Below are 57,671 nucleotides of genomic sequence, written 5' to 3' on the forward strand. Positions count from 1 at the left end.
ACGTTTTTTGTCCACCCTCTATCTTCTTTCAAAAAAGATAAAACCGCTATAGCCATTGAAATTTCAATGGCTATAGCGGTTTTGTAACACGTTTTTTGTCCTATAAGCCGAACTGATTCGGTTACGCCGGGAAAATAGCAAAAAACACGAAAAGGACGCTTACGCATCCCTTTCGTGTAGTGTGTGTGTATTCAATAAAAGAAGGAAAGTTTGTATTAGAATAACAAACCTCATTGAACAATTAGGATTATAGCAGGAGTTCCACGGATTTGTGTGAAGAATATGTGAAAAGTTAACTATAATTCAAGATGTTTTGTCACGCTTTTTGGGCAGCCCGTTTTTCAACTCTGCATATATGTATGTATTATATATCAACAGCTGCAAGCTACAGCCGCTCTCTGTTGCGGGACTGTCCTCTGCTAATTGCCGGCATCTAATATCTGTCCCGCCAGTTCTGCTGCCGCTCCTGCCAGCTCCCCGGCTTCTGCCCCCCAGCTTGCTGCCAGTTCACGGTCAGCTATATACGGGATGTTGGCTGCCACGTTGTAGCTTGCGGCCTGCACTCCGGCATTGAGATTCAGGGCTGCCACATACAGATCGCTGACCAAATTCGCATTTGATTTGCCAATCATATCGGCTGCAAGCCTGAGCGCGCAGACGCCCGCTCTCATGAGCTTGAGCGGGGCGTCGGCTGCGCCGACGGAGGCGATGGCAATCGCCTCCCTGCGCGCCGCCTTCTCCGAATCGGTCTGCTTAGCCATGCTGTAAGCCTTCGATACCTGCTCGAAGGCTTCCTTATCCTCGTCGACACCCTTCATTAATTGCTCAAGATATGTCCTTGCCTCATCTCTAGCCCCGATATTCAGCTCCTCGTATTCTGCATATTTCTTCTTACCAATTGTGAGGTTCGCCACCATCACAATCAGGGCCGCCCCCTGAGCCGCCGTCAGAGCAGCTACAGCCCCGCCGCCCGGAGCCGGTGCTTCGGAGCTAAGCACCTCTATATATTCGCTAATTTCGGTATTTACAAGCTTCTCTGCCATTATCTCCTCCATATTCATTATCATAGTCTAAATGTTATCAGCATTAAATACATACACATTATAATAATGTTTCAAACTCGGTTTCGCATCTCCCGCTGTCATTCCCATATGTAAAAAGCTCTCCGCATAGCGAAGAGCCATATAACCGTATAAAAATATTATTCGATTTCAGAATCGAAAGGCATTAGAGCTACTACACGAGCTCTCTTGATAGCAGATGTAACTGCCCTCTGGTGCATTGCGCATGTACCGGTTACTCTTCTGGGAAGAATCTTACCTCTCTCTGTAGTGTACTTCTTAAGAGTCTCCACATCCTTGTAATCGATTTTCTTATCCTTATCCGCGCAGAACTGGCATACCTTTCTTCTTCTCATGCCGCCGCGCCTCTTGCTGTTCTCCATTCGACTTGTACTCCTTTCTCAAGATGTTTAGAACGGGATGTCCTCTTCAGTTGCCTCAAATGAATCAGGCATCGAAGGCTCCATTGGTGAGCTGAAGCTATCATTGTGACTGCTTGGCTCACTCTCAGCTCTGCGACTGTATCCGGAATTATTGCCGCCACCGCTGTTACCACCGCCGAGGAACTCGACGTTGTTAGCGATTACGTCTGTCGTGTATACAGTCTGTCCTTCTCTGTTCTTGTAGCTTCCCGTCTGAATTCTACCGTTGACTGCGACCTGACGACCCTTGCTAAGATATCTGTCACAGTTCTCAGCCTGCTTGCCGAAAACAGTGATTCTGATGAAATCAGCCTGTCTCTCACGTCCCTGCGAACCCGGTCTGTCAACTGCAATGCTGAAATGCGTAACAGCTGTCTGGTTGTTAGGTGTGTAAGTCAGCTCCGGATCTCTGGTCAATCTTCCGATCAATATAACGCTGTTCATAGCTTACCTCCTGACTTATTTCTCGTCTTGGCAAACAATGATATGTCTCATAACATTGTCGGAAATTCTGAGTCTTCTGTCGAGTTCCTTAGGCAGCTCTGTGCCGGACTTGAAAGGAAGAACTACGTAGAATCCCTCTTTCTTCTTCTCAATCTGATAAGCAAGCTTTCTGTTGCCCCATACATCAGCTTCGCCAGCCTCACCATCTTCGTTGATGATGCTCTTAACGGTCTCGATCATGGAGTTCTTAGCCTCCTCATCCAGAGTTGGGTCAAGAATGAACATTACTTCATAATCTCTCATGTTTTCACCTCCTATGGCCTACGGCACCTTGCGGTGCAGGATATGGCTTGCGAATTCAAGCCATGCTGCTCTATTATACTTATTTTTCGCCAAAATTCAAGTGCTGCGCACCATTTGACTGTCCCTCCGGTAAAGCAAAACTCGTCACACCGCACTGCTCCGACCTCAGAACACAATATATAGTACCTGCTATTCGACCGTGTCGCAAGCATATACTTAACTCGCAGCCTGCCACTTAACCTCATATATGTGCCCCTTAATAACCTTACCGTAAGCATATACTTAACTCGCAGCTAGCGACCTACGGCTGCCAATCTGCCTATCTGGGTTGCGATATAGCCCGCACCGTAGCCGTTATCAATGTTTACGACTGCGATTCCGTTAGCACACGAGTTGATCATCGTGATAAGTGCGGATAACCCATGAAAATTTGCCCCATAGCCTACAGATGTAGGCACTGCTATTACAGGGTTCCTGACAAGACCGCCCAGCACTGTCGGCAGGGCGCCTTCCATGCCTGCGACGGCGATTACCGCGTCTGCAGTGCGGATTTCCTCCACCTTGGACAGCAGCCTATGAATTCCGCTTACCCCGATATCGTAAAACCTCAGTACATCAGCACCAAAGTATTCTGCAGTCTGAGCGGCCTCCTCAGCGACTGCGATATCGGCAGTGCCTGCGCTGCAGACAGCAACGATACCTCCGGTGCCGGTTCTCTTGTAGCCGCCGGCAGGCTCCACCTTGAGAATCCGCGAGACAGGATCATACGTCGCCTCCGGAATAGACTCCATAATCAGCGCCGCCTGCTCCGGATTCGCCCGAGTACCGAGGGCACAGCCGTCGTTAGCGACCATTCTCCGGTAAATCGACACCAGGTAATCATCTGCCTTACCGGCGCAGAAGATTACCTCCGGAAAGCCGGATCGCTTCTCACGCTGAGTATCCAGCTTGGCAAAGCCCATCTCATCGTAATCATTGTGTTTAATCAGCTTTTCGGCTTCAGACAAGTCCAGTTCGCCGGCCTTATAGCTGTCTAGTATTTCTGTGATATTCATCTCGTTTACCTGTTTTCTATAATAAATATTTGCTTGAAGTCAATCAGCAGAGAGCTTTAAGCTGCTCCCTACCGGACAGATTCATTTGCTCCCCGGATGACTGATTTACTTCAATACCTCATTCATGCTGCCTACCCTGTAGCCAAGCATATCCATCGTAACATATACAAATCCGATGCCTTTGAACTTGGCGGAAATCTCTGAGCCGAGAGACAGCAGTCTCTCCAACTCTGCCGGTGCGACCTCTATACGCGCGAGATTGTCGCCGTGCATGCGGACGCGCACCTGTATGAATCCATATCTGTCCAGAACGCGCTCCGCCTGCTCCACCATAGCCAGTTTCTCGCGCGTAATTGTCTCGCCGTATGCAAATCTCGAGGCGAGACAAGCGGCGGACGGCTTATTCCATGTAGGGAGGCCGTGCGCCTGCGAGAGGTCGCAGATCTCCTGCTTAGTGAGTCCGGTCTCCATGAGCGGGCTCTTGACATCCAGCTCTCGGAGAGCTCTGAGCCCGGGCCGATAATCTCCCTTGTCATCTGCATTTGAACCATCTGCAACGTAGGCTATGCCCAGCTCCCCGGCCTTAGCCTTGAGCTGCGTAAAAATCCCCGTCTTGCAGATGTAGCAGCGATCTGCCGGATTCTCTCTGAAGCCCTCAAGCTCGAGCTCATTGGTCTTCACAACAATCTGGCGGATTCCCCGCCCTCTGCAGAATTCTACAGCTTCATCGGTATCCTTCCTTGGGAACGATCCGGACTGCGCTGTAATTGCAATCATCCTGTCACCCAACACATCGTGCGCCACCTTGGCCAGATATGTCGAATCGACACCGCCGGAGAAGGCAACTGCAAGGCTGCCAAGGCCTGCGATGTATCTCTTCAGATTATTTTCCTTCCTGATCTCTATTTCCGTAAGTCCCATTTCCTCTACTCTCTTTCTCCGGCCTTCTCAAGATTTTCAATATCTTAAACGGCCTCCATATCTATGATCCTGTCGCATACATGCTCCACCATAGGGATATCATGCGAGATCAGTATCATTGTCAACCGTCTCTCATCGTGAAGCTCCCTCAACAGATGAACTATCTCCGCCTGCGTCGGTACATCCAGCGACGACAGCGGTTCATCCGCAATTATGAACTCCGGATCTGTGATCAAAGCTCTTGCAATGGCTGCCCTCTGGCGCTGTCCACCCGATACATCGTATGGATGCCTCTTCATGAGCCCGATATCCAGATGCACCTGAGTCATCACCTTCGAGACTCTCTCAAGTCTTTCCGCCCTGTTCCCAATACGGGCAATTACCAGCGGTTCAGAGATGATCTGCTCGAGGGTCATGCGCGGATTAAACGCCGATGCAGAGTCCTGAAATATCATCTGAGCATTTATCGAATCCCTTCTGTCTGTGCCGTCGCTTCCAAATCCCACCTCGCCACCTGTCGGTCTCACGAGTCCCATAATTATCCTCGCAAGAGTGGATTTACCGCAGCCCGACTTGCCGACAAGCCCGAGTATCTCCCCTCTCATTACTTCCATAGAGAACCTGTCCAGCACCTTCCTGACTCCGTGGGTTCCGGTCTTGTACGTCATATCGACGTCCCTTACCTGCACGATTGTATCTGCCTGCTCCGCTTGCTCCCTCCTGCTACCACTGTCCTCGCTATATTCGTGATAGTAACTGTCCTTCTTCCCATACGCTTCTGCGAATTGACTGGCGGTTTGCGCTCGATGTCCGTGATAGTGGCTGTCCTTATTGCCGTACCTCGAATAGCGTACTAGAGCCTGCGTATATTCCTGCTGCGGATTCTCAAATATCTGTTCCGTGTCTCCCGACTCGATGACCTTGCCGTCCTTCATTACAAAGATCCGCGAAGCAAGTCCGCGTGCAAGTCCCAAGTCGTGAGTAACAAACAGTATACCTTTGCCTCTATCTGCGGCAATCCTCTTAAGCAGTGAGATTATCTGGCTCTGCGTATCAGGATCCAGCGCAGTTGTCGGTTCGTCTGCAATTATCAGTTGAGGATCGCAGGCCAAAGCTACTGCAATTGCTACCCTCTGGCGCTGTCCCCCTGACAGTTGGTGCGGATAGCAATTGAGATACGCTTCTGCATCGTCCATATCCATATCGCGGAGCAGCTCCGCTGCCCGCCGTTCATAAGCAGCTATATCTTTATCTCTGCGGATACCGGAGAGCTTGATTCCGTCGTGTATCTGCATAGGAGCGATAATTTGCTCGCCTATGGTTCTGACAGGGTCGAGCGAATTTAGCGGGTCCTGGAATACCATCGAAGCCAGTTCTCCCCTCACGTGCTCGAGCTCCCGCTCCGACATCTCCAGCACATTGTGTCCGCACAGCTCGATGCGGCCGGACAGGTAACGCGCATTGTGCGCATGCAGCATGAGAATCGAGAAGCAGAGCGCAGTCTTGCCGGAGCCCGACTCGCCGACAATAGCCACAATCTCACCGGAGTTGACCGCCAGAGAGACGTCCTGCACAGCGTGAACAGCTCCATGCTCCCCGTCGAAGCACATTTTGAACTCCTCAATATTAAGCAGCTTTCTGTTACTTCTATTTCCTGTCATCTGCCGCTATTTCTCCAATTTCCAATCTGCGACGTTCCGGAAGATGCCGACGCCGTGGTGTCCGAGCATTGTCTCCCTGGTGATTCCGCTGATATTTTTCTTCACTGCGTAATCCGCATCGATGTATGCGATGAACGAGTATGGCATCTTCTGCGTCATATGTGTGAGGAACTGAGAGTAATACTTCTGTCTCTCGGCATCGCTGGTCGTAGCTCTTGCACTCGCCAGGTCTTTATCAACTGCAGGGTTTGCGTATCCTGTATAGTTGTCGCCCGCCTCTGAGGTGAAGATCTTGTAGGTGTGATCGTCTGCGTCAAACGGGCTTCCCCATCCGATGATACAAGCGTCCTGACCCTTCCAATCCAGTTCCTTCTTGGATTCTGCTGTAGCGTCTACGCCACGTGCCTTGAGCTGCTCTGCACAAAGCTTCGCCATATCCACGCGTACCTTGTCGTCAGCCATTGCGTTGATGGTGAATTTCAGCTTAGTGCCGTTCTTCTCGTAAATTCCATCCTTGTTCTTGGACCAGCCTGCCTGCTGCAGGAGCTGCTCCATCTTGTCCGGATTATACTCAAACTTCTCAATAGCGGAATTGTTAAACCTATTCTTCTGAATTGGAGAATAGGCCGGTTGACCCTCTCCGAGAAGTGCACTCTTGATGATTGCATCTCTGTCGATTCCATAGCTGAGAATATTCGCAAGCTCCGGATGAGCTTTGAACAGCTTGCTGCCTGAGAAGTTGTATGCGATTGCACGGTAATCCGCTGTATTCATACGATAGATATTGAAATCCTTGCTGTCCTTTGCCAGAGCCTTAGCCTGCTTAGGTGCAATCTGTGCCATATCGAGATCACCGGATTTGAGCTGCAGCAGTCTGGCATCGCTGTCCTCAACAATCTTGAATACAATCTTCTTGATGTGCGGCTTTCCTGCATAGTAGCCGTCGAACTTCTCGAGAGTTATGCTCTGCCCCTCATCCCACTTGGTCAGCTTGTAAGGCCCCGCTCCAACCGGCTTACGGTTGAACTTGTCCGTTGTGAGCTCCTTGCCCTTGAGCAGGTGCTTAGGCAGAATTCCGATAGTCATGTAGTCTGCAAACGCTACGTTTTCCTTGCCCAACTGAATCCTGACAGTCCTCTTGTCCGGACACTCGATCTTGGTTATATCCTGATAGTTTGAAACGATTTCCGAATTGTTCTTTTTATCCAAAATTGCCTCTAGCGTGAACTTGACATCTGCCGAGGTAAGCGGCTTACCGTCGTGGAACTTTAGCCCGTCCCTAAGATGGAATGTCCAGGTGTGTGATGGTGCATCGTATTCCCACTTCTCTGCGAGCGCAGGAGCCAGCTTGTTATCCTTATCGTGCGTCGTAAGTCCTGCGAATATAAGTGAATTGATCTCGCCGTGCTCATACAGAGCCGGGTTGATAGCCGTGTAGTTCCGGCTACCGTATACCAGGGTGTTTTCGTCCTTCTCCGCCTTGGAGCCACAAGCCGAAAGCGAGAATGTCATGATAATCGCAGCAGCTATCACTGCCGCCTTTCTTAAATAATTTCTCATAAGTATAGTGCCTTTCTAATAAGTCCGAATGTGTCTGTTAATAAATATAAATATCGTCGTTCGCATATCGTGTATGCTACGCATGCAGCTTGCTATATGTGTTGCATGCGCTCAAAGCCGAGACAAAGGGCTACGCGTCGCGTTGCGAATGCAGCTTGCTATATGCGTTGCTGTCTATTGTATTCTGTCGTACCTCGATCATACGACTATAGCTCTATATATTGCTATACCTCGAGAAAGATGCGAAGAAGAAAACAGCCTGTTTTCAAAAGCCATATCTCTATATATTGCTATATATTGCTATGCCTCGAGGTGTTACGCTCCCGTACATACTCCCCTATCTCGGTTATCGAGACTAGAACGCTGATGAGCACGCAGCCCGGGATGATAATCATCCACCACTGGTCAGACAGAAGCGCATCCTGAGAAAGCGACATCAGACTGCCCCAAGAAACTTCGGATATAGGCAATCCGAGCCCCATGAAGCTGAGCGTCGATTCGGCGATTATCGCTGACCCTATGTTGCTGACCGCCATAAACATTATGGACGAGAAGTAGTTGGGAAACAGATGCCTTCTCAGCACATACCAGAATCCGCCGCCGTACAGCTCTGCCGCCAACACAAACTCGCTCTTCCTGAGTCTCCTGACTTCGCTCCTGATAACCTTGGACATCTGCATCCAGCTTGTGATACCGATTATCAACGCGAGCGAACTGTAGGTCGCCCTGCCCCAGACAGCCTGAAGCACGATAATCAACAAGATATTCGGAATACTCATACACAGGTCTGTCGCCTTCATCATCAGATTGTCGATGTGCCTGTTGGACATGCCGCTGAGGGTTCCGTAAACCGAAGCTATGAATGTCGAGAGCATAGCGCTCAGTGTGCCTATTATCAGGCTCGCTCTGCCACCATACAGGATGAGGCTCAGCAGGTCTCGTCCCATGTTATCCGTACCAAATATATGTCTCATCGACGGCGCTTGCCCGATTACATCTGAATTCATGTAGTTTGGGGCGTATGGAGCGATTACATTTGCGAGCAGGCTGAGAATAACAGACGCCATAAGTATTGCGATAGCCGCCTTCGGCTTTTTTCTACTATTCATAGGAGCCCTCCTCATGGCACATCCTCGGATCGAGCCTCTCTCCGACAATCTGCGCCACATAATTACACACTACCACAACAGCACCTGTTAACAGCGTCGTTGCCATCAGCATGTTGTAATCCTTATACAGAGCACTCTCGAAGCTCAGCTTGCCTATTCCCGGATATCCGAAGACCATCTCGACAACATATGTTCCGCCAAGGAGATGCGGAACTGCGATAGCCATGATGGTTACCATCGGCGGCATAATATTCTTCATGCAGTACTTCCTGATAATCCCGGTGCGCGGCATTCCCTCCGCCTTGAGCAGCAGCACATAGTCCTTGCGCATTTCCTCAAGCAGCAGATTACGCACCATGTACGAGTAGTACCACAGATGCCCTATAACTATTACAAATACCGGCAACACGAGATGCCGGAGTCTGTCTAAAAGGTCTCCCTCTGAATTGTACGAGTAAGCCCCTCCGGTCGGCAGTATGTGTAGATAGACTGCAAATACCAGTATGCATATCAGCGACAAAAAGAACACAGGGATGTTTCCCGATACTACGCCCGCCCTACAAATAAATCTGTCGAGCCTTGTGCCTTCCCGCTCCGCCGAAGCTCTTCCGAGCCTGAATGCAAACACGAATGTCAGCACGTAGGCTATTACTCCAAATAATGCAGTGTTGCCCAGCACTCCCCCGATCACCTCCGCAACCGGTCTCTTATACTTGTACGACAGTCCCAGCTTGCCCTGAGCCAGGTCACCCAGCCACTTTCCATACTGGACCGGCAGCGGCTTGTCTAAACCGAGGCTCTCGCGAGCAGCCGTCTTCTCGGCGACACTCATCCTGTCCACGCCATCTCCGTACCAGGCGCGGAGCGGATCCCCCGGACATAGACGCGACAGGACGAACACTATGATTGAGAGCAGCAGCAATATGAGCAGCATCTCGGCAAATCTGCCCAATACATATTTAATTGTGCGTCCTCTCTCTTTTTCCATAAATTCTGCGTTCACTCCTCCGGATTCGCTTACAAAAAGACCGGTATAGTCGCTTCTGCAACTACTCCGGCCTTCGTGGCATGGCTAAATGTTATTGCTTTATTCAGTTGTTGCCTCTGCTGTACATCCTGACTATTCTGTCAACTGCATCCTCAATGCACTCTTTGACCGGCAACTCCTTTGTACCTGCAATCATAACATTGCAATACGCCGTAGGAACCAGCACCTTGGATGCCTCGCTTGTTCCGACACTTTCCGCTATAGTCGGGGTGATCTCGCCTAACATCGCATTTGCTACCAGAATACCGATTGGTCCGGTGATAATCTGTGCTCTTGCTGCGCAAAATCCTATAGCGTTCTCTCCTGTTGCCGCTCTCTTGGCTCCGGCCTTCACCATGGCATTCGTCGCCATACTGTTGGTTCCGGCTGCTACTATCTCCGCTTCCGGAAGCCTCTCCGTCAGCTTGGTCACAAGCTGGCGACCTATACCGCCTCCTTGCGCATCAATTACTAATATGTCCATTCCGTTCGCCTTTCATAGCCGATTGTACACTTCCTGTGCACTGTATGTTGAATATTATAACAGATATTTGATGCGCAGTTGTCGCAGTAATTAAGTTTACCAAGTATTTTTGCAGGTTGCTGAATGTTTGGAATTATCTTCTTCGGTTATTTTGTTCTTATCTTGCTATAATTGCAATCTGATCGGTGTGCCGAATTATTATCCTTATTACCGCTGTGTGACAGCTTTTCACCGCAACTTACGGCAAGCTCACGGAATGTCGGCACACCTGCAATTATTTAAATGTGTTAAGTGTGCTAAATTATTTGTAACATTTGGCGTTCCTTGCGCATCGGGACTGCTCGGGGCACCTCAGCTGCTCTTAGTATTCCAGCCCCAGGCCATCAGCGATATTGCAGATGAAGTCCTGAGCGTTTGTGATGATTCCCTTTGAAGAGAGGGAGCCTCTGTCAGCCAGCTTGTTAACTACGAACTCGGAAGCGTCGCATACGTAGAAGTATGTTTGACGAACTGTTCCGTCCTCAAGCACCCTGAAGCTCGGTGTCATGTTTCCGACAGCGATCGAATGAAGCATTGTAGCCATCGTGATTACTGTGGTAGCCTTGCTTACGTGAGCTCTCATGGCGTCCTGCGCATCGTAGCAGTCTCCGTGAACCTCCGGAAGAGGACCGTCGTCACGAATTGAGCCGCCGAGCACGATTGGCACATCATTCTTGATAGCCGCTGTCATGACACCGTTGTCAAGGTTCTCCTGCTCCACAAAGGCCTTCATTGAGCCGGCTGCTCTTACTCTGTTGATGAGGTCGAGGTGGTTGTAGTGACCGTTGTGCACGTTCTCCTGAGTATAGATATTCTGACCGAGAGCTGTATTCATGTATGCACCCTCAAGATCGTGGGATGCCAGAGCGTTTCCGGCCAGTACTGCGTGAGCATATCCGTTAGAGATAAGCGCTGAAAGAGCCTTTCTAGCCTTGATATCGAATGAGAAAGCAGGTCCCATAACCCATACGATTCTGCCGTTATCCTTCTCGTGCTTAAGCAGCTCAACGATTTCATCGAAGTCCTTGGAGAATGCTGTCTCTCTGGAACGGCCGGTACGGAAAGCGAATGTATCTGCAGCTGCACCGGTATTCTCGTTGAAACCGTCTGCGTGCATGTAGATTCCCTCTTCACAGCACTCTGTACGTCCGCAGACTACGAGCTCGCCCTTCTTTACTCTTCTAGCTTCGAGCGCGAGAACCTTATCACCGTCAAATACAGGAACTGTGTCCATTCTGCTCTCTTCACACATGAGCCACTTACCGTCTATCTTGAAGTATTCCGGGAAGATGCTGAGTGCGTGGAAGTCAAATGGAACTACTCCATCAACCGGTGCCGGCTCCAGTCTGCAATCCGGCGAGTCAACAAACTTCTGCTCTGTGAAATCCGGATGTGTGTATTTTCTTAGTTCGAATGCCATAATATATCCTCCTTGTATATCTGATTTTGATTATAACGTCTAATTTCTGTAAGTACAGTTTATGAATTTTATGATGCCAGTTTCTCCCGAGCTTCTCTTTCTCTGTCCTTCCTGCTCTTGAGGAAGCTAGGCTGCAGCTCCGCGATCAGGATAGCTGCGAACATCAGTACAAATCCGATAGCCTTGTTCACTGTCATCTGCTCGTTGAAGAACACCATTCCGAAGATGATTCCGAAGATGTTCTCGAAGCTGAGGATGATAGATACGCTTGTAGGCGACTCTGTCTTCTGGGAGATGGTCTGGAACAGGAAGCACAATCCGGAGCAAACAATACCGAGATATAGAACTCCAAATACAACCTCTCCGTTGATCTGTACGTTGCCCGCCGTCTCCTGAGTGAGCGTAAATGTCCATGCCAGGATCGCCGACACTATGAACTGCAGCATAGTGATGATTCCGGGATCCTTATCCTTACCCCACTTAGCGATTGCGATAATCTGAGCTGCCCAGAATAGCGAGCTGAGAATCGAGATGCTGTCTCCAAAGCTGATGCTGAAGGTACCTGCAACTGATACAAAGATGATACCGATTGCGCACATTGTAGCTGCTACGATGTGATACAGCTTAGGTCTCTCTCTGAGAACCAGCCATCCTATAAACGGTACGAATACGCAGTATGCGGATGAGAGGAAGTGGCTCTTTCCGGGCATCTCCAGCATAACTCCTATGGTCTGCGTAAAGTATGCACCGAACAGGCAAACGCCGATAAATAGTCCTGCCTTGATGTAGTCCTTATCTATCAGCTTGAGCTGCTTGCGGTAGATTATAGCCAGGATGATACTCGCAATCGTGAAACGAAGCGCGAGCAGCATGCCCGGCGGGATAAAGTCTGTGGAGCCCTTGATGACTACCATTGAGCTTCCCCATGCAACCGCGATGAATAGTAGTAAAAGTTTACCTTTAACGCTACCTGACTTCTGCATAAGACAACTCCTTTCTTGTCTTTAATAAATTTAGAAATAATTTCGTTATTATCTTGTCAGGGCGCACTCAAAAAAACTCACAGAACCTCATAAACATTCTGTGAGAAAATAATATTATTTGGAATTTAAAGGAGGTACACTCAATCCGGGCATTCATAAGGCCTACATATAGGGGATGCGCTATCTCGGACCGGCATATGTCGATATCCCTACTCTTCAATAAAATCCCTGTAGACCATAATTCCGTCCTGAACTTGGCGATGCTGACTCTGCCTCCTGCCGGAGCGCGCCCCTCCTGATAGTTCACTTCCATCTTGATAGACAGGTGGTCAAACACATACTTGGCATAGATCTGAGAATCATCCTCTACCATCTCTATCTTGGCAGCTGCCACATTGGCCAGAGCCTTCTTGAGTGCTCTGCGGACACGCTGTTCGACGTTCTTGTCACTATCTCCCTCAACATCTGCTACATCGCTGAGTATCCTCTTAGAGTAGCCGGCATTGCACTTATCCATGCGCTCGTATATCTTGCGGATATCATATGTGCCTTTTTCGCCGAGAATTCCAAACGAGCTGAACATCATATCCAGCCAATTCTGCTTTTTGTCCGGCTGATGATCACGCCTCGATGGACGGTGCGTATCGGTGTCTCCCACCTCCATGAATGCGCTTTGGATGTTATCTACGACCTTTTTGAGCTTGATGCGCTCGATTATATTCTTGGCTACTCGTTCTATCTCGAGTACATTGACCGGCTTACTGACAAAAAACTCGACCCCCGCATCGTACGCCTTGTTGACCAGCGACTTATCGGACAGTTTGGAGATCATGATAAATGCAGCTTCCGGGTAAAACCTCCTGACCTCATTTATGAACGTTATCCCATCCATCTCCTTCATCATGAAGTCGACCATAATTATCTCCGGACGCTCCTCACGAATGTCCGCGATTGCACATTCAACATCTGTGTTGTAACCCGCAACCGTACCGATTTCTCTGTCGCTGATTATATGCTTAAGGGTTTTTACTACCGCTATATCGTCGTCTAGGATGTAAAAATCCATCTTGTCTCCTCCTCGAATTTACTCGGCGGAATCTCGATTACAAACCTCGTGCCACCGTCTTTTCTATTCTTAACTCTTATCCTGCCGCCAAAATCATTTTCTACATAGTCGCGAACCAAGGACAGCCCCAGGCCACGCTGCACGAAGCCCGTATCCATATTCATCTTGGTTGAATACCCCGGCAGGAATATTGTCTCCATATCCGCTTCATCGATTCCTGGACCGTTATCCTCCACCTCTATGCGATGGCACGGTCCAATACTGCTGTATCTACACCACGCAACCATAACGCGAATCTTCCCATCCGAACCCTCGAACGCCTCCAGCGCGTTAACCGTGAGGTTTCGCAGGATTGAAATAGTCTTATAGCTCTCGCTTACCTTGTAATCCATGCGCTGATCTATCTCAAATTCCACGTCCATGTGCTTGGCCGCCGCAGTCTTCAGGATGTTACTCTTCATGAATTTCAGAATTTCCGACATCAGCAGGTCCGGTTCGCCGTGAGCATTTCTGTTGAGGTTATCCAGAGTATCCAGAATTTCCTGATAGCAGCCCTTGATCTCATGAGTGCCACGGGCAATTTCAAGCGCCCTCTTCGTAAACTCCTCCGGCATGTCCGCGTCCTTCATATCTGTGTGCAGCGCATACGCTTCCTTGAGCACCCGTTCTACATCCTCCTTGTTGTTGAGGATGAAGCGCATCTCGTCCGCTATTGTAACGCTCTGATTGACCATGAACTGAATCTTTCGGTTATGTGCTCTCTCTGTCTGCACATGCATATAATATTCCATAGTGACAATAATAAAAAGCGAGATCCCCGTTCTTGCCAGCGCAATAACAAGCAAAGTGTTGAACATGTACATGGTAACAAAGTTATCCGCCCTTATTATGGACATGAAGTAAACTTCAATTATGTTGCCGAGAAAATCTGCAAGAAAAACGGATATGCAGAAATTCAGCAGCGGTATTCGCCTGCCCATGTATGCCTTGACACACAGAGATATGGTGATTCCGTATATTATGAAAAAGATTGCGTCCGGAAAGCAGTTAACAGCATTTTCCACCATACTGACACCTGCCTTCATAGATGTGATAAATCTAAAGGTAGGAGAGAAGACTGCAGAGATTAACGCAATCTGCATCGCTGTGTATTTGTCTAAAAAGCAGAAAATGAACACGTCAAGAACAATGACATCAATCGCAAACACGAAGCCCGGTGCTACGTGAGGCGCATCGATATTAATCTGCGCAGCCACTGATATTATCAGTGCAATCATCAACACATTCTTGATTCTGTCCAAATAGCTGTTCATATGCTCTCCCTATAGCTCATGCGTTTACTATGAAAGTATATTATACGGATTACTAATGTATCAACAGGAAAAATAAATCCCGTACAAGATCCATACAGCACAAAGAACGTTACAGACCCTTTTTGACAAATTGCCATATAATTTCATTAATCTCTTCAGACAATAAAAAACATGCTCGCCAACTCACATGTTTAGCAGCAAGCATGTAGTTATTTAACTAAAAGGTAACCGTTCTATATTTATTTTAACTATTTTAACGTTAAAATTCTATCCGTTCAGCGGTATCTCCCATTGAGATATACAGTCCGCGACTCATGTCAATTTAATCCTCTAATAGCCAATCCACTATATATTTAATCTCTATACCATTGATATTATCAACACCTTCATACCTCCCTATTATAACGAACTTCTTGAAATTGTCCTTGATCATCAGCAGATTATCCGTTTCATGTGAGTTTGCCGGCAGTTGATATGTAACCTGATAATATTCAATACTTTGATTTTTTCTTGCCATAAAATCAATTTCCTTATCATCAAGCCTTACAACATCTATCGTATATCCTCGTCTTGCAAGTTCTAAAAATACAATATTCTCAAGTCTGTTCCCGTTATTCCCTTCCTTATAACTGACTGCCTGATTTCTAAGTCCACTATCGACGATAAAATATATAGTCCATATACTGTTTCAACAGCACAGACTTCCCCGATCTTCTAACTCCTGTAATCACCTTGATGAAATCTGTATCTTTAAATGCAATCAGTTTACCAAGGTACATTTTTCTTATATACATTTTACTTCCTCTTATATTGGATTTTCGTTTCATATTTTACCATGACCGTCTCATTATTGGAAGTCAACTTCCAATAATGAGACGGTCGTTTTAAATAAACCCCATACAACACAAATACACCCCAATCCCCACCGTCGGGAATCGGAGTGTATTATGTTTGATATTATTTGCGAATCAGTCGGCTGCTCATTTTGAGCCGACCCATATTCGCATTGAACTTGCTCTTGTTCGAATTAGCTAGTGCGAACCCGCTACAAATTAAGCTCTCTTTCTTCTGTATGCAGCAATTCCTGCCAGTGTTGATCCTGACAGAAGAAGCACAAGCGCATCTGCAAACGAATTCGAGCTGTCGCCGGTCTTGACCGCCTTGTTATGTGAAGTACCGCCCTTATTAACGCCATTAACTCCGTTCTGAGCAGTTCCTGCCTTTACTACCGTGAAATTGGTAGCTGCAGACTCGCCGCCGCGGAAGTTAACTTTGATAGAATGTCTGCCTGCGCCAAGCGTTCTAAGGAAGTTCTCCTTGAGCGTGATCTCAAGGCTTCCCGGCTTTGTGGTGTAGTTTGCCTTGCCAACAGGCTTACCATCTACCTCGATGCCGAGGAATCTGTCAAAGACCTTGTCCCCTGCAGCATTCTTGTCGACATCAGGATTTTCAACCTTGAACTTCAAATCTCCGGACTTCCACACCGCATCCTTGCCGTCCGTAAATTTATAGCCTGCAACCGGTTGTGGTGCTTCTGCATTCCATTTTGCATATACTGTGGTATTTGTCATAACTCCCTTAGTGAAGTCGAACTCAGCTTTGTAGCCCTTATCAGTATACCATCCTGCAAATACATATCCCTTTTTAGTAGGATCTGCCGGTTTGCTAGCCTTATCACCATACTTTACATTCTGGTTTGCAACAGCGCTTCCGCCATCTGTATCAAACGACACGTTGTATGTATTTGCAATCCACGAGGCAGTCAGTGTTAGATTGCCTTTTACCGGAGCATCGAAGTTGTATGCAACAGCTCCATTCATCCACTTATCGAACTTATGTCCGGCCTTAGTAGGAACTGCCGGTATAACTGCCTTTTCTCCATCCTTCACTGTTTGGCTTGCGACCGCACTTCCGCCGTTGCTGTCGAATGCAACGGTATACATGGTTGGCTCTACAGGTTTCTTAGTCCACTTTGCATATACAGTAGTATTTGCGGTTATCGGATTGTCAAAGTTGAACGATACAGTGCATGCACTATCCGCATACCATCCTGCGAATATATATCCATTCTTAGTCGGATCTGCCGGTTTGCTGGCCTTATCACCCTGCTTTACAATTTGATTAGCAACTGCACTTCCGTCATTGCTGTTAAATGTAACTGTGTATTCTGCCGGTGTTGGGGTGGTACCACTCTTAGCCTTGATAGTTACGTAATCACTTCCGCCTGTCTCCGGGGTTAGCGGTATAGCCCAGCCACGATTTATACGTACAGCCCACTTCTGATCCTTACCGGTAGTATTCTCCGGAATATTGCTTACGGTTATCTTCGCATGCTCATCATCAATGACCTTAATGTCAAATTTAAGCTGTCCGTTAATTGAACCTATAAATTGCCCATTAATCGTCACTTCTGGAAGAATGCTGGATGTAGTACCCTGAGGCTCTCCGAAATAGAGATTCTTTCCTGTGATATTAGCAACGATTGTACCTGCATTGTACTCCTTCTCAAGAGGCTTCTCATATGAAATACTCTTAAGCGTGAATTTAACAGGTGCTCCAAGATGTGCCCCTGCCGCACTCTTCATTGCTCCACCGTCAGCACTCTCAATCGCTCCTACCGAAAGGCCGAACTCAGTAAACTTGTTATAGTCGTGATAGCTCTTATTCTTCAGCTTGACTATGAGCTTGTTGCCCTGCTTGATCAGCTGATCGTCCTTTGTCAGGTAAACTCTTTCGCTACCATCATATGACATCAAATATACATGTGACGCACCGCCCTCAGGGATGGTGAAATCGTCACTGCTGAGATTTGCCTCAATAGTATGAGCATCTTTCCAATTTGCATATCCATTGATGGATACCTCAAACTCAGGGGCGTTCTTATCCTTGAACAGGATTACATTGTTATATACTCCTACAGAATGCATGTCGAATGTAACTTTTTCGCCATCCTGCTTGCTTGGTACTTCGTGAAGCGTACCATTTTTATCAATGTAATACACCTTGCTTACAGTCTTACCCGCCGGAATTTTCGTTGTTACCTTGAAATCACCGGCAGCAATCTTAGAAAGCTCGTTTCTGTAGAGATTGATCGTATCAATGTCTACAACCTGATAATCCTTACCTTTGAGTTCAGGGATCTCTTTGTTGAGAATTCTGTCACGAAGGATATAGTTGCCTTTCATAAAATTCGTGCCTGTAATGCTTGTGTTGCCGGAAGTACTTGTAATAGTAGTGTCCTTGTTATGCGCATCACTCTTATCCTTGAGGAAAATATAGCTTACTGCGCTGCAAGAGAAATGCATGTATGCTGCCTTACCTCTCCCGTCTTCCGAGTGATCCTTGACAGTCAACGGGAACGGATCGAGTGTAAAATCATCGCTTACTGCAGTAACCGTATAATTCATATCCTCGATTAGTTTAGCATTAGCATATCCAAACTTGATAGGAACTTCCACTACATCAGTGTCGCTGGTAAATCTTATCTTGGTATTTCCAAAGTCGAAATCGTCGCTATCGTCCTTTTCATAAAATACCGGCAGGCTTACATCGACCCTCTTCGCATTCTCGGGGTCCGCCTCAGGAGTGCTTCTTTTGGTCATCAGGAAGGCATCGATTATCTGGCTTCCCTTACCCGCATAATATCTATCATTGATAGCCTTAGAACCGGTCGCATTCATGACTAGATATATATTGATTCCCTTGCCGTTAGGATTGTATGTGGTGTAATTTGCATCCTCTGCATAGAAGATATAATGATGACCCTTGAACAGCTCCACATCGGGCAGAACACCGTTCTTAGATGTCACCACACCTTGAAATTCCTGCAATGTGGCATCCCAATATCTGAATTTGATAGGTTCGGTTATAGGTTTTTTTGTGTCCTTATCTTGGACAGGCATGCCCTTCATCACTACCTTTTCGGTAGAATAAAGGAGATCACTATCCTTCTCTGTATACGCAGCAGCAGCTTTCGGCAAAGCAAATGCGCCGACGATTATAACAGCGAGGATTGTCGCCAAGACGGCTGAAGCCTTCCCGGATTTATAAATCCATCCCATTTGTTCCTCCTTGAAATAAATTTAACAATAGTAATAATACCCCTACATTTTTAGAGTACTGGGATATAATATCAAGGAAGTTCCTGCCGCACAGTAACTATATAAATATTTTATATGAGTATTTTAATATAATTTAATTCTATACGATGAAGCTTTACCCTGATGCATATAATTCCGTATCTATACGTTACTAATGGTTGCGGATGGTTATTTTCCACGAACGATCAGCTTGTCTGTCGAGAGACAAGATCTCAAGCTCGTGTTCATCACAATAGTCAGGAAGCGTGTTAAGGGCTTCCGGGCATGTAAAGCTTATGTCTATAACCTGTCCCGGTTCTGCATCCTTGAGTGCATCCTTTAAGGTGATCAGTGGAATCGGGCAATCCTGCCCTTTTACATCTCTTACAATCTTTTCCATGTTATTCTCCTCCTGTATGAAATTACATTTTCTTACCGCTTCTATCCGCATAAAAGATGTATGCAGCAAGCCATATTCCCATGGCTATGAAAATCAGTGCTATCCAAGCCTTGATTGAAAACTGTGCGGTTTTCACCAACCCGTTCCCAACTATACATCCGCCTGCAACAAGCGCACCGAAGGCCATCATTGAACTACCTATAACAGTCTTAATAATTTGCCTCTTGCCGGGCAATATCACATGAAATTCCCTGTCTTCCAGAGAAGTCAACAGAGATCCTACAACTATTCCAAGCACTAACATACTACCCAGACCAAAACTTTGGTCATAGATGTTTCATCCCCCGACAATCTGTTTAGGCTTTAATATCGCATAAGGATATGACAGTATCGGAGAAGTTATGGCAAAGCCTCCAATTCTGCCGAAGTGTTCACTCACAGGAAACGTTATCCCGAGCACAATTCCGGAAAATATAAACCAGATGTCTTTATTATGAACACCTGTGCCATAGCGTTTTTTCCTTTTCTTCTTGTTATGTCTCCACAGTGCTATATAGACGGGAATTATAACAAGTCCCGACAGAACGAGCCTGATGCGAGCATCAGCTATCAATTCTTTATCAAAAACTTCATATGTCTGGATAAACTTGCCTGCAAAGAAACGGCCTCTGCCGGCGGAAAAGAAATAGCCTACCAGCACAAATGTAGCCAGTGAAATTAGCCCTATGATTCTACCATCACCCGACTTGACAAGCGACATCGTGAGACAACCGCTGGACATAACAGCTCCGAATCCGAACATCATGCTGCCAACAGGTAAAGCTACCAGCGAAAAGCACGAAACATATCCATCCGCAACTAATCCGGTGAGCACAAATATGTTGTACAATATCGACTCCGTAAAAATCGTGGCAAATAAAAGCAGCAGATTATAATTTCTGCCCTCAAGATATATATCCCTTATAGTGCCCATGTAGCAGATTCTGCTCTTCTTGAGCACGAAGCCAAACGCTATTCCGATAAGCAATCCTAATATTAGCGCCATTATACCCCCATTTCCAACATAACCGGTGCGTCCATCAGAAAACATTCATCTCTACACCGTGTATGAAAATTTATTCATTGGCTATCACCTGTTTACTTAGAAATAAATTTTGTGTATATTGTAACATAATGCGATGAGCTTTTAAGCCAACTATGGTTTGCTTGCTTGCATCTATAGGTATTTCCTATATTTGCGCGCGTGTCATTCGGATTATCAATAGTACGGCTACGCATTTTTCTTCCGACCTCTGTGCCTGCATATGCAAAATCAACTGTTTATCTAATTGTAAAAAAATAAAAAGGACTGTATATTTATAATGAAATTGCTAAAACAAAGCAAAGAGAGCAATATATTTAATAAACTTACGGGAAAACGTAAGGAGGGACGTCGCACCGGCAAATCGTCATTTCCCATCCTATTGTGTGTTATGATTGCAATTGCGAGTACTCTTATCCAGTACTCTATACTTTCTACGGTGGGAGGTGTCGATAATAGTAGAGGCTTCAGTTTTCACAGGAGCACATCCTCTACCAATGCTAAAACTACCCCAAAGGGTCAAACTTCTAATAAGTCCGCAAAGAATAAATCCGAGGCATCAACAGAGACAGAGAGTGACCCTTCGGCAGCAGTTGCCAAAAGTCAGCAGAATGATAAGAATAGTAAAGCTGCAAAAGAAGAAGCCAAAAAGAATTCGGATAAGTCCGGCAAAACCTGGGTTCCTCCGGTTTATAAATACGTCACTCACCCTGCTGTAACACGCACTACCACGGTGTATTCATGCAAGGGTGGTACATACAGCTCAATGGAAGCGCTGCGCGATGCACAGAAAAGATATATCCGAAGCAATCACTTGCCCGGATGAGACGGCACGTTTTCAAACATTCAGGAGAGTGTTAAGACAGAAGTAGTGAAACCCGCTTGGACAGAGCAAGTATTAATAAAAGAAGGCTACTGGAAATAGCTAATTGACTGTACCGACCTTCAATTGTTAGACTGAGAATCTGACGATTGAAGGTCGGTACAGTTGCTTTAACTGGCGTTTTTTCGTCTTTTTTCTTTGTTTATATTATGTATATTATGTTAATTTCACATAATATCCTTACTGTCCAGAACTATCGTAAACGGACCGTCATTGAGCAAGCCTACCTTCATATCGGCACCGAACTCACCACGCTCAACTACTTGTACACGAGATTTGCACTTATCAATTATGTATTCGTATAACTGCTCTGCCTTGTCCGGTGCACCCGCTTCGATAAAGGACGGACGATTCCCCTTCTTGCAATTCGCATATAGGGTGAACTGCGATATGAGGAGCAGCTCGCCGCCTACGTCTGCCAACGAGAGGTTAGTCTTGCCGTTTTCATCCTCAAATATCCTGAGCTTGATCATTTTGTCGAGCATCCTATCGGCAATCACCTCGTCGTCACAATTGGAAACACCGATGAGCACCATGTAGCCCTTGCTGATCATCCCGATTGTATTTCCATCCACAGTTACCTCTGCGTGCTTGACCCTCTGAATAACAAATTTCATATCCTCTCCTCAATATCGTCTGTATGTCTGTATATTTGCAGGTCTGTAGGTTTGTACATCTGTGCGACCTCTTGTGCATCCATACTCTTGGCAGTTTCATCACTCATACGAAATATTCTGAATACACTTATCCACCATCGCCAAAGCTTGCTGCAGGTTCTATACAAAGCCTACTGCGGGTTTTTATCATTTCTTGATTTTTCTCGCATATTTGCATAGAATTATAGCATTATATTGAAAACTTCGACACAACATTTGGAGGTCATTATGAATCCTTTAAAAAATACAATCGCAATTAACAAAGTTTACAGAGGTTTCCGCAAATATCTTAAGAATGTGCCTGCAATTAGAGCCGCTCAATCTCGCGGCGACCACGCCGAGGCGCAGCGCATCATCAGGAAGGGTGAGGATTATTTCTGTGACCACACCGGCGCTTCACTGGGAATCAAGGTTGACGTTATCAATCCCGAGAACATCCCGAACAAAGGGCCTTACCTTGTAGTCGCTAACCATCAGAGCTATGCTGACATCTATGCTCTAATCGACGCATTTCGCTCGACGCAGATTGGATTTATCGCAAAATCCGAGACAAAAAAGCTCAAACCTCTCGCCGATGTCATACGTGGAACCGAGTCTGTATTTATTGACCGAGGCAATCCACGTGCTGCAATACAAACGCTCAAAGAAACTACTGAGCTGTTCAAAAACGGATATACGCTTGCGATTTTCCCGGAGGGTACGAGAAGCCATAGCAACGATATGGGGTACTTCAAACCGGGCAGCTTTAAATTTGCACAGAAAGCCAAGGTTCCAATCGTGCCGGTTTCGATTATCGATTCTTATAAAATCTTTGAGGAGCATAACACCTTCAACGCCGGAACAATCAAGGTGGTGATACATCCTACCGTTCATTTCGAGGCAATGAGCCGCGAGGAACAAAATGCTGCACACGAGCAGATTGAGGATCTGATCAGGACGGGAATTGCGAAGTACAGATAATAAATATCAAAAGAGCGGGAGGTGCGTACGAAAGTCCGTATCTCCCGCTCAGTTAAGAGGCAATTAATTATTCCCAATGTCCGTTCCTGACCAACACACTCGCAGCGTACACAGTTCTTTCGACAACGGTTCTGGTTATCACATGCGGAACCCCATATTTATGCTTATGAGCAAGGCTTCGGCCTGTGCGTCGCCCAGGAACCATCACTTGAAAAGGACTGCTTTTATTGCGAGAGGAACTTCTCTTGAGCCTGATTTTCTGTCAGGATTTTTCTTATCATGATGTTGTGGCTCAAAAATACTTTTGTCTCTCTCGTCTAGTTTTTTCTCTTTCTCAGAGCATTTACATACACAAATGCTACTGCCGCCATTACAAGCAAGAGCAATGAACCGAGTCCGGTTTCATCACCGGTCTTAACGGTCTTAACGGTCTTAACAGACTTAACACGTGTACCTGCCTTATTAGCAACCTTATCCTTTGCCGATTGTGGAGCCGTTCCGTTATTTGAAATACTTGCTGCAGCTATCATAAACTCCGACTCGCTTGATCCATTATCAAAGTTAACTTTGAGCTTGTGTCTTCCCGGCTTCAGTTTGCTCAGGAATTCTGCTTTGAGGCTAATTCTTACACTTCCTGCAGTCGCGGTGTAATCCTTCTTATCTACCGCTACACCGTCAACTTCAATACCCTTGAAGTGATTGAAGGTGTTCTTGTCGTTAGACTTGGCTTTAATAACGAACAGCATATCTCCGCTTCCCGCCTTCCATACCGGAGTAACGTCACCCAGTATATGATAATCAGAAGGTATCTCTTCTATATTATCGCCGTTCGGTTTCTTGCCATCAATTCTCACAAGATGGATATAGTCAAGTGTCAGTCTTCCGTTCAGATCCTCGACATCATAGCCTTCCCGCACAGGCTGATACACACCATTGCGGTCCTTTTTCATCGTGAACTCGATTTTATCTCTCATCTTGTAGGTGTCATTCTTATCAAGTACAAGCTCATACTTAACTCCACCCTCTACAACCAAATCGAGTCCTTCCCCTTTGCTTGGAGACTTCTTTATCTTGCCGTTATCCTTGCGAATAAGCTTAAATGGAAGTTCTCCCTTTGGCGCATACCCTTCGTTGGATAGAAGAAGTCCTACGGTACACGATGTATTCTCAATTGGCTTGGAGTCCTCGCCATTTTTCAACTTATGAAACACCAGCTTCGAAATAGGCTTCTCCGGAGCATCAAAGCCTTCGTCATAATCGTAGTAAAGCGGATAATCGTTCTGGTACCTGCCGTAGACTCCCATCAGATGCTTGCTTTTGTATGCACCGGTAAGTTCATAATCATTATAGAAAGGATTATTACGTGGCACATCCATGCCGATTTTGTATTGACGTTCAGCCTTGAGCTTGACACCGGATATCTTGCCGTCTTTTACATACAGCTTCTGTGTCCATTCAAACTCCGTCATATCAAACACGTCAATCTGAACTCCGTCAGGAAGAGGCTTACCATCCTCAGTCTCGACCTTGATATCCTTAACATTAACGACTTCTCCTTTGTTCACCTTCTCCTTAGGCCCAGGTGCCGGCTCGGATCCATTTCCTCCTGAACCTGAGTTATCGTCGTGACTGTTAAGCTTTTGAAGCCTAATAACTGAAATCGGTTTGTCCTCTTTCATAGTCTTTGTATGTCTGTCATACCATACGGCTCCCTTTCCTTCCGAAGGAATCGCCATAGGAATAGTATCGAGATTGGGATCAGCATCGATCAGCTTATAATCATTGAATTTTGGTTCATTCCACGAGATGCCGAGTCTATACTCCTTGCCGGTACGCATCGCTATCTTGATCTTGCCGTCTTTTACCTTATATTCCCGCTGGAGGCTAATCTCCGGATCATCGAGATCAAACAGGAATCCATCTTCTATAGGCTTGCCGTCTGTATCGACAACAGCAATAGTTGCTGCAGCCATCTCCGATGTAGATACTCGTTCCAATTTGTGATTTTTTGCAGCTTTTGCCCGAGCACCGACTGCTGTCCCTTTGCCATCTGCAATACCGTTGTTTTTAACAACATGTGCTGCAGCAGCCTTTTTTGTCGTAGCTGCTTCATCCCGATTTCCCGAATCGTCTGCCATAACCTGATATGGTAACATAGTCATTATTATGGCAAAGGATAGGAAAATACCGGATAACTTTGAAATAAGTGTGTGTTTTTTCATGTTATTCTTTCCTTAATCATCATGTAGGTAGTAACGATTGATGCATACAACGCTCATCTCAAGCTGTTCCCCAATCCAGCCCTTGGAATGCGACCAATGCATCGTGCTAATTGTATAATATCGTGCATATTCAAAGGATTGTATTTTTGAATACCTTTCTGTCTGTTATAAATTTAATTTATCGCACGATATATTGACAATTCCTTAATTTATCACCTTGCTTTTACCAACTCGTTTTGTCCTATAACCCCAACTACGCAAGTTTACGCATTTTGGTCTACCCGGCACTAATGTATTCATCATATATTTCTTTATCTACATGCTTCCGTATCTTCCGGCGAACTCCTTTGGAGCGTGCTTTTATCTCTTCACGAGTTTTATCATCTAACTCGATAACTTTTGTGCCACTCTTTTTGACGGTATTTATCTGCCTTTGGATGCGCTTATCTGCCTGCTTTCTGGCATAGATGGTAGCATTAGCGGATGCTTCATCCATAATCTTTTGATCCTTTGCAGATAGCGTATTATAGAAATCCTCATTCATAATAAGTGAAATCATGTGAGGTAGATGATTAGTTTCAACAATATATTTCTGTTGCTCGTAAAGCTTATTGGAGACGATGACCTCATAAGGATTCTCCTGTGCATCAATGGTATGCTGCTGAAGCCCGATATACACCTCGGCGAAACTCATAGGCAGCGGATTAGCACCTATAGATTCCCAGAAGTTCAGATGATAGCTATTTTCCATAGTGCGGATTTTCTGTCCCTTGAAGTCATCTATACTCTGAACCTTCCTGTTTGTGCTCATGACGCGGAACCCTTGGTCTGCTATGCCCAGGAAGTGATATCCACCCTTACTGTAAGTCGTATTTAGGAGCCTTCTGAACCTTGCTTTGTCTAAAATCGCTCTGTAATCATCCATAGAATCATAAATTTCCGGTAAATCGAACACCGCCAGATCAGGCATAAATGTCACCTGCGGGCCGGTATTCTGCACGATGAAAGGTATATCTCCATCTCGGCAGCTTTCGAGAAGATCTCTGTCTCCGCCGAGCGTTGAATTGGGATAAACTTGAATTTTTATACGGCCGTCGCTCAGTCTGTATACTTCAGAAGCAAATTTATCAGCATAAAGCTGGGTAACAGTATCCTCCGGACTTGCTGTAGCGAGTGGTAATGCATAACGCTGCTCCCCGCCGTCTTCTACGGCTTTGACAGCTTTTTTTGCTTTTGACTTGCTGTACCCGGAGTTGCCTGAACTGATAGAACAGCTTGAGAGGAAAAGCAAATGTATTGTTATGAGGATTAAGGTGATGGTCAGCATTTTTTTGTTTTTCATTCCGCATCTTCCTCGTATAATATTTCTTACCGACACATTTTCTTATGAAAAAGTGTCCTACAATAACTCGTTCAACCTTGGATATCCTATAGCAGCGCCAGCGAAAGCGCCGGGATAAATGTTATCAGCACAAGAGCCACGAGAAAATATCCAATCATAGGAAGAGCTTTTTTCGCGATATCCATGACTGAAACATCTGTTATGGAGGCGGCTACAAATAGATTGACTCCGATAGGAGGAGTGATAAAGCCTATGGCCAGGTTCACCACCATGATGACTCCGAATTGGATAGGATTCACGCCTATGTTCGTAGCTATAGGGAGCAGGATAGGTGTCAGGATCAGGATTGCCGGCGTTGTATCCATGACCATTCCTACGATGAGCAGGAATGCGTTTATAATGAACAGGATTATAATCTTGCTGTGAAAATTTGAGCTGATAAGCTCGCTGACTGTCTGAGGCACCTGCATCAGTGTTAGTACTCTCGAGAAAGCCGTAGAAGCGGCTAGGATGAAGAGTATCGGGGTGAAGGTACGAATGGCTTCCTTAAATATTTCTCCGAGATCCTTCAGATGAATACTCTTATATACCAGCAGGCTGATAATAAGGGCATAGAACACGGAGATGACGGCAGCCTCGGTAGGTGAAGCGACTCCCGAATATATACATCCCAGGATAATAACCGGACTCAGAATAGCGAAAAAGCTATCCTTAAGTACGGTTACGAGGCTTCTGTCATGTAGCTTTTGTACTTCCGTCCGAATCCTGAGCTTATCCTCACCATGCTTCCGGCAATAATAAAATGCATAGACCATCAGGAGGATGCCGATGAGCAGACCGGGTATGATACCGGCAATAAAAAGGTCACTGACTGATGCCCCGGATGCCATGCCGTACATGATAAAGGGAATACTTGGAGGGATAATAACTCCCAGGCCGCCTGCGACTGCCACGATGGCTGTCGTGAATTTGAGGTCGTAGCCAAGCTCTGTGAGGATAGGGATGGTCATACTACCTACAGCAGCTACCGTCGCCGGCGCAGAGCCTGAAATGGCTCCGTAGAACAGACAGGTAACAATGACTGCGCAAGGCATTCCGGCCGTGCGATTCCCGAGAAAGTAGGCGAAGACGTCAAAGAGCTTCTTGGAGATTCCACCCTTAGCCATGATGATTCCTGACAGGACGAACATAGGCACCGCCAAAAGAGGAAAGGAATCAAGCCCACCGAACATGGCACGCACCATATATTTCGCACCGACTGTAAATGACGGATCCGCCAGTGAGGGCAGTACTGATGTGATACCGAGAGCGATCCCCACCGGTATGGCGATGATGAGCAGTAGAACGAAGATGATGAAGAGGATACCTATCGACATTTATACTTCACCTCCCCGTTAGTGGAATCAAGGTGTTCTGCATTCGCCTCGATAACAGCATCTGTGCCGGAGCGCTCAGGATGTATAGGATCATAGACATTCTTGCCAATGGCAATTTTGAATTCGATAATCCAGCGCTGCACAATACGAAATGCCACAAGGATGAATGATACAAATGGTGCCGCTTGTATATAGTACATGGGGATTGAGCAGGCAGGAGATACCTGACCGCTCTCCACGGCAGACATCATGTATGAGAACGCAATAGGAATCATATATATGAAGAAAATTAACTCAAAGGTATGGTTCACAATCTTGAAGATTGCGTTGCCGCGTCTGGGAAAGATAGAAACGAACTGTTCAATCTTGATGGATAAACACTTCTTGCTGCAATAGCTGACGCTAAGAAATCCGCTCCATATGAACATGTAGCGGGTTAATTCCTCAGACCAGGATAACGACATACCGAAAACATATCGAGAGACTACTTGTATGCCCATGATCATTGTCATCCCTATGAGAAGTGCGATTAACAGCGATTCCTCCAAGCTTTCGTCGAGAAAATGAATCACTTTCTTCATAGCATTCTCCTTCCGATCAAAACGTTTACAGGATATGTAAATAAAAAGGGAAAGGCTGGGTTCTATAAGAACCCAACCTTAAGCACATTGTATAGCATTTATAACGCGTTGTGCAATAGTGTAAGTACGGTGCTGAGGTCGTTTACACCCATCTGTCCGGGAGCAGATGCCTTTTTCGCTGCTCCGAAGGTGAGCGCTGAGCCGAATACTTCACCGCAAAGTCTCGATATTACACCGGTTCCTGCCATCGACATGGTGATGATAGGGCGATCTGCGTATTCTCTATACATCTCCTCTGTAGCAGCGAGAAGTGTGAGAACATCTTTCTTGCTTGTCGGCATCACCGCAATCTTCGGAATATCTGCGTCCAAATCCTGCATTTTGCGGAGTCGTGAAACGATATCATCCTTATCCGGAGTCTTGTCGAAATCATGATTTGAAGCAACTACCCTGACCCCTGCCTTATGGGCACCGGTGATAATTTTCTTTACGATATCGTCTCCGGTGAACACCTCTACATCCACGAGATCGACGTAATCGGTCTCTGCAGCCTTGATGTTAAGCTCTGCGTAAGCATCCGCCTCAATAGCCTTTTCTCCCCCTTCTTTGGAGGTACGGAATGTCATGAGCAAGGGTAGGTCTCCGAGGGCTGCTCTCAGTTCCTTGAGCGTATCTTCAACCTTACCGAAATCGAACACGCTCTCGAACCAATCGACACGCCATTCGACCACATCTACAGGAAGGTTATCAAGACTCTTGGCCTCGGCGATGATATCTTCTTTTGTAATGCCGACAATAGGTACACAAATCTTCGGTATGCCGGAGCCGATTTCTACATTTCTTACTTTCACTGTCTTCATGTCTATACGTATAATCCAATCATCGAGGATGGTGATTGGATTTTTTTCCTTTCTCCCGGATTCTTCCGGGCATTCAATTACATCTCTGATATATTCCTATCAGGCACTGTGGCTCTGCATCTATATCACTACAGCTTTAACCGGTATGAAGAGCCTCAGACCACACCATTATTCCTGATTAACTTCCACCATCTTCGAATATCGCATGTTTACGAAGAGTCCGAGCAGTACCCCTACTGCCGTGAGTATTATGTTCATCATCATTACACCGGATGGGCTCATCTTTGCTGCGGCTGTCAGTAAAGTATAATTGCAGAGAGAAGACGCTATCATAACGAGTGCTGTAACAGTTCCCTTAATCTTAGGGAAGATCATGTTGCAAACGGATGTTGCGATCTGAAGCAGACCGCCGGCACCTGCCCAGCCGATAAGGAATGCCCCTACGGTGCAGAGAGTCTGGGATTTTACAAGGTATACCGCAATCATCGTCACCAGACAGATCACCGGATAAACGAAGATAAAACGAACGTCTCTAACCTTTTTAGTTAGAAGTGCAGTAACAATGAGTGCGAGGAAGGTTCCAAGCGAATAATATGTCTGCATCTTAGATGGATCTGCCCAACCTACAACGTCTTTGGCGAAGTTCTGTGCGCAGTTCAGCCATAGCTGAAATGTACCGGTAGTCGTAAATCCGATGAGAATCATTGCGATGGATTCAATTGAGAAGTGAGTGGCTTTAATGTTTTGCATAAGCCCTTCCTTCTTCTCTTTCTTAGCATCTGCATCAGGAAGAGGCAAGAAGAATATTAGTGCTGCAAGCACAATATAGCTGAGTCCTGCAACATAGAAAAGTGTGTTGTATGACTTCATACCGGCCGCCGTTGTAGTAACGGTTATTCCTAAAATAAATGGAATCAGCATCTGCGAGATAGATATGAAGAATTTGATTCCCATAGTAGCAACGCCCGGAGCCTTTGAGAATATTTCACTAACACCGGGATATATGCCTGTATCGAGGAATGAGTTGGCTATACCCCCGACAATAGCACAGATGTAGGCTATCTGATAACCTCCGTGTGAGCTTGCATTGAATGCTGCTGCCAGACCGATAAGATAGATAGCGTATGAAAGTCCACCGATGACGCAAGATACGCGTCTGCCCAGCTTATCGGATAACGGGCCTGCAAATGGCAGGGCTATAAGCCGCCCGAGTCCAAGTGCAGCCGAAATAGCTGTGATGGCCATAGCCTCGACTCCCCAGCTCGCAGCAAGTGCATCTTTGATAAGAGCCTGTCCCAAGATGGCAGCTCCTATACCGTGTAAAAAGTAGTTCAAGTACATGACTAATGCACTTGGCAAATATTTCTTGTTCATTTAAGTTCTCCTCACCACAAAGTGTAACTAAATAATTATGTTCTTTTAATTTCATCACATTTCGTCACAAACGTAGAAACATAGCCTGCCTTTAGCTGTTAAATGTTTAACTAATATTTGTAAATAGTCTATCAATATTTTGAACTGCACTCCAATGCTAATTGATGGCACAATTAATGCACAAAAGGTATCAATGATATATAATCACTATAACACAATGACGTTAATCGAAAACAAATGCATCGGACAGAAGGTTATCGAGGTGTGGCTATGACATTGAATCAATTGCGCTATTTTTTGGCAGTAGCTGAGCATGAAAATTACAGAAGGGCGGCTGAGAAGCTTTATATTTCCCAGCCTTCACTCTCGCGCTCAATATCATCGCTCGAGGCCGAGCTGGGAGTTCTGTTGTTTGATAAGAGCGGCAGAGGAATAGAGCTCACTAAGGAAGGCAGACTGTTCCTCATACATGCAGAGAGAATTATTCGCGAATGTGACGTGGCCCTGAACCGCATGCAGGAAATCGCCAAGGGTGGCGGGCAGGTCGATATAGGTTACGTATATCCGTTGGCCAATCATTATATTCCCCATCTCGTTCGCTCCTTTCTTAAACAGGAAGAAAATGAAGGTATTTCCTTCAACTTTTACCAAGGACATACCCCTGCTATTATCGCTAAGCTAAAGATGGGAGAGCTTGATGTAGGCTTCGGTGGTCACATACCTGACGATGAGGATCTGGATTTTTATCCAATTATAAAGGAAGAGCTGGTTATTATTACACCTAAAGGTCATCCGCTCGACTCTCAAGATTCCATATCCATCAATGAATTAAACAACTACCCTCTCATCAGCTATGAACGTGGTGCATGGATGGGAAAGTATATGGTGCGCCTGTGCGCGAAGCTATCGCTTTCGCCGGATGTTGCATTCGAATGTCCTGATGAACACTCTATTCATGCCCTGGTTTCCGAGGGCTTCGGCATTGCATTGGTACCTAACATCGATGAGCTCGATGAAGGAAAAATTACTCTCCATAGAGTGAAGGATCTTGAGCTCTACCATCACACTTATATGATATGCATGAAGAATCATTTCTTAATGCCGGCCGCCAAACACTTCAAGGAATATGTCGAGGCCGGCTGCATCAAAGAAAAAGAGGAAGAATAATCTCTGAACCTGTAAGATGAAAGTGGACACGAAAAAGGAATAATCTCTATCCTTTTTCTTTTGATAAACATATATCAATTAATAGCTTGTACGTATCAGTTGTCGCACTAAATTGTAATTTTATTTAACAATCTTCTCATATAAAATAAATTTGTCACAAACATGAACCAGCCTATGAAAAATTCTATGGACAAAGAGAGGATTATTATGAAAAAGAAGTATCCGCACATTTTTGAGCCTATTACCGTCAAACGCACTACTATCAAGAATAGAATTGCTATGACCCCTATGGGTAGCAACTATGGAGAAGCAAGCGGAGAGATGAGCAATCGTCACATGAACTACTACAAGCTTCGCGCGAAGGGCGGCACAGGTCTTATCATCGTGGAAAACGCTAACGTGCAGTATCCTGTCGGTTCCAACGGAACCAGTCAGCTGCGAATTGACCACGACAGATTCATGCCTAGATTATATCAATTGGTCGAGAGTCTGCATAAGGAGGGCTCTACAGTTGCTATTCAGATCAACCACGCCGGAGCATCTGCGTCCTCTGCGAGAACAGGTGTACCTACAGTTTCATCTTCTAATATACCTACCAAAGACGGTGGTGAGACCCCGCGTCCGATGACTAAAGAAGAAATCCGGGAAACAGTAAAGAAGTACGGAGAGGCTGCCAAGCGAGCTCAAGCCATTGGTTTTGATGCTGTTGAGATTCACTGCGGCCATTCATATCTGATGTCTCAGTTTATCTCCCCTTATTACAATAAGAGAGATGATGAATTCGGCGGCTCGGTTGAGAATCGTATGAGATTTCCAAGAATGGTACTGGAGGAGGTTCGCAAACAGGTTGGCCCTTGGTTCCCTATCATCGTCAGGGTCTCCGCGGAGGAGCGAGTTCCCGGAGGAAACGAATTGAAGGATACTATCGAGTATCTTCAGTATCTGGATGAATTCGTAGATGTGTATGACGTGTCGGCAGCTCTCAACCCATCATTGCATTATCAGATTGATTCCAATTTCCTTCCTGACGGCTGGAAGCGTTATATGGCAAGAGCGGTTAAGGATGCATACAAGAAGCCTGTCATCAATGCCGGTAACTACAGGGATCCCGCTGTTGTCGAAGAGGTGCTTGCGAGCGGAGATGTGGATATCGTTGGCATCGGCCGCGGCCTCATCGCTGACCCTGAATGGGTGAAGAAGGTAGAGCACGATGAAACAGATATTCTTCGCAAATGTATCAGCTGTAATGTCGGTTGTGCAGGCAATCGTATCGGTATCAACCGTCCTATTCGCTGCACGGTGAATCCGGCAGTTCCTGAAGGTGATATATATAAACGATTGAGAGTGAACAAAAATTGCAATGTAGTCGTAATTGGTGGCGGTACAGCCGGTCTGGAAGCAGCATGTACTGCTGCAGAGGTAGGCTGCAATGTATTTCTGTTTGAGAAATCCGACAAGCTCGGCGGTCTCTCCGAGTTTATCTCTGATCTTCCCGGCAAAACGAGAATGAAGGACTTCCCAAGATATCTGAGGACTAGAGCTGAGAGATTGCCTAATCTATACACTTTCCTAAACACAGAAGCCAGCATAGAGGAGATTAATAAATTCCATCCGGATATCGTTGTAAATGCCACCGGTTCACATCCGGTAGTGCCACCGATTCCGGGACTGCGTGAAAACAGGGCGGCCGGAAATTTAGACGATATCTTCATCATGATCAATAATGTGAATGCCGGAAAATATCCTGAAGAGTTCTGCAGAGGTAAGAAGGTTCTTGTTATGGGAGGTGGAGCTGTAGGTCTCGATATTATAGAGTATTTCGCACCGCTTGGCGCAGACTGCACTATCATCGATATGCTTCCTACTATTGGCGCTGTCGCTGATCCTATCACCAAGTGCTCGATTAAAGAGACCTTCGAGGTAAATCACGTAAAGCAATATGTAAACACCGCTATTCAGGAGGTAAAGGAGCATTCCATAGTGGTTAAGACACCTGAAGGCAATGTGGAGGAGCTTGAGTTTGACCTCGGCTTCAGTGCCCTTGGCTTAGCCGCATACAATCCTATTCTCGATGAGCTTCACAAGGAATATGATGATACCGACGTTGATGTTTATAATATCGGAGATTCGGTCCGTGCACGTCATATCATGGAAGGAACCATGGATGGGCGTGCCATCCTGAACGTGCTTGATAAGAGAGGTCTTCTGGATCTCAGTGAGATTGAACTTGCATAAAGAATCAGCATACATATATACAACAATTACCGTTAATAGTTAAGCCCTGCGGGGCAAGAAAGAGGTGCAGAAATGCCAAATATTACAGGTCATACAGAGCTGGTCGGTCTAATGGCTTATCCAATCCGTCATACACAGTCGCCGGTAACACACAATCTGGCATATGATAAGAATGGCGATGACGTTATTCAGCTCGCTTTTGAAGTAGATAACGATACACTTGAGCCGGCGGTAGAGAGTATTCGCGCTCTTAAAATGCTCGGCTCCAATATATCGATGCCCAACAAGACAGTTGTTCACAAGTATCTCGACGACGTTGATGAAGCAGCCGGACTGTGCGGTGCTATCAACACAGTTGTAAATACTCGCGATGAGAACGGCAATGTCACAGGAAAACTCAAGGGTTATAATACCGACGGCATGGGCTACTGGCAGGCAATCAAGGAAGAAGGAATTGATTTCAAAGGAATGAGGATGGTTCTCGTCGGCACAGGAGGCGCTGCTACAGCTATCGCGGTTCGTGGCGCCCTCGATGGCATCAAGGAATTACATGTCTTCAACATCAGAGATAAGTTCTATGAGAGAGGTGAGGAGATCGTAGAGCTGATCAACAAGGAAACGAAGTGCAAGGCATACATGTACGACCTCGCTGATAAAGGTAAGCTGAAGACAGAGATGCAGGCAGCAGATATTTTCTGTGATGCTACAGGCGTAGGAATGCACCCTCTTGAGGAACTGTCTAACATTCCGGATGGTTCATTCTTTAAAGAGGATCTCATCGTAACAGATACAGTTTATGCTCCACGCGAGACAGTCATGATGAAGCAGGCTAAAGAGTCCGGTGTGAAGAGAGTCTACAACGGTATGGGAATGATGCTCTTCCAAGCGCTGATTGCAATTAAGCTATATACCGGTAAGGATACAGATGTAGCCTATATGAAGGAGCGGCTGGGCATCTAGTATACTGTGAGCAGGCTGTGCAGACATTGTCCTGTACGTGACCGTGAGACCGTTTTTAAGTTTACCCAAAACTCATAAAAGCGAGCGGGGGGATTTTTCTGTAAATTAGCCTTCCGCGGTAGATAGTGAATGTAGCACTCCATTTGTAAGGAATATGCCTTTAGGACAAAAAGGGACAATTTGCTTAAGCATGTCAAGAGAAGCCTTGTGAGCTGGCTTCTCTTGTTGCTTAATATCTCGATATGCCGGTGGCAACTTCTAGTCCCTTTATCCATTCGCCTAATCCTTCTCATACACAATAATATCACCAGGAGAACATTTCAAGTAGTTGCACATTTTATCAAGTGTCGTAAACCGAATTGCTCTTGCACGATTGTTTTTTAGTATTGAAATATTAGCTGGCGTTATATCTATTGCTTCTGACAGCTCGCGAATTGTCACATTGCGACTTGCCAGAACACTGTCTAAATTAATTTTTATTGACATTCTTTCTCTCTTCACAGCCTATACTGTTAACTTGTTATCTTCCTGTAGTTCAATATAATTTACCAGAAGTTTTCCTACTGACATAAATGCAAAAGCACATAGGAGGAATACTATCATTAAAACTGATACTCTTACATTAAATACCTCAAATAATCTATCACCTTTATTTGATAAAGCTCCGTGAATCAGCTCACACAAGAACTCAATCAGGAAGATATTGGCAATTAATCTGCAAGTTCTTGCTTCTTTTAATGTTATGCCATCCTTTATGTTTGGAAACATCCATAGTTTAACCAATACAACAACTATCCCCACTGTAATTACAATTCCGTACAGATATTCCAGAAACACTGCATAGTTAAGAAGTCCAGCTGTAAATATATCAACACTGCCTAGAGAAACTGCCAGAACTGTAGCTAATGTAAATCCTGTTAATATTATTCTTATAGTTTTGTATATTATATTATCTCTGTTCATTTTGGTGCTCCTTTCTTCTTGCGAATTTTACACGGTAAAATATCGCAATGCTTTTCCTCATACCATTACTTTATCTAAATATTACTTCAAAGCATATCGAAAAACAATATGTTTTGATTGTTAAATTGTTTTTTATTAATACATATTTGTAAAGCTTTACTTTTATCAGCTTACTTTGATAATCACGACACCCTCTTGTTCCCATTTTAGGCAAAGCGGAGAACGTCTTGCGGGTTATTTCTTCGCACTTATTATCCACATCCGATTACAAAAAAAAGCAACCCTCATCATGCGGCTGCTCTTTTATCTTAATATTATGATGTTGGGATCAAAAGCATATTATCTGAGAAATCGCCTCCATATATTGTTCTTGGCGGTCGCTGATATTACACCATATGGTACCGTAAGTTGTGATGTTACCCTTTTGACCCTTACATCATCTGCTTATTATTTAATATTCTTATTAACCTAACTCCTTAAACCAGTGTCATCTGCTCGCTATCTGCCTTCGCTTTCTTAAGCATAGGCTTCTTGGCCGCGTCTTCATCGAGAACCTTTGCGAAGGATACTATCTCATCGCCATCCTCGACCTTCATTATCTTGACACCCTGGGTTGTCCTTCCGGACTTAGATATCTCGTTAGCCCTGATTCTGATGATTACACCGTTTGAGTTGATGAGCATGATCTCATCATCATCGCTTACAAGCGTCGCCCCTACCAGCTCACCGGTCTTAGCAAACTTGGTCTTGTCATAAGTCGCAACACCCTTGCCGCCTCTAGTCTGAACTCTATATTCATCCAGATTCGTTCTCTTACCAAACCCTTTCTTGGTCATTACGAGCAGCTCGCGCTCCCCGGTACTGTCGAGCTCCATAGATACGACCTCGTCGCCGTCATCCAGGCTGATAGCTCTAACTCCGCCTGCACTTCTACCCATGCTTCTAACGTCGTCCTCAGGAAATGTAATAGATTTACCCTTCTTGGTAATAACGTATACACTCTCATCTCCACTTGACTGACTTACGGCTATCAGCTTGTCGTCGTCCTTAAGCGTAATAGCTATGAGACCTGTCTTGCGGTTGGTATCGAACTGAGACATTGGTGTCTTCTTGATAGTTCCGTTCTTGGTAACCATGATCAGATAATTGTCATCTGCAAATTCCTTGACCGGTATAACCGCCGTTACCCGCTCTCCCTGATCCAGGTTGAGGAAGTTGATAACCGGTGTACCCTTGGCAGTTCTGGATGCTTCAGGAATCTCATAAGCCTTTATCTTGTATACCTTACCGAGGTCGGTGAAAAACATCAGGTAGTCGTGGGTCGAGGTGATGATGAGATCCTTTACAAAATCGGTGTCTCTGGTTGTCAGTCCCACGATACCCTTTCCGCCGCGGCGCTGTGCCTTGTACGTATTTTCAGGAACTCTCTTGATGTATCCGAGGTGTGTCAGTGTAACTGCTACATCCTCTTCATCGATAAGGTATTCCTCGTCTATTCCACCGTCGTCAGCGACAATCTTGGTTCTTCTGCCATCACCGTATTTATGCTTAATCTCGAGAAGCTCATCCTTGATTACCCCCATAAGCTTATGCTCATCAGCGAGGATTGACTTATAGTAAGCAATCTTTTCCATGAGCTCGTTGTGCTCGTTCTCAATCTTCTCGCGTTCCAACCCCTGCAGTCTGGCAAGTCTCATATCGAGGATAGCCTGCGCCTGAACCTCGCTTAGTCCAAACCTCACCATCAGCTTTTCCTTGGCATCGTTGTAGCTTGAACGAATTACCTTAATTACCTCGTCTATGTTATCCAAGGCGATAAGCAGACCCTCTAAAATATGTGCTCTTGCCTCTGCTTTAGCCAGATCGAACTTAGTTCTCCTTGTGATTACTATCCTCTGGTGTTTGAGGTACTCATCTATAATCTCAACCAGCTTGAGAATCTTAGGCTCCCCATTGACAAGGGCAAGCATAATCATGCTGTATGTCGCCTGCAGCTGCGTGTGTTTGTACAGCCTGTTGAGAATTACGTTAGGATTTACATCCTTCTTAAGCTCGATGACGATTCTCATGCCTTCACGGTTGGATTCGTCGCGTATTGCCGAGACACCTTCAACCTTTTTGTTTCTAACCAGGTCTGCCATGGACTCGATGAGTCTGGCCTTGTTGACCTGAAAAGGAATCTCAGTGATGACAATTCTCATCTTGCCGCGAGCTGTTTCCTCTATTTCACTCTTAGATCTGACCGTGATCTTTCCTGTTCCGGTCTCATAAGCCTCCTTGGCAGCCTCTCTTCCGAGAATCATGGCTCCGGTAGGAAAATCCGGTGCTTTAATAATCTTTATTAGCTCATCGTTAGTGCAATTCTCATCGTCTATTCTCTTAATACAAGCGTCGATAGTGTCACTCAGGTTATGAGGCGGAACGGATGTCGCCATACCTACGGCAATACCGTTAGATCCATTTATCAGAAGGTTAGGCACTCTCGAAGGAAGTACAACCGGTTCCTTCTCCTCCCCGTCAAAGTTGTCCATGAAATCAACCGTATCCTTGTCGATATCACGAACCATCTGCAGTGAGAATGGGCTCATTCTCGCCTCTGTATAACGCATAGCAGCTGCGCCGTCTCCATCGACGGAACCGAAGTTGCCGTGTCCGTCAACCAATGGATACCTAGTTGAGAAATCCTGCGCCATCTTTACCATGGCGTCGTAGATTGAGCTGTCACCGTGCGGGTGATATTTACCCATTACCTCTCCGACAATACGTGCCGACTTCTTATGCGGCTTGTCAGGAGTAGTACCCAGGATACTCATTCCATATAGAATTCTTCTGTGCACAGGCTTGAGTCCGTCACGAACATCCGGGAGTGCACGACCGACGATAACGCTCATCGCGTAGTCGATATAAGAATTCTTCATCTCATCATATATTTCATGAGTGATGATTTTGCTATCTTCTAAAAGCGTACTCATTATCTCTCCTTAATGTCCATTAAATATCTAATGTAGCGTATCTTGCATTATCTTCAATGAACTTCTTTCTTGGTGGAACCTTATCTCCCATCAGCGTTGTAAATATCTCATCTGCTGCAGTTGCATCCTCAATCTTAATCTGTACGAGTGTTCTGTGGTTGTAGTCCATAGTAGTCTCCCACAGCTGATTAAAGTCCATCTCACCAAGACCTTTGTATCTCTGAATCTCTATCTTAGTGCTCTTATTATGTGCCTTGAGTTCAGCCAGTAGTTTGTCCTGCTCAGCATCTGAATAAGTGTAATGAATCTCCTTCCCCTGCTTTACTCTGAATAGCGGTGGCTGCGCAGCATAAACATACCCCTTCTCGATCAGAGGAGTCATAAACCTATAGAAGAATGTCAGAAGAAGCGTTCTGATATGAGCGCCATCGACGTCGGCATCTGTCATGATGATAATCTTGTGATATCTGAGCTTGTCAATATCGAAGTTGCTGCCGACTCCGCATCCGAATGCAGTTATCATGTTCTTAATCTCGTCCGAGTTCAAAATTCTGTCTGCTCTCGCCTTCTCAACATTGATAATCTTACCTCTCAGCGGAAGTACTGCCTGGCGCTTACGATCTCTTCCTGACTTAGCGCTGCCGCCGGCGGAATCTCCCTCTACAAGGAAAATCTCGGAAAGTGCAGGATCCTTTTCCGAGCAGTCTGCAAGCTTCCCGGGAAGAGATGTTGTCTCGAGTACCGATGTCTTACGAGTAATCTCTCTGGCCTTTCTTGCAGCCTCTCTGGCACGTGCTGCTTTAAGACATTTATCGAGTATCAGCTTGGCTTCCTTAGGGTTTTCATCGAGGTAGAACGACAAATTCTCGTTCATGTTGCTCTCTACAAAACCTCTTACCTCGCTGTTGCCGAGCTTAGCCTTGGTCTGCCCTTCAAACTGTGGATTTGTAAGCTTAACGCTGACGATTGCTGTCAGACCCTCTCTTACATCCTCACCCTGCAGGGAATCATCGTTTTCCTTGAGAATCTTGCTTCTTCTAGCGTAATCGTTGACAGTTCTGGTAAGAGCTGCTCTAAATCCCATCAGATGGAAACCGCCCTCAATTGTATTTATGTTATTAGCATAAGAAAGTGTCAGCTCGCTGTACCTATCTGTGTACTGCATAGCGACTTCCACCTCGTATCCGTCCTTCTCATACTCAAAGTAGAATATCTTGTTGTTGACAACACCCTTATTCTTATTGAGATATTGCACGAATTCGATAATTCCGCCCTCATAGTGGAAGCTTTCTCTCTTCTCCTTCCCCTCTCTCTTATCCTCAATAGAAATTCTCAATCCCTTATTGAGGAAAGCCATCTCACGCATACGACGCTGTAGGATGTCGTACTCGAATACAGTTCCATCAAAAATTTCCGGGTCCGGCCAGAATGTTGTCTTTGATCCTGTATCCTTAGAGGTTCCGATAACCTCCAGCTTAGTTACTGTCTTCCCTCGTTTGTACTCCTGCCTGTAGAGCTTGCCGTTACGCTTAACCTCTACAATCATGTGAGTTGAAAGAGCATTAACGACGGATGCACCTACTCCGTGCAAACCGCCGGAAACCTTATAACCTCCACTTCCGAATTTACCTCCGGCATGCAGCTGTGTGTGAATAACCTCAACAGCCGGAATCCCCAATTTGGGGTGAACGTCTACAGGCATTCCACGTCCATCATCGGTAACAGTTATCGAATTATCTTCATTTATCGTTACTGTAATGTGCTTACAATATCCGGCAAGTGATTCATCGACAGAGTTATCAACAATCTCGTATACGAGATGATGAAGTCCCGCAGGCCCTGTACTACCAATATACATACCAGGTCTTACTCTTACAGGCTCTAGTCCTTCAAGTACTGTGATCTGAGAGGCATCATACTTTTGTTGCTTTTTTTCCGCGCTCATATTGACCTTCCTTTTCATATTTCTAACCCATTTATTTTAGCATAGAGGCTCTAAAATATCAATAAAGGTAGTTTTACCCTTTTAATGAATAAAACTACCTTAAATCGCCTATATTTCGATATTTTTACAATTTATCGTCCTTTTATAACTATAAATTCCTTATTTTTATATAAGCGTCCCGTTTTTTACTTTAAAAATATTGCCGCCCTCCATACCCTGCAGGAGCTCCGAGTTCACCTCAGTTGTCGTAAGAAATAACTGGACATCCTCTATCTCATTTAACAGATAGCTCTGTCTCTCTCTATCGAGCTCTGACAATACATCGTCCAGCAGTAGTACAGCGTTTTCACCTAGAATCATCTCTGCAATCTGAATTTCAGCCAACTTGAGAGCCAAGGCAACTGTTCGCTGCTGCCCTTGAGATCCGAACTTCTTGGCATCTATGCCATTGATATAGAAATCAAGGTCGTCACGATGCGGACCAATACTGCAGTGACCATTATATATATCCTTTTCTCTTGAATTAATTATCTCATCTAATATGTTTTCAGCAGCGACCGACTCGACGTATTTGATTGATAGGGTCTCATGTTCCTTTGATATGTTGCTCTGTATCTTTGATGCCTTTTCAGACAGCATAGCTACAAACTCACGGCGACTCTTAATAATCTCACCACCGTACTGAGCCAGCTGCATATCATATATCTCAAGCATATCCATCATCTTGCCATCTGTACCCGGTGTTCTCAGCTGTTTGATCAGAGAATTTTTATGACGCAGCACTTCCTTATAATTGCGCAGCGCATCAAAATAGCTGGGTCTGAGCTGGCTTATCTCTTTGTCAATAAAATTTCTGCGCTTCTCGGGACTGTCCTTTATAATTCTCAGGTCATCCGGTGAAAAAACGACAACAACTAAATTGTTCAGCAGCTCCGCAGTCCTGTGAAGGAACTTATTATCCTTCTTAATCATCTTCTTGCCACTATTATTGATTGTTATGCTTATTTTCTTATCTATATCATCGCTAACCGCTTCAGCCGTGATATTGCAGCTATCCTCTCCAATTTTAATGAGATCAGTAGAATTGTTAGTACGAAAAGAACGCGCAAACGCGCAGAGATATATAGCCTCTATCAGGTTAGTCTTACCCTGCGCGTTCTCACCCATTATTATATTTCGTTTGCCATCGAACTCTGCCTTGAGCTCGACGTAATTTCTGAAATTTTTTAATTTTATACTATCTACTCTCATCCGAAATTATCCCATTATCAGTTAATTCTTACAGGAAGCACCAGATATAGATAGGTGTCTCCCTTGAGAGGTGTAATGATACAAGGCTTTACACTGTCGCTCATGTTGAGGATAATTTCCTCATCGTCGATAACCCTGAGCACGTCCATCATGTATTTGGAGTTAAATCCAATCTCAATATTTTCTCCATCCTTCATAATCTCGACCATCTCCTTGATACTGCTCTTCTCGGATAGAGATGTAATCTCAATCTGCTCATCCTCTATATTGAGTTTAATGAGGTTGTTGTTCTGCTCCGAAGCAATGATAGCAGCTCTATCGATACTCTTCATGAGCTCAATTCTGCTTGTTCTAATCTTAATTGTGGTTTCAGATTTGATAATCCTGCTGTAGTCTATGTAATTTCCGTTAAGAGTGTTGAGAATCACTCTGTTGTTATCGAACAGCATCACTACCTTATTATCCACAATTTCCATAAACAGCTGCTCGTCATTGTCATCATCGCTGATAATCTTGGATACCTCTCCGAGAAGCTTTGCCGGAACTACAATGCTCATCTTTTCATCTGTATCCACCTTAGCATTGTAAATAGCCATTCTAAATGTATCCACGGCTACCATACGCAGATTTCCGTCGCCAAGGTCGATGAGAATACCCGTAAGCACTCCGTTAAGCTCATCAGCACTGGCCGAAAACGATGTCTTGCGAATGAGGTTTTTGATATCTCTCTTGGAAAGGATAAGCTTCTTACCTTCCCCTATATTAAATCTTGGAAACTCATCAGCGGAGAAACAGTTAAATGTCGAAGAAGATTTACCGCTGTTGATCTTAATCTGATTCTTCTCGTGATTGTAGTCCATCAGAATCTCCTCTTCAGGGAGCTTGCTCACGATGTTGGCAAAATTCTTTTCTTCTATTACAAATGAAACATCGCCTTCGCTGTCAACAGGAATGTTTGACTCGATAGTCATATTAGTATCTGTAGCTGTTAGATACATCCTGTCATCTTTAGTTTCAATAAGTATTCCCTCTAATATAGGGGATGGTGTTCTTGTAGGAATCGAATGAGATACGTTATTGATTGCTCTGTTCAGTTCACTTCTGGTGCAGTATATTTTCATCGAAATTCCCTTTCTTTATATATTATATATTTAGTAATAATAGTAGGGGCTGTTGACAGTGTGGATAACTTTGTTTTTACTTATATTATCTCGCATTGCCATCAAAAATCATATTGATAACCCCTGATGATAAACGGTTCATAAAATATGGATAAATAAAAAGTGACTTTTTATTATTATAAATCGTTATAAATTATGCTTATTTAACTTCTTATTAATATCATCTATATCGCGTTTGATGAGCTCGTCTTCCTGATATAGATTCTGAATTTTGGTGCAGTTGCTCATAACCGTCGAGTGATCCCTGCCACCAAATATCTCACCAATCTTTGAGAACGACAGGTCTGTGCTCTCGCGACAGATGTACATAGCTACCTGCCTAGCCAGAGCAATTTCAGCAGTTCTGCGTTTAGAATCTATGTCTGAAACCTTGATATCATAGTGAGAAGCGACGGTAGACCTGATCCTCTCAGGAGCAATGGCCTTGTCGGTGTCTCTGTAGATGTCCTTGAGGACAATCTTGGCAAAATCAAGGTCTATCTTGTTGTTCATAATCTCAGAGAAGCTGATCATACGGTTCATTGCTCCTTCAAGCTCCCTTATATTATACTTTATCTTCTCTGCGATCAGGTTGCAAACCTCCTCAATATCTCTGTCGAGGGTTATGTCAGCGAGCTCTATCTTCTTCTTGAGTATTGCTACTCTCGTCTCAAAGTCAGCTGGCTGAACGTCTGCAGTTATTCCAAATCCGAATCTGGTTGTCAGCCTTTCATCGAGCTTCTGCAGGTTGCTCGGTGGCCTGTCACTGGATATTACAATCTGCTTGTTGTTCTCATACAGAGTATTAAATGTGTGGAAAAACTCCTCCTGTGTAGCTTCCTTGCCTTCCAGGAACTGAATATCATCTATCAGCAGGACATCAATCTTACGATACTTTTCCTTAAACTGGTTGGTATTCTGAGTATTGATAGCTTCTATCAGTTCATTCGTAAAGGTCTCGGACGATATGTATAGGACATTTGAAGAAGGATCGTTCTTGATAACGTGAATTCCTATAGCCTGCATCAGGTGGGTCTTACCTAGACCTGATCCACCGTAGAGAAACAGAGGGTTATACGCCTCTGCCGGAGATTCGGCAACCGCAAGGGAAGCAGCGTATGCGAATTTGTTGTTACCACCTACTACGAAGTTTTCAAAGTTATATCTAGGGTTAAAAAGCTTTGAATTATCCTTAAAAGGTGCTTTTTTTATCTTTCTCTTTTTCTCAATCTTGTTGCTTTTATACTCTTCCTTGGATTTTATAATAACCTGAAAATCATCACCGAGCAGCTTCAAGAATATATCTTCTATATTGATGATGTATTTTTCTCTCAAAAACTTGATGATGCTGATATCCTCAAGCTGTATATATATGATCTTATTATCTAAATCCAGTTTATACAGAGAAAGATCTGAAAAGAACATATCGAAGCTGAGTCTGCTTGTGGATTTCTTGATTTCCTCTATGAATGATTCCCATATCTTGTTAGTGTCCAATGTACCGCCTCCTAGGTGAATAAACATATTTTACACAAATCAATCCACAACGGCAATAATGCTGAAGTCTATAAAATGACTGTATTAGCACGATTCAAAAATAAAGTTATGCACATGTTGTGGATAACTTTGTTAATAAGTTGGAATGACCACAAAATATAGTGTGTCGTAAAATTTCAGAAAAAAATAAAATTTTTTTTAATGAAAGAGCAGTTGAGAAAAGGCGTTTTCATTGACTTTATTGAGGTTCAAAAGTATAATACCTTGATGTATGTGCCTTTGGAATTTAGAAGACACAACTATATTTAGATTATATCAAACATTGATATGGAAGGAGATAATGGCAATGAAAAGAACTTACCAGCCTAAGAAAAGGCAGAGACTTAAGGAGCACGGGTTCAGAAAGAGAATGGCAACTGCAAGTGGCAGAAAGGTTCTCAAGAGGAGAAGAGCAAGAGGAAGAAAGAAACTCACAGCTTAACAGCTGACAGAAAGTGATGTGATCATGCTCAGAAAGTCAACACTGAGGAAACAGCAAGATTTCAAGCTCGCCTATAATAAAGGTGAATCTAAGGTCTCGAGGTTCATGGTTGTTATCTATAGGAAGAACAATCTGCCGTATTCGCGGATTGCATATGTATCCAGTAAGAAGGTTGGCAACAGTGTTAAACGGAATAGATCAAGAAGGCTGATGAAGGAATCATATAGGCTGCTCAATCGTCGAATAAGAAACGGATATGATGTTGTTTTTATAGCTAGAAATTCTATCAATGGTCACAAGTGTGATGAAGTTAGAAGGTCAATGTACGGGGTTCTACGTGCGGCAAATCTTCTAGACAGCAAAGGGCTTTAAAAATGATAAAGCTTTTCAAAGAAATTATTAAACGAATATTGATAATTATCATAAGAGGATATCAGAAGTTTGTCTCACCTTTATTCCCGCCTACATGCAGGTTTTATCCTACATGCAGCACGTATTTTATACAGGCGCTGGAGAAGTACGGCCCTTTCAAGGGTACTTACCTGGGAATAAAGAGAATACTCAGATGTCATCCGGGCAATCCAGGTGGATATGATCCTCTAAGATAAGAAAGGACGGAATATGGGAATTATTGCGGTGCCTTTGGGTTACCTACTGACCTTTATATACAATCTGGTTGGTAACTATGGTATTTCACTGATAATACTGACGGTACTCGTTAAGCTGATCCTCTATCCTCTCTACTTCAAGCAGATTAAATCTACAGCTTCGATGTCTACGCTGCAGCCTAAGATGAAGGCTTTACAGGAGAAGTACAAGAACGATAAAGAGAAGCTCAATGAAGAGATGACTAAATTATACAGGGAAGAGAAATTCAACCCTATGGGTGGTTGCCTTCCGATGCTTATTCAGTTTCCTATCATCATGGGACTCTTCACTCTTCTTAGAAATCCAATGAAATATATAGCTGATGATAAGATGCTTTTTGCGGTTCACCAGTCATTTCTGTGGATTAAGGATCTTGGACAGCCGGACCTGTGGATTCTTCCGATTGCGGCGGCTATAGCGACGTATTTCTCGTTTGCTATGACTCAGCAGCTTACAGGTCAAAACGATATGATGGGTGGACAGGCTAAGTCCATGAACTTAGTTATGAAGTATTTCTTCCCGCTCAGTATCCTTTGGCTTGCCAGATCTTATCCGGCCGGACTTGCTATTTACTGGGCAGGTGGCCAGTTCCTTCAGATATTCTTGAATATCAGGATGAACAAGTACCGTGCTAAGCTTAAGGAAGAGCAGGAGCTTGAAGAAAAGAGAAAACGCGCAGAGAAGCAGCTTGAGAAGATGAAGAGAGCAAGGATGAAAGGATAATGATGAGAGCTTCAGAGAAATGGGGAGTTGATGTCGACACAGCCGTTGAGCTTGCGCTTCAGGAACTCAAACTCACCAGAGATGAAGTCAACGTTGAAATCCTCGAGGAGTCGAGCAAAGGATTCCTCGGAATAGGATCGAAACTTGCTAAAGTGAGAGTTACTCCCAAGAATGACGGTGCTGATAAGGCACATAAGGAAAAAGCAACTTTCGATGATATAGATAGAATACTCGCCGGTCTACCTGAGAACAACACAGTTGTTGTTCCTGATGAGATCAGGAAAGAGTATGACAAGTACGAAGAGGAAGAGCTTGAAGATGCTCGTGCCAGCGAGCATGCAAGGCGGGGAGAGAATAAGAAATTCTCCAAGCCTAAGAGGAGCAGAGAGAGAAGCAAGAGAGAGTACAAAAAGTACGAAGCAACTCTACTTCTTGATGTTGACAAGCTCACTTCGGTACAGGATCATCCGGTTGAGGCATTCCTACGAGAAATCACCAAAGAGATGGGCATTGACCTCGATTTCGAAGTTAAGGAAGGCAAGGATTTAATCTATGTAAATGTTTCCGGTAATGATACCGGAACTATCATAGGTAAGAGAGGACAGACCCTCGATGCTGTTCAGTATCTGGCTAGTCTCGTTGTCAACAAGGAGAACAGCGGATACACAAGAGTGGTAATGGATGCCGAGAATTACAGAGCTAAGAGAGAGCAGACTCTCGTTGCTCTTGCAAATAGGCTTGCCGGTAAGGTGGAGCGTTCCGAGAGAAAGATTACTCTTGAGCCTATGAACCCTTACGAGCGCAAGGTAATTCATTCGACACTTCAGAATCATCCCAGTGTAATAACCAGGAGTGAGGGGAAGGATCCTTATAGAAGAGTTATAATCGAGAAGAAATAAGAGCGGAGAGCCCATCTATGATGGGCTCTTTTCGTCAACTTTTCGTAAGGCAGGAGAATTTATGGCAGATACTTTTGCTGCGATTGCAACACCTTTGGGTGAGGGCGGAGTAGGTATAGTTCGCGTCAGCGGACCGGGTTCACTCAATATTATGAAAGGTGTGTTCAAGGAATGTCCGGATAAGGTTGAACCTCGTCACGTTTACTATGGTCACGCTTTGGATGCTTCGGGAAATGTCATCGACGAGATGATATGCATTTACATGCGCGCACCTCATACATTTACCGGCGAGGATGTTGTAGAATTTCAGGCTCACGGCAGCAATGTATCGTTGAGGCTCATAGTTATGAGTGCTATCTCAGCCGGTGCAAGAATTGCAGATCCCGGTGAATTTACCAAGCTTGCCTTTCTTAACGGCAAGCTCGATTTGTCGCAGGCTGAAGCTGTTATTGATCTTATAAAAGCAAGGAGTGAGAAGCCTCTCAGCATAGCATCCGATCAGCTTAACGGGAGTCTTGGACAGGAGATAGTTGCGATTAGAAATAACATCAAGGACGTCCTCGCTCAGATGGCTGTCAATATTGATTTTCCCGATGAGGATATAGAGCAGGTTAGCTGCGATGAGTTCATCACAGAGCTTAAGAGACAGAATGACCGCTTGCAATCACTGATTAAATCCTCTGAATTTGGCAAGATTGCCAGAGAAGGTATCAAGATTGCCCTCGTGGGGCGTACAAATGTCGGCAAATCATCCCTCCTGAATGGGCTTCTCGGCGAAAACAGGGCTATCGTTACCGATATACCCGGAACTACCAGAGATACCATTGAGGAGAGTTCTTCGATTGGCGGATATCCTATTGTTGTGGTCGATACTGCCGGTATCAGAGATACTGATGATGTGATAGAGCAGATTGGTATCGAGCGCTCCAAGAATGAAATAGAAGAAGCGGATCTGGTCGTGATGGTAGCAGATGGCAGCACAGAGTTGGCTGCTGAGGATTTCGAGATAGCTGAGCACGTAGCGAATAAGAAAGTGATGCTGGTTATTAACAAGGAAGATCTGGGGATGACTGCGGCTCAGTCCGATATTGATAAGCTGAAAAGCATTATTGGCTGCGATACTGGTGATATAGTTTATACTTCCGTGAAGACTGTCAAGGGTATCGGAAAAGTGCGTGATGCGATCGAGAGGAATTTGGCAAGAGGATTTATAAAGAGTGACGGAGGAAATATTGTCACCAATGAGAGGCATAAGGATGCGCTGGTGAGGGCAAAGGCAGCTCTCGTACATGGAATCGAGCTTTTGGAGATGAGGGAACCTCTTGAAGTTGCTGAGATTGAGGTGCATGACAGTTTTCAGATACTGGGCGAAATTATAGGTGAAACGGCGAGCGAGGAGATACTGGATACGGTGTTCTCGAAGTTCTGCCTGGGTAAATGATATGAATTTGAAGGACGCGAAAAATTCAAATAAACACAGTGTGATGGGAGAATACGATGTAATCGTTGTAGGTGCCGGTCATGCAGGATGTGAGGCGGGGTTAGCTGCTGCAAGGATGGGCTGCGAGACGCTGCTGCTCGCGATGAACCTCGAGTCTGTGGCTATGATGCCTTGTAATCCTTCGATTGGTGGCACCGGCAAGGGACATCTCGTATGCGAGATAGATGCTCTCGGCGGCGAGATGGGACTGAATATAGATAAGACATTTATTCAGAGCAAGATGCTCAACACTTCCAAGGGGCCTGCTGTTCATTCACTGCGCGCGCAGGCGGATAAGACCAAATATCATCTTGAGATGAAGAAAACCATTGAAAAGCAACCACGCCTTAAGCTAAAACAGGCGGAGGTCGTTGATCTGATCCTTGAAGACGGGGCGATTCATGGAATCGTAACACGGACAAATGCAATATACATGGGCAAGGCTGTCGTGATGTGCACGGGAACCTTCCTCGGCGGTAAGGTGTTTATCGGTGATAGCGCTTACAGCAGTGGTCCCGGCGGACTTGCGCCTTCTACTGTGCTTGCGGGTAAACTGCGCGAATACGGACTTCCTATGCGCAGATTCAAGACGGGAACGCCGGCTCGCATGCTCGCTTCGACTCTCGATTATGACAGGATGAAGCGCCAGGAAGGCGATGCGGAGATAATTCCTTTCTCGTTTATGAATGAGGGAAGGGAGATCGGTTCCAACCGGATAGAGTGCTGGCTCTCTTATACAAATGCGGAGACTCACAGGATAATTCTTGAAAATATAGGGCGTTCGGCGATGTACTCCGGTAATATCGTAGGTGTCGGGCCTAGATACTGCCCTTCGATTGAGGATAAGGTATCCAGATTTAAGGATAGGGAGAGACACCAGCTGTTCGTCGAACCGGAGGGGCTTGATACTGAAGAGATGTACATTCAGGGCATGTCATCAAGCTTGCCGGAGAATATACAGGAGGCTTTCTATCATACAATTCCCGGACTTGAACACGCCGAAATCGTTAGACCTGCATATGCGATCGAGTATGATTGCGTAGATCCTACCACATTAAAGCCAAGCCTTGAGAGCAAGCTGATCGAGGGCATGTTTTGTGCAGGTCAGTTTAACGGAAGCTCCGGTTACGAGGAGGCTGCTGCACAGGGGCTTGTAGCTGGAATGAACGCTGCTCGTAAGCTTCAGCAGAAGAATCCGATGATTCTTGGAAGAAACGAGGCTTATATTGGCGTTCTGATCGACGATTTGGTGACTAAAGGTACTATGGAACCTTATAGAATGATGACGTCCCGAGCGGAATTTAGGCTTATTTTGAGACAGGACAATGCGGATCGCCGTTTGACAGAGGTGGGATTCGAGTATGGACTTGTAACTGATGAGAGATATTCGAGATATTTAGCCAAGAAAAAAAACGTTGATGAAGAGATTGTTAGGCTGAAGGATAAGTATACTGAATTTAGTAAGCTTAATGAATTTCTAGCATCTGAAGGCAGCAATGAGGTGACAAATAATAATATTACGTTCTATGATCTGCTTAGGCGCCCGGAGATATCCTATGCTGCTCTGGAAGCTATAGATGATGATACCAGACCTGAATTGAATAGAGCAGAGCGCTATGAGGTTGAGGTCAGAATTAAGTATGCGGGATACATAGATAAGCAGCTTGCTCAGGTTGAGAAGATGAAAAAGCTGGAGAGCAGAAGGCTTGCAGAAGATATTAATTACAACGAAATCAATGGACTTAGACTTGAAGCGAGACAGAAGCTGACAGATATCAGACCTATCAACATAGGACAAGCAAGTAGGATCAGCGGTGTATCCCCGGCAGATATTAATGTGCTCCTCATATATCTGGAAAAGAAAAGGCGAAGCAACGAAAGGCGCAAGGATTCATAGTATGAAGGATGTTATAATCTCCGAATTGAAGCAGAAATACGGCGAGGAGATGACTGCTAAGATGTTTGCCTATATGGGCAAAATCTTAGCAGCAAATGAGCATATAAATTTGACTGCGGTCAGAGAGGAGGACGAATTCCTTGAAAAGCATATCTTGGATTCGCTCACCTGTAATGATTGCGATGAATTCAAGGCTGCTGAGGTTGTTGTAGATATGGGAACCGGAGGAGGCTTTCCCGGGATTCCGCTTGCAATTACCAATCCGGATAAGACGTTTGTTCTTGCTGATTCTCTAAATAAGAGACTCAAGATAATAGAGCAATTCGCTGCAGAGCTTTACATAGATAATATTGAACTTTTGCACATCAGGGCGGAGGACATGGGTCAGAATCCTGCATACAGAGAGAAGGCGGATATCTGCGTGTCCAGAGCTGTCGCATCTCTGGATGTATTGTCGGAATTGTGTCTGCCTCTTGTCAGGAAGGGTGGATACTTTATCTCTTATAAAGGTGACGGTGCAGAGGACGAGTTTGATGTGGCTAAAAGGGCAATTTCTATATTAGGTGGTAAGCTCGATAGGATAGAGAAGCCTTCTTTAAAGAACGCATATATATCCGGACATTGCCTGTTGCTTGTGAAAAAGGTTGCTCATACACCTAAACATTTTCCCAGGAAAGCGGGTGCGGCTAAAAAATCTCCTATTCGTTAGAAATAGAGAGGTGTGCAGTTGGGCTGATTGTGGTTGCTATTGAGAACCCGTTTGACTTCGTATTTGTTTCACGTGAAACATTTTTAGCAAACACTACATATTGTTTCACGTGAAACATCATTCAACAAATTCACTAAAAACTCATCAAATCTACGAAGTAAATAGAACAGAAGCCTAGATAGAAATACCGCAATATTATATAATAGAGGCAGTAAATTCTCAAAAAGGAGACCTATATGGGAAAGGCAATAGCAATATTTAATCAAAAGGGCGGAGTTGGTAAAACAACGACCAATATAAACCTGAGTGCCTGCCTCGCTGTCCAAGGCAAGAAGGTTCTAGTCATTGATATAGATCCGCAGGGAAATACGACCAGCGGAATAGGGATAAAGAAGAGAAAGCTGACAAGCACTTTATATGACGTGTTGGTTAACAAGGACTATGATGTCCACAAGGCTATCCTCCAGACCAAGACAGCAAATCTCGACATCATTCCGGCAAGCGTCGATCTGGCAGGCGCTGAAATAGAGCTAGTCAATATTGAAGGACGAGAGAGACGGCTTAAGAAGGCAATAGAACAGGTAAGAAGCGAATACGACTATATATTCATAGATTGTCCACCCTCGCTCGGGCTGCTTACAATCAACTCGCTGACAGCTGTGGACAGCGTACTCATTCCGATTCAGTGCGAGTTCTATGCTCTGGAAGGAGTAAGTCAGCTGATGAGTACTGTCGAGCTGGTTAAGAAGAATATGAATCCGGAGCTTCAGATAGAGGGTGTGATTCTCAGCATGTTCGATGGAAGAACCAACCTGGCAATTCAAGTAGTACAGGAGGTTAAGAAATATTTCGGCAAGTATGTATTCTCAACCGTAATACCCAGAAATGTCAGACTTGCTGAAGCTCCAAGCTATGGCATGCCTATTGTAAAGTATGATCCGTCATCGGCGGGGGCAAAAGCATACAACAAGTTTGCACAGGAGTTCCTGGAAAGAGAAAAGAGGAGACAGCAGGAAAATGGCTAAAAGAAAAGGTGGTCTAGGAAGAGGCCTCGACGCACTCTTCGCAGATGCAGCTCCTCTTTTCGAAGAAGACCTTGAAGAAGAGGGAGCAGACATCGATGACATCAAGCTGATGGAAGCGATAGATGATGTTACGGGAGACAGAGGAAGATCGAGACTCGGACATGAAGCCGGCAAGATTGCTGTAAGCGAGGCCGCAGTAAGTAATATTTCAGATAAAGTCTCTGAGAAAAATAAAAACAAAACGCCCGCATCCTACGGGGGGAATGACCTGAAGGGTAGTGATAGGGCTAGAGCCGGCATCAAATCCAAAGCAACTGATATAAATGGAAATATTATTAACCTCGAAGACCTTAAGTCTGACGACTACGAAGATCGTGTTCTGTATTTGGATATAAACGATATCAAGCCTAATAAAGATCAGCCAAGAAAGACCTTCAACGAAGACAGGCTAAAGGAGCTTGCCAATTCCATAAAGGAAAACGGCGTGATCCAGCCTTTGATCGTAAGAGCGACAGTAAACGGATATGAGCTTGTGGCCGGGGAGAGACGCTGGAGAGCTGCAAGGATTGCTGAACTCAAGAAGGTGCCTTGCATAATCAGGAACTTTGATGAAAAGCAGAACATGATAGTTGCAATCATCGAGAATATGCAGAGAGAGAACCTCGATGCTATCGAAGAGGCACAGGGTCTCAATGAGATGATTAAGAGGTTTGAATTCACTCAAGAGCAGGTGTCAAATGCGCTTGGTAAGAGCAGAGCATATATCGCAAATTCATTAAGATTGCTGAAGCTACCCGAAAAAATTCAGGACATGATTGTGAGTGGCAAAATTTCTGCAGCACACGGAAGGACAATTATCACAATTAAGGATGAGAAGAAGCAGCTGGAGGTGTGCGACAAAATTGTCAGAAGCGGTCTTTCTGTAAGAGCTACTGAGCGACTGGCGGAAAAGGTCAAGGACGATGCGAGACCTGAGCGCAAGAAAAGACGCACACCTATGAACTCAGAAATTGTCGCAGTAGAGGATGAATTACGAAAGCTGTTTGGAACTAAAGTCAACATAAACGGAAAGGCGTCAACTGGAAAGATAGAGATTGAATATTACAGTCTGGACGAACTAAATAGGCTGATTGATATGCTAAGGGGTATCGAATAGCCGAAGTTAGGAGTATTGAATTTATGAACAACAACGCAGGAAGTATACCCGGCTCGGAATTTTTGGAGAGCCTGCCGGTACCGGCGTGTATGGTTAATAGAGAAGGAACAGTCGTATATGCAAACGCTCTGATTAAGAATGTTTTTGCGTATGACGACATCATTGACGGAAATTTCTTTGCGCTAACCAGAACTAAGCTCGAGGAGCTCGAGGCAGCAAAAGAAAGCGGCGAAGAGGTAAGAATTAAAAGAAACGAACAGGTGTTTGTGCTCAGCGCCGGACGTAAGGAGAGAGATGACGGAATCATAACCGTGTATTTCGCCAATGTTACAGAGCGCGAGTCTTTGCGATCGAATTACCACGAAGAACACATCTGTCAGATGTACGTAAGCATTGATAACTACGATGAGCTGATTTCAAACTCTCCGTCAGATAGCAAGATGACCGTTCCGGCCGAGGTTGATAAGCTGCTCAACAAGTGGGCGGAGTCAAATAATGCTGCAATCGAGAGCATCAGCGAGGATTCGTATCTGGCAACTCTATACAGAAGAGATGCGGATAACATTATCGAGAGCAGATTTTCGATCTTGGACGACATAAGAGCAATCCAGACTAAGGACGATTTTCCTGTCAGCCTGAGTATCGGTATGGGTATGGGAGTTAAGAGTCTGCAGGAGACAACGGAGCTTGCTGAAGCTGCGCTCGACCTCGCTATGGGTCGCGGCGGAGATCAGGCGGTGGTCAAGAACGGTGACAGGACACACTACTACGGCGGCAAGCTGCAGTCGATGGAGAAGAACAACAAGGGCAAGTCGAGAATTATAGCACATGCGCTTAAGCAGCTGGTGCGTGAGAGCTCTAATGTAATCGTCATGGGTCATCGCTGGCCGGATATGGACTGCTTCGGCTCTGCGATAGGTGCATACAAGATCGCAAAGTTCTTGGAAAAGGACGCTGCTATCGTAATCGAGGAGTACAACGAGGCGCTGCAGGCAATTTACAAGCAGGCCAAGGCGACTGAAAATTACGAGATCGTTGACCGCGAGAAGGCCATCGGGATGTGCGATAATAAGACTCTCGTTATCGTCGTTGATACACATAGGCCGGGGATGGTTGAATGCCCGGAGCTTCTCGATATGGCTGATAAAATCGTGGTTATCGATCACCACAGGCTGTCCGACGACTCGATTGAGAATCTGACGCTGTCATATGTGGAGTCATATGCTTCATCTGCGAGCGAGCTGATGACTGAGATTATCCAGTACACATCCAACAAGAAGATTGTCAATAAGTTTGAGGCGGAGGCGCTGCTGGCCGGAATCACGGTAGATACCAACAGATATTCAATCAAAACAGGCGTGAGGACTTTTGAGGCTTCTGCGTGGCTGAGGCGTGTAGGCGCTGATACGACAGAGGTTAAGCGTTTCTTCCAATCTGAAGTTACAGCCTTCCAGATGAGGGCGGAAGCTGTTGCCGGCGCTGAGTATATGGACGAAGGCGCTGCGTTGTCTATATCACAAGGCTATTCGACAGATGCGCAGATTATCAATGCGCAGGTCGCTGACGAGCTGCTGATGGTCAAGGGTGTGAAGGCATCATTTGCAGCAGGCAGAAATGACAAGGGCAAGACCGTGGTGAGCGCCAGGTCGCTGGGCGAAGTTAATGTCCAAGTTCTAATGGAGAGATTTAACGGCGGCGGTCATCTAAATTCGGCCGGCGCACAGGTTGACATGTCTCCGGAGGAGGTTATTGCCGAGCTCAAGGAGATGATCCCGGAGTACCTGGGCGCAGATAGCGACGAGTCGGAAAGTTCCGCACAGGATTAAACAGTCTTAAAAGTGTCGTTAATCTAAAAAAGAATTTACAAGAATAACAAGAACAATCAACGGATGGATACACATAAATCAGTAAAATAAAAAAGAATTTAACGGGCGAAAAGGAGGGCGTTATGCAGATTATTTTAAAGAAAGATGTTAAGGGAGCCGGAAAAGCCGGTGATGTCGTTAAGGTTAGTGACGGCTACGCCAGAAACCGCTTGATTCCGGGAGGATTTGCAGTTGAGGCTACTCCTTCCAACCTAGCCAGGATCAAGAGAGAGAAGGCTAACCACGAGGCGCAGATTGCTCTGGACAAGGCGGAGGCCAATCAAGTCAAGAAGGTTCTGGAGGACAAAACTATCCGGCTTAAGACACGAGTCGGAGAAGGCGGCAAGCTGTTCGGATCTGTAACTTCGATGGACATCGCAGATGCTATCAAGGAGCAGACCAGGCTGGATATAGACAAAAAGAAAATCGTGCTTAAGAAGCCAATCAAGGAGATTGGCGAACACGAGGTGGAGGTCAAGCTCTATACAGAGATTTCGGCGGATATCAAGGTAGCAGTTACCGAGGAATAGAATATGCCAAATGATATAAACAGTCAGACGTCGGAGGCCTTAGAGCCTCCGAAAGACATAGAAGCGGAGAAGGCGGTTCTCGGATCGATGATGCTCAGCGAGGACGCGGTGCAGGATGTCGTTGACATACTCAAGCCGGAAGACTTTTATCTCAAGGAGCATCAGGAGATATACAAGATGTTCATGAGTATGTTCCGCAAGAGCATCACAATCGACCTGATGACGACGAGGTCAGAGCTCAACAAGGTGCACCAGCTCGAGCTGGTCGGCGGTATCACCTACCTGAGCAGGCTGTCCGGCGATGCGATCAATCCTTCAAATGCAAAATTTTACGCAGTCACGGTTATCGACAAGTCGAAGTTGAGAAAGCTCATCAAGTCGGCCGATACCATGCGTAAGAACGCGTACGACGGCAGCATGGATACAGAGCAGATTCTGGACGAAGCTGAGAAGGAGATTTTCTCTATTGCGCAAGCTTCGCAACGCAAGAACTACTCGCCTATTCAGGAAATACTACAGAAGAACATAATCGAGATTAACGAGCTGGTCCAGAACGATGGGCAGCTGCCGGGAATAACCACCGGATTTAGAGATATAGACAAAATGCTGGGCGGCCTCAAGAAGACCGACCTTGTTGTGCTTGCTGCCAGGCCGGGGATGGGGAAAACCGCCTTTGCGCTCAACGTTGCCGAGAATGCAGCGATGGCAGGGCACTCGGTTCTCGTATTCAGCATGGAGATGTCTAAGGAGCAGCTCGGACAGAGGATGCTCGCTATGTCGGCTAGGGTAGATATGGAGCATATCAAGAACGGAACGATTGAAGACGACGAATGGTATAGCATCGACGAGGCACAGGAAAAATTTGAAGATGTCAATCTCAATATCGATGATACTGCGCAAATCTCGATTCTGGAGATGAAGAACAAGTGCCGCAGGCTCAAAGAGAAAAGCGGTTTGGACCTGGTCATCATCGACTATCTGCAGCTGATGTCCCTCGGCTACAGCGGCGACAACAGAACTAACGAGATCAGTGCGATTACCAGAAGTATAAAAATTCTCGCCAAGGAGCTTGATGTCTGTGTAATCCTGCTGTCGCAGCTGTCTCGCGCATCTGAACAGCGCAAGGATCACCGTCCGATGCTGTCCGACCTCAGAGAATCCGGATCCATCGAGCAGGACGCAGATATCGTAGTGTTCCTGAAGAGGGATGACTATTATCAAAACGATGATGAAGAGGCTGATACATTGTCAGGAAATAATTGCGAGGTTATCATCGCCAAGCACCGAAGCGGTCCGACAGGATCGGTCAGGCTGGCATGGATCGCAAGGTATACGAAGTTCGGAAACCTCGAACACACCGTATAAATTTACCACAAACAACATATTCAAGGAGTATCATGAACGACACGGAGTTTGTTAAAGAACA

52 protein-coding genes and 1 pseudogene (1 of these 53 running past the window's edge) are annotated in these 57,671 nt (G+C 45.2%); 19 read left to right on the forward strand and 34 right to left on the reverse strand.

The window, feature by feature from the left end; all coding sequences use genetic code 11:
* Positions 1-419: 419 nt before the first annotated feature.
* From HMPREF0581_RS03260 to HMPREF0581_RS08910, 20 genes and pseudogenes are all read right to left on the reverse strand, one after another.
* Positions 420-1,043 (reverse strand): cyclodeaminase/cyclohydrolase family protein, encoded by a 624-nt coding sequence (locus tag HMPREF0581_RS03260; RefSeq protein ID WP_051426911.1) that lies wholly within the window; start codon positions 1,041-1,043, stop codon positions 420-422.
* A gap of 158 nt (positions 1,044-1,201) precedes the next feature.
* Positions 1,202-1,444 carry a 30S ribosomal protein S18 gene (rpsR, locus tag HMPREF0581_RS03265; protein ID WP_009643353.1) on the reverse strand — a complete coding sequence of 81 codons (243 nt, stop codon included), beginning with the start codon at positions 1,442-1,444 and terminating at the stop codon, positions 1,202-1,204.
* A gap of 27 nt (positions 1,445-1,471) precedes the next feature.
* Complete coding sequence (locus HMPREF0581_RS03270; protein WP_009643457.1) at positions 1,472-1,927, reverse strand: single-stranded DNA-binding protein; 456 nt, start codon at positions 1,925-1,927, stop codon at positions 1,472-1,474.
* 15 nt (positions 1,928-1,942) lie between these two features.
* On the reverse strand, positions 1,943-2,230 hold the full coding sequence (rpsF, locus tag HMPREF0581_RS03275) for a 30S ribosomal protein S6 (protein WP_036380455.1): 288 nt from the start codon (positions 2,228-2,230) through the stop codon (positions 1,943-1,945).
* A gap of 293 nt (positions 2,231-2,523) precedes the next feature.
* Complete coding sequence (gene larB, locus HMPREF0581_RS03280) at positions 2,524-3,285, reverse strand: nickel pincer cofactor biosynthesis protein LarB (RefSeq protein ID WP_036380457.1); 762 nt, start codon at positions 3,283-3,285, stop codon at positions 2,524-2,526.
* A 105-nt stretch (positions 3,286-3,390) separates the two neighbouring features.
* Positions 3,391-4,206 (reverse strand): ATP-dependent sacrificial sulfur transferase LarE, encoded by an 816-nt coding sequence (gene larE, locus HMPREF0581_RS03285; protein WP_036380459.1) that lies wholly within the window; start codon positions 4,204-4,206, stop codon positions 3,391-3,393.
* A gap of 44 nt (positions 4,207-4,250) precedes the next feature.
* Positions 4,251-5,867, reverse strand: a complete 1,617-nt coding sequence (locus HMPREF0581_RS03290; RefSeq protein ID WP_036380461.1) for an ATP-binding cassette domain-containing protein — start codon at positions 5,865-5,867, stop codon at positions 4,251-4,253.
* 6 nt (positions 5,868-5,873) lie between these two features.
* Positions 5,874-7,427 carry an ABC transporter substrate-binding protein gene (locus tag HMPREF0581_RS03295; RefSeq protein ID WP_009643468.1) on the reverse strand — a complete coding sequence of 518 codons (1,554 nt, stop codon included), beginning with the start codon at positions 7,425-7,427 and terminating at the stop codon, positions 5,874-5,876.
* A 290-nt stretch (positions 7,428-7,717) separates the two neighbouring features.
* A complete protein-coding gene (locus HMPREF0581_RS03300; RefSeq protein WP_036380463.1) occupies positions 7,718-8,536 on the reverse strand; it encodes an ABC transporter permease in 819 nt (272 codons plus the stop codon).
* Complete coding sequence (locus HMPREF0581_RS03305) at positions 8,529-9,524, reverse strand: ABC transporter permease (RefSeq protein ID WP_084645331.1); 996 nt, start codon at positions 9,522-9,524, stop codon at positions 8,529-8,531. Before HMPREF0581_RS03305 ends, HMPREF0581_RS03300 begins: the two co-directional genes overlap by 8 nt.
* A 103-nt stretch (positions 9,525-9,627) precedes the next feature.
* Complete coding sequence (locus tag HMPREF0581_RS03310; protein ID WP_036380465.1) at positions 9,628-10,047, reverse strand: DUF3842 family protein; 420 nt, start codon at positions 10,045-10,047, stop codon at positions 9,628-9,630.
* 361 nt (positions 10,048-10,408) lie between these two features.
* Positions 10,409-11,506, reverse strand: coding sequence for a putative NPN-dependent ornithine cyclodeaminase (locus HMPREF0581_RS03315; protein ID WP_009643402.1), 1,098 nt, complete (start codon positions 11,504-11,506; stop codon positions 10,409-10,411).
* 68 nt (positions 11,507-11,574) lie between these two features.
* Positions 11,575-12,489, reverse strand: a complete 915-nt coding sequence (locus tag HMPREF0581_RS03320) for a DMT family transporter (protein ID WP_036380467.1) — start codon at positions 12,487-12,489, stop codon at positions 11,575-11,577.
* Positions 12,490-12,556: 67 nt separating this feature from the next.
* On the reverse strand, positions 12,557-13,555 hold the full coding sequence (locus HMPREF0581_RS03325; RefSeq protein WP_036380469.1) for a response regulator: 999 nt from the start codon (positions 13,553-13,555) through the stop codon (positions 12,557-12,559).
* The gene (locus HMPREF0581_RS03330; RefSeq protein ID WP_036380471.1) at positions 13,537-14,868 is read right to left on the reverse strand and encodes a sensor histidine kinase; all 1,332 of its coding nucleotides are present in this window, start codon (positions 14,866-14,868) and stop codon (positions 13,537-13,539) included. Before HMPREF0581_RS03330 ends, HMPREF0581_RS03325 begins: the two co-directional genes overlap by 19 nt.
* Before the next feature lie 322 nt (positions 14,869-15,190).
* Positions 15,191-15,385: a hypothetical protein gene (locus tag HMPREF0581_RS08255; protein ID WP_051426912.1), complete on the reverse strand. Its 195-nt coding sequence runs from the start codon at positions 15,383-15,385 to the stop codon at positions 15,191-15,193.
* 136 nt (positions 15,386-15,521) lie between these two features.
* Positions 15,522-15,662, reverse strand: coding sequence for an ATPase (locus HMPREF0581_RS08260; RefSeq protein WP_051426913.1), 141 nt, complete (start codon positions 15,660-15,662; stop codon positions 15,522-15,524).
* Positions 15,663-15,920: 258 nt separating this feature from the next.
* A complete protein-coding gene (locus HMPREF0581_RS03340; RefSeq protein WP_009643352.1) occupies positions 15,921-18,929 on the reverse strand; it encodes an InlB B-repeat-containing protein in 3,009 nt (1,002 codons plus the stop codon).
* Positions 18,930-19,119: 190 nt separating this feature from the next.
* Positions 19,120-19,347 carry a sulfurtransferase TusA family protein gene (locus tag HMPREF0581_RS03345; RefSeq protein WP_009643507.1) on the reverse strand — a complete coding sequence of 76 codons (228 nt, stop codon included), beginning with the start codon at positions 19,345-19,347 and terminating at the stop codon, positions 19,120-19,122.
* A 22-nt stretch (positions 19,348-19,369) separates the two neighbouring features.
* Positions 19,370-20,437, reverse strand: a pseudogene (locus HMPREF0581_RS08910) (YeeE/YedE family protein).
* 271 nt (positions 20,438-20,708) lie between these two features.
* On the opposite strand from HMPREF0581_RS08910, the gene HMPREF0581_RS03360 reads away from it, so the two are divergent.
* Entirely contained in the window at positions 20,709-21,254 is a 546-nt protein-coding gene (locus HMPREF0581_RS03360; RefSeq protein ID WP_009643335.1) for a hypothetical protein, read from the forward strand.
* A 224-nt stretch (positions 21,255-21,478) separates the two neighbouring features.
* Here the strand turns inward: HMPREF0581_RS03360 and dtd are convergent, their stop codons facing one another.
* A complete protein-coding gene (gene dtd, locus HMPREF0581_RS03365) occupies positions 21,479-21,928 on the reverse strand; it encodes a D-aminoacyl-tRNA deacylase (protein ID WP_009643433.1) in 450 nt (149 codons plus the stop codon).
* 267 nt (positions 21,929-22,195) lie between these two features.
* Between dtd and HMPREF0581_RS03370 the strand changes: the two genes are divergently transcribed.
* Positions 22,196-22,927, forward strand: a complete 732-nt coding sequence (locus HMPREF0581_RS03370; RefSeq protein WP_009643502.1) for a lysophospholipid acyltransferase family protein — start codon at positions 22,196-22,198, stop codon at positions 22,925-22,927.
* 317 nt (positions 22,928-23,244) lie between these two features.
* Here HMPREF0581_RS03370 and HMPREF0581_RS03375 read toward each other — a convergent pair whose 3' ends face one another.
* The 6 genes from HMPREF0581_RS03375 to HMPREF0581_RS03400 form a co-directional block, all read right to left on the reverse strand.
* Positions 23,245-25,149 carry a hypothetical protein gene (locus HMPREF0581_RS03375; protein WP_009643351.1) on the reverse strand — a complete coding sequence of 635 codons (1,905 nt, stop codon included), beginning with the start codon at positions 25,147-25,149 and terminating at the stop codon, positions 23,245-23,247.
* 277 nt (positions 25,150-25,426) lie between these two features.
* Positions 25,427-26,491: a TRAP transporter substrate-binding protein gene (locus tag HMPREF0581_RS03380; RefSeq protein WP_009643338.1), complete on the reverse strand. Its 1,065-nt coding sequence runs from the start codon at positions 26,489-26,491 to the stop codon at positions 25,427-25,429.
* Positions 26,492-26,577: 86 nt separating this feature from the next.
* Positions 26,578-27,867, reverse strand: coding sequence for a TRAP transporter large permease (locus HMPREF0581_RS03385; protein WP_036380473.1), 1,290 nt, complete (start codon positions 27,865-27,867; stop codon positions 26,578-26,580).
* Positions 27,858-28,448 (reverse strand): TRAP transporter small permease, encoded by a 591-nt coding sequence (locus HMPREF0581_RS03390; RefSeq protein WP_051426914.1) that lies wholly within the window; start codon positions 28,446-28,448, stop codon positions 27,858-27,860. Before HMPREF0581_RS03390 ends, HMPREF0581_RS03385 begins: the two co-directional genes overlap by 10 nt.
* A 98-nt stretch (positions 28,449-28,546) precedes the next feature.
* On the reverse strand, positions 28,547-29,308 hold the full coding sequence (aroD, locus tag HMPREF0581_RS03395) for a type I 3-dehydroquinate dehydratase (protein WP_009643504.1): 762 nt from the start codon (positions 29,306-29,308) through the stop codon (positions 28,547-28,549).
* Between the two features lie 168 nt (positions 29,309-29,476).
* The gene (locus HMPREF0581_RS03400) at positions 29,477-30,682 is read right to left on the reverse strand and encodes an MFS transporter (protein WP_009643371.1); all 1,206 of its coding nucleotides are present in this window, start codon (positions 30,680-30,682) and stop codon (positions 29,477-29,479) included.
* Positions 30,683-30,952: 270 nt separating this feature from the next.
* Between HMPREF0581_RS03400 and HMPREF0581_RS03405 the strand changes: the two genes are divergently transcribed.
* From HMPREF0581_RS03405 to HMPREF0581_RS03415, 3 genes are all read left to right on the forward strand, one after another.
* A complete protein-coding gene (locus HMPREF0581_RS03405) occupies positions 30,953-31,849 on the forward strand; it encodes a LysR family transcriptional regulator (protein ID WP_009643469.1) in 897 nt (298 codons plus the stop codon).
* A 207-nt stretch (positions 31,850-32,056) separates the two neighbouring features.
* Positions 32,057-34,084 (forward strand): oxidoreductase, encoded by a 2,028-nt coding sequence (locus tag HMPREF0581_RS03410; RefSeq protein WP_036380475.1) that lies wholly within the window; start codon positions 32,057-32,059, stop codon positions 34,082-34,084.
* Positions 34,085-34,156: 72 nt separating this feature from the next.
* The gene (locus HMPREF0581_RS03415; RefSeq protein WP_036380477.1) at positions 34,157-35,044 is read left to right on the forward strand and encodes a shikimate dehydrogenase; all 888 of its coding nucleotides are present in this window, start codon (positions 34,157-34,159) and stop codon (positions 35,042-35,044) included.
* A gap of 279 nt (positions 35,045-35,323) precedes the next feature.
* Here HMPREF0581_RS03415 and HMPREF0581_RS03420 read toward each other — a convergent pair whose 3' ends face one another.
* The 7 genes from HMPREF0581_RS03420 to dnaA form a co-directional block, all read right to left on the reverse strand.
* Positions 35,324-35,530, reverse strand: coding sequence for a helix-turn-helix domain-containing protein (locus tag HMPREF0581_RS03420; protein WP_036380479.1), 207 nt, complete (start codon positions 35,528-35,530; stop codon positions 35,324-35,326).
* An 18-nt stretch (positions 35,531-35,548) separates the two neighbouring features.
* Positions 35,549-36,007, reverse strand: a complete 459-nt coding sequence (locus HMPREF0581_RS03425; RefSeq protein WP_009643449.1) for a hypothetical protein — start codon at positions 36,005-36,007, stop codon at positions 35,549-35,551.
* A 476-nt stretch (positions 36,008-36,483) separates the two neighbouring features.
* The gene (gene gyrA, locus HMPREF0581_RS03430) at positions 36,484-38,979 is read right to left on the reverse strand and encodes a DNA gyrase subunit A (protein ID WP_009643446.1); all 2,496 of its coding nucleotides are present in this window, start codon (positions 38,977-38,979) and stop codon (positions 36,484-36,486) included.
* A gap of 19 nt (positions 38,980-38,998) precedes the next feature.
* A complete protein-coding gene (gene gyrB / locus HMPREF0581_RS03435; RefSeq protein ID WP_036380481.1) occupies positions 38,999-40,924 on the reverse strand; it encodes a DNA topoisomerase (ATP-hydrolyzing) subunit B in 1,926 nt (641 codons plus the stop codon).
* Between the two features lie 165 nt (positions 40,925-41,089).
* The gene (gene recF, locus HMPREF0581_RS03440; RefSeq protein ID WP_036380483.1) at positions 41,090-42,175 is read right to left on the reverse strand and encodes a DNA replication/repair protein RecF; all 1,086 of its coding nucleotides are present in this window, start codon (positions 42,173-42,175) and stop codon (positions 41,090-41,092) included.
* A 17-nt stretch (positions 42,176-42,192) separates the two neighbouring features.
* Complete coding sequence (dnaN, locus tag HMPREF0581_RS03445; RefSeq protein ID WP_009643495.1) at positions 42,193-43,296, reverse strand: DNA polymerase III subunit beta; 1,104 nt, start codon at positions 43,294-43,296, stop codon at positions 42,193-42,195.
* Positions 43,297-43,482: 186 nt separating this feature from the next.
* A complete protein-coding gene (dnaA, locus tag HMPREF0581_RS03450) occupies positions 43,483-44,832 on the reverse strand; it encodes a chromosomal replication initiator protein DnaA (RefSeq protein WP_009643401.1) in 1,350 nt (449 codons plus the stop codon).
* A 346-nt stretch (positions 44,833-45,178) separates the two neighbouring features.
* Here dnaA and rpmH point away from each other — a divergent pair, with 346 nt between their 5' ends.
* The 14 genes from rpmH to HMPREF0581_RS03520 all read left to right on the forward strand — a co-directional run.
* Positions 45,179-45,313 (forward strand): 50S ribosomal protein L34, encoded by a 135-nt coding sequence (gene rpmH, locus HMPREF0581_RS03455; protein ID WP_009643474.1) that lies wholly within the window; start codon positions 45,179-45,181, stop codon positions 45,311-45,313.
* A 24-nt stretch (positions 45,314-45,337) separates the two neighbouring features.
* Positions 45,338-45,685 (forward strand): ribonuclease P protein component, encoded by a 348-nt coding sequence (gene rnpA, locus HMPREF0581_RS03460; RefSeq protein ID WP_009643515.1) that lies wholly within the window; start codon positions 45,338-45,340, stop codon positions 45,683-45,685.
* 2 nt (positions 45,686-45,687) lie between these two features.
* Positions 45,688-45,921, forward strand: a complete 234-nt coding sequence (gene yidD, locus HMPREF0581_RS03465; protein WP_009643418.1) for a membrane protein insertion efficiency factor YidD — start codon at positions 45,688-45,690, stop codon at positions 45,919-45,921.
* 13 nt (positions 45,922-45,934) lie between these two features.
* On the forward strand, positions 45,935-46,684 hold the full coding sequence (locus HMPREF0581_RS03470; protein ID WP_009643447.1) for a YidC/Oxa1 family membrane protein insertase: 750 nt from the start codon (positions 45,935-45,937) through the stop codon (positions 46,682-46,684).
* Positions 46,684-47,583, forward strand: a complete 900-nt coding sequence (gene jag / locus HMPREF0581_RS03475) for an RNA-binding cell elongation regulator Jag/EloR (protein ID WP_009643443.1) — start codon at positions 46,684-46,686, stop codon at positions 47,581-47,583. Before HMPREF0581_RS03470 ends, jag begins: the two co-directional genes overlap by 1 nt.
* A 61-nt stretch (positions 47,584-47,644) precedes the next feature.
* Positions 47,645-49,024: a tRNA uridine-5-carboxymethylaminomethyl(34) synthesis GTPase MnmE gene (gene mnmE / locus HMPREF0581_RS03480; RefSeq protein WP_036380486.1), complete on the forward strand. Its 1,380-nt coding sequence runs from the start codon at positions 47,645-47,647 to the stop codon at positions 49,022-49,024.
* A 1-nt stretch (position 49,025) separates the two neighbouring features.
* A complete protein-coding gene (gene mnmG, locus HMPREF0581_RS03485; RefSeq protein WP_330371655.1) occupies positions 49,026-50,960 on the forward strand; it encodes a tRNA uridine-5-carboxymethylaminomethyl(34) synthesis enzyme MnmG in 1,935 nt (644 codons plus the stop codon).
* A gap of 1 nt (position 50,961) precedes the next feature.
* Positions 50,962-51,669 (forward strand): 16S rRNA (guanine(527)-N(7))-methyltransferase RsmG, encoded by a 708-nt coding sequence (rsmG, locus tag HMPREF0581_RS03490; protein ID WP_036380488.1) that lies wholly within the window; start codon positions 50,962-50,964, stop codon positions 51,667-51,669.
* 236 nt (positions 51,670-51,905) lie between these two features.
* On the forward strand, positions 51,906-52,694 hold the full coding sequence (locus HMPREF0581_RS03495; protein WP_036380490.1) for a ParA family protein: 789 nt from the start codon (positions 51,906-51,908) through the stop codon (positions 52,692-52,694).
* Positions 52,687-53,850 (forward strand): ParB/RepB/Spo0J family partition protein, encoded by a 1,164-nt coding sequence (locus HMPREF0581_RS03500; protein WP_051426915.1) that lies wholly within the window; start codon positions 52,687-52,689, stop codon positions 53,848-53,850. Before HMPREF0581_RS03495 ends, HMPREF0581_RS03500 begins: the two co-directional genes overlap by 8 nt.
* Positions 53,851-53,873: 23 nt before the next feature.
* Complete coding sequence (locus HMPREF0581_RS03505; RefSeq protein WP_036380492.1) at positions 53,874-55,676, forward strand: DHH family phosphoesterase; 1,803 nt, start codon at positions 53,874-53,876, stop codon at positions 55,674-55,676.
* Positions 55,677-55,798: 122 nt separating this feature from the next.
* Positions 55,799-56,245 carry a 50S ribosomal protein L9 gene (gene rplI, locus HMPREF0581_RS03510; RefSeq protein WP_009643372.1) on the forward strand — a complete coding sequence of 149 codons (447 nt, stop codon included), beginning with the start codon at positions 55,799-55,801 and terminating at the stop codon, positions 56,243-56,245.
* 3 nt (positions 56,246-56,248) lie between these two features.
* Complete coding sequence (dnaB, locus tag HMPREF0581_RS03515; protein ID WP_009643391.1) at positions 56,249-57,610, forward strand: replicative DNA helicase; 1,362 nt, start codon at positions 56,249-56,251, stop codon at positions 57,608-57,610.
* A 32-nt stretch (positions 57,611-57,642) separates the two neighbouring features.
* Positions 57,643-57,671: the start of a DnaD domain protein gene (locus tag HMPREF0581_RS03520; RefSeq protein ID WP_036380494.1), read on the forward strand. The gene runs 1,339 nt beyond the window's last position; only the first 29 of its 1,368 coding nucleotides appear in the window; it begins with the start codon at positions 57,643-57,645; its stop codon lies beyond the right edge, outside the window.

The sequence above is a fragment of the Mogibacterium timidum ATCC 33093 genome (genome assembly GCF_000525775.1).
Lineage (GTDB): Bacteria > Bacillota > Clostridia > Peptostreptococcales > Anaerovoracaceae > Mogibacterium > Mogibacterium timidum.

Bases quoted from the DNA above. Each gene is read 5' to 3' on its own strand.
- HMPREF0581_RS03260 (WP_051426911.1), bottom strand. From the start codon at position 1,043: ATGGCAGAGAAGCTTGTAAATACCGAAATTAGCGAATATATAGAGGTG.
- rpsR (WP_009643353.1), bottom strand. From the start codon at position 1,444: ATGGAGAACAGCAAGAGGCGCGGCGGCATGAGAAGAAGAAAGGTATGC.
- HMPREF0581_RS03270 (WP_009643457.1), bottom strand. From the start codon at position 1,927: ATGAACAGCGTTATATTGATCGGAAGATTGACCAGAGATCCGGAGCTG.
- rpsF (WP_036380455.1), bottom strand. From the start codon at position 2,230: ATGAGAGATTATGAAGTAATGTTCATTCTTGACCCAACTCTGGATGAG.
- larB (WP_036380457.1), bottom strand. From the start codon at position 3,285: ATGAATATCACAGAAATACTAGACAGCTATAAGGCCGGCGAACTGGAC.
- larE (WP_036380459.1), bottom strand. From the start codon at position 4,206: ATGGGACTTACGGAAATAGAGATCAGGAAGGAAAATAATCTGAAGAGA.
- HMPREF0581_RS03290 (WP_036380461.1), bottom strand. From the start codon at position 5,867: ATGACAGGAAATAGAAGTAACAGAAAGCTGCTTAATATTGAGGAGTTC.
- HMPREF0581_RS03295 (WP_009643468.1), bottom strand. From the start codon at position 7,427: ATGAGAAATTATTTAAGAAAGGCGGCAGTGATAGCTGCTGCGATTATC.
- HMPREF0581_RS03300 (WP_036380463.1), bottom strand. From the start codon at position 8,536: ATGAATAGTAGAAAAAAGCCGAAGGCGGCTATCGCAATACTTATGGCG.
- HMPREF0581_RS03305 (WP_084645331.1), bottom strand. From the start codon at position 9,524: ATGGAAAAAGAGAGAGGACGCACAATTAAATATGTATTGGGCAGATTT.
- HMPREF0581_RS03310 (WP_036380465.1), bottom strand. From the start codon at position 10,047: ATGGACATATTAGTAATTGATGCGCAAGGAGGCGGTATAGGTCGCCAG.
- HMPREF0581_RS03315 (WP_009643402.1), bottom strand. From the start codon at position 11,506: ATGGCATTCGAACTAAGAAAATACACACATCCGGATTTCACAGAGCAG.
- HMPREF0581_RS03320 (WP_036380467.1), bottom strand. From the start codon at position 12,489: ATGCAGAAGTCAGGTAGCGTTAAAGGTAAACTTTTACTACTATTCATC.
- HMPREF0581_RS03325 (WP_036380469.1), bottom strand. From the start codon at position 13,555: ATGGATTTTTACATCCTAGACGACGATATAGCGGTAGTAAAAACCCTT.
- HMPREF0581_RS03330 (WP_036380471.1), bottom strand. From the start codon at position 14,868: ATGAACAGCTATTTGGACAGAATCAAGAATGTGTTGATGATTGCACTG.
- HMPREF0581_RS08255 (WP_051426912.1), bottom strand. From the start codon at position 15,385: ATGGCAAGAAAAAATCAAAGTATTGAATATTATCAGGTTACATATCAA.
- HMPREF0581_RS08260 (WP_051426913.1), bottom strand. From the start codon at position 15,662: ATGTATATAAGAAAAATGTACCTTGGTAAACTGATTGCATTTAAAGAT.
- HMPREF0581_RS03340 (WP_009643352.1), bottom strand. From the start codon at position 18,929: ATGGGATGGATTTATAAATCCGGGAAGGCTTCAGCCGTCTTGGCGACA.
- HMPREF0581_RS03345 (WP_009643507.1), bottom strand. From the start codon at position 19,347: ATGGAAAAGATTGTAAGAGATGTAAAAGGGCAGGATTGCCCGATTCCA.
- HMPREF0581_RS03360 (WP_009643335.1), top strand. From the start codon at position 20,709: ATGAAATTGCTAAAACAAAGCAAAGAGAGCAATATATTTAATAAACTT.
- dtd (WP_009643433.1), bottom strand. From the start codon at position 21,928: ATGAAATTTGTTATTCAGAGGGTCAAGCACGCAGAGGTAACTGTGGAT.
- HMPREF0581_RS03370 (WP_009643502.1), top strand. From the start codon at position 22,196: ATGAATCCTTTAAAAAATACAATCGCAATTAACAAAGTTTACAGAGGT.
- HMPREF0581_RS03375 (WP_009643351.1), bottom strand. From the start codon at position 25,149: ATGAAAAAACACACACTTATTTCAAAGTTATCCGGTATTTTCCTATCC.
- HMPREF0581_RS03380 (WP_009643338.1), bottom strand. From the start codon at position 26,491: ATGAAAAACAAAAAAATGCTGACCATCACCTTAATCCTCATAACAATA.
- HMPREF0581_RS03385 (WP_036380473.1), bottom strand. From the start codon at position 27,867: ATGTCGATAGGTATCCTCTTCATCATCTTCGTTCTACTGCTCATCATC.
- HMPREF0581_RS03390 (WP_051426914.1), bottom strand. From the start codon at position 28,448: ATGAAGAAAGTGATTCATTTTCTCGACGAAAGCTTGGAGGAATCGCTG.
- aroD (WP_009643504.1), bottom strand. From the start codon at position 29,308: ATGAAGACAGTGAAAGTAAGAAATGTAGAAATCGGCTCCGGCATACCG.
- HMPREF0581_RS03400 (WP_009643371.1), bottom strand. From the start codon at position 30,682: ATGAACAAGAAATATTTGCCAAGTGCATTAGTCATGTACTTGAACTAC.
- HMPREF0581_RS03405 (WP_009643469.1), top strand. From the start codon at position 30,953: ATGACATTGAATCAATTGCGCTATTTTTTGGCAGTAGCTGAGCATGAA.
- HMPREF0581_RS03410 (WP_036380475.1), top strand. From the start codon at position 32,057: ATGAAAAAGAAGTATCCGCACATTTTTGAGCCTATTACCGTCAAACGC.
- HMPREF0581_RS03415 (WP_036380477.1), top strand. From the start codon at position 34,157: ATGCCAAATATTACAGGTCATACAGAGCTGGTCGGTCTAATGGCTTAT.
- HMPREF0581_RS03420 (WP_036380479.1), bottom strand. From the start codon at position 35,530: ATGTCAATAAAAATTAATTTAGACAGTGTTCTGGCAAGTCGCAATGTG.
- HMPREF0581_RS03425 (WP_009643449.1), bottom strand. From the start codon at position 36,007: ATGAACAGAGATAATATAATATACAAAACTATAAGAATAATATTAACA.
- gyrA (WP_009643446.1), bottom strand. From the start codon at position 38,979: ATGAGTACGCTTTTAGAAGATAGCAAAATCATCACTCATGAAATATAT.
- gyrB (WP_036380481.1), bottom strand. From the start codon at position 40,924: ATGAGCGCGGAAAAAAAGCAACAAAAGTATGATGCCTCTCAGATCACA.
- recF (WP_036380483.1), bottom strand. From the start codon at position 42,175: ATGAGAGTAGATAGTATAAAATTAAAAAATTTCAGAAATTACGTCGAG.
- dnaN (WP_009643495.1), bottom strand. From the start codon at position 43,296: ATGAAAATATACTGCACCAGAAGTGAACTGAACAGAGCAATCAATAAC.
- rpmH (WP_009643474.1), top strand. From the start codon at position 45,179: ATGAAAAGAACTTACCAGCCTAAGAAAAGGCAGAGACTTAAGGAGCAC.
- rnpA (WP_009643515.1), top strand. From the start codon at position 45,338: ATGCTCAGAAAGTCAACACTGAGGAAACAGCAAGATTTCAAGCTCGCC.
- yidD (WP_009643418.1), top strand. From the start codon at position 45,688: ATGATAAAGCTTTTCAAAGAAATTATTAAACGAATATTGATAATTATC.
- HMPREF0581_RS03470 (WP_009643447.1), top strand. From the start codon at position 45,935: ATGGGAATTATTGCGGTGCCTTTGGGTTACCTACTGACCTTTATATAC.
- jag (WP_009643443.1), top strand. From the start codon at position 46,684: ATGATGAGAGCTTCAGAGAAATGGGGAGTTGATGTCGACACAGCCGTT.
- mnmE (WP_036380486.1), top strand. From the start codon at position 47,645: ATGGCAGATACTTTTGCTGCGATTGCAACACCTTTGGGTGAGGGCGGA.
- mnmG (WP_330371655.1), top strand. From the start codon at position 49,026: ATGAATTTGAAGGACGCGAAAAATTCAAATAAACACAGTGTGATGGGA.
- rsmG (WP_036380488.1), top strand. From the start codon at position 50,962: ATGAAGGATGTTATAATCTCCGAATTGAAGCAGAAATACGGCGAGGAG.
- HMPREF0581_RS03495 (WP_036380490.1), top strand. From the start codon at position 51,906: ATGGGAAAGGCAATAGCAATATTTAATCAAAAGGGCGGAGTTGGTAAA.
- HMPREF0581_RS03500 (WP_051426915.1), top strand. From the start codon at position 52,687: ATGGCTAAAAGAAAAGGTGGTCTAGGAAGAGGCCTCGACGCACTCTTC.
- HMPREF0581_RS03505 (WP_036380492.1), top strand. From the start codon at position 53,874: ATGAACAACAACGCAGGAAGTATACCCGGCTCGGAATTTTTGGAGAGC.
- rplI (WP_009643372.1), top strand. From the start codon at position 55,799: ATGCAGATTATTTTAAAGAAAGATGTTAAGGGAGCCGGAAAAGCCGGT.
- dnaB (WP_009643391.1), top strand. From the start codon at position 56,249: ATGCCAAATGATATAAACAGTCAGACGTCGGAGGCCTTAGAGCCTCCG.